The organism is Algoriphagus vanfongensis DSM 17529 (assembly GCF_000429465.1).
In the GTDB taxonomy this organism is placed as follows: domain Bacteria; phylum Bacteroidota; class Bacteroidia; order Cytophagales; family Cyclobacteriaceae; genus Algoriphagus; species Algoriphagus vanfongensis.
Window position 1 is genome coordinate 357,646 of record NZ_KE386906.1, and the last position, 57,671, is coordinate 415,316.

General features: G+C 38.0%; 48 protein-coding genes (1 of these 48 running past the window's edge). 37 read left to right on the plus strand and 11 right to left on the minus strand.

Translation table 11 applies throughout. The annotated features are described in order from the left end of the window. Positions 1 to 440: 440 nt before the first annotated feature. From fbaA to G460_RS0120480, 6 genes are all read left to right on the plus strand, one after another. Positions 441 to 1,502 (plus strand): class II fructose-bisphosphate aldolase, encoded by a 1,062-nt coding sequence (fbaA, locus tag G460_RS0120455; protein ID WP_026957081.1) that lies wholly within the window; start codon positions 441 to 443, stop codon positions 1,500 to 1,502. A gap of 490 nt (positions 1,503 to 1,992) precedes the next feature. Beyond that, entirely contained in the window at positions 1,993 to 2,805 is an 813-nt protein-coding gene (locus G460_RS0120460; protein ID WP_026957082.1) for a polysaccharide biosynthesis/export family protein, read from the plus strand. After that, a complete protein-coding gene (locus G460_RS0120465) occupies positions 2,805 to 5,246 on the plus strand; it encodes a GumC family protein (protein WP_035464832.1) in 2,442 nt (813 codons plus the stop codon). Before G460_RS0120460 ends, G460_RS0120465 begins: the two co-directional genes overlap by 1 nt. A 158-nt stretch (positions 5,247 to 5,404) precedes the next feature. Further along, entirely contained in the window at positions 5,405 to 6,247 is an 843-nt protein-coding gene (locus G460_RS22385; RefSeq protein WP_084421473.1) for a glycosyltransferase family 2 protein, read from the plus strand. Positions 6,248 to 6,258: 11 nt separating this feature from the next. After that, a complete protein-coding gene (locus G460_RS0120475) occupies positions 6,259 to 7,356 on the plus strand; it encodes a glycosyltransferase family 4 protein (RefSeq protein WP_026957084.1) in 1,098 nt (365 codons plus the stop codon). Position 7,357: 1 nt separating this feature from the next. Beyond that, positions 7,358 to 8,302 carry a GDP-mannose 4,6-dehydratase gene (locus G460_RS0120480; protein WP_026957085.1) on the plus strand — a complete coding sequence of 315 codons (945 nt, stop codon included), beginning with the start codon at positions 7,358 to 7,360 and terminating at the stop codon, positions 8,300 to 8,302. A gap of 292 nt (positions 8,303 to 8,594) precedes the next feature. Here the strand turns inward: G460_RS0120480 and G460_RS23260 are convergent, their stop codons facing one another. Next, a complete protein-coding gene (locus G460_RS23260) occupies positions 8,595 to 8,768 on the minus strand; it encodes a hypothetical protein (protein WP_157366990.1) in 174 nt (57 codons plus the stop codon). A 1,807-nt stretch (positions 8,769 to 10,575) separates the two neighbouring features. Here G460_RS23260 and G460_RS0120505 point away from each other — a divergent pair. The 19 genes from G460_RS0120505 (at position 10,576) to G460_RS0120595 (ending at position 30,086) form a co-directional block, all read left to right on the plus strand. Continuing rightward, positions 10,576 to 11,070 carry an adenylyltransferase/cytidyltransferase family protein gene (locus G460_RS0120505; RefSeq protein WP_245578778.1) on the plus strand — a complete coding sequence of 165 codons (495 nt, stop codon included), beginning with the start codon at positions 10,576 to 10,578 and terminating at the stop codon, positions 11,068 to 11,070. Between the two features lie 188 nt (positions 11,071 to 11,258). Beyond that, a complete protein-coding gene (locus G460_RS0120510; protein WP_026957090.1) occupies positions 11,259 to 11,630 on the plus strand; it encodes a four helix bundle protein in 372 nt (123 codons plus the stop codon). Positions 11,631 to 11,722: 92 nt separating this feature from the next. Further along, positions 11,723 to 12,673 carry a GDP-L-fucose synthase family protein gene (locus G460_RS0120515; RefSeq protein WP_026957091.1) on the plus strand — a complete coding sequence of 317 codons (951 nt, stop codon included), beginning with the start codon at positions 11,723 to 11,725 and terminating at the stop codon, positions 12,671 to 12,673. A gap of 330 nt (positions 12,674 to 13,003) precedes the next feature. Beyond that, positions 13,004 to 14,170, plus strand: coding sequence for a GDP-mannose 4,6-dehydratase (gmd, locus tag G460_RS0120520; RefSeq protein ID WP_026957092.1), 1,167 nt, complete (start codon positions 13,004 to 13,006; stop codon positions 14,168 to 14,170). A gap of 35 nt (positions 14,171 to 14,205) precedes the next feature. Next, the gene (locus G460_RS0120525; RefSeq protein ID WP_026957093.1) at positions 14,206 to 15,963 is read left to right on the plus strand and encodes an SLC13 family permease; all 1,758 of its coding nucleotides are present in this window, start codon (positions 14,206 to 14,208) and stop codon (positions 15,961 to 15,963) included. 1 nt (position 15,964) lies between these two features. After that, a complete protein-coding gene (cysC, locus tag G460_RS0120530; RefSeq protein WP_026957094.1) occupies positions 15,965 to 16,558 on the plus strand; it encodes an adenylyl-sulfate kinase in 594 nt (197 codons plus the stop codon). Between the two features lie 22 nt (positions 16,559 to 16,580). Then, positions 16,581 to 17,486, plus strand: a complete 906-nt coding sequence (gene cysD, locus G460_RS0120535; RefSeq protein WP_026957095.1) for a sulfate adenylyltransferase subunit CysD — start codon at positions 16,581 to 16,583, stop codon at positions 17,484 to 17,486. Between the two features lie 255 nt (positions 17,487 to 17,741). Then, positions 17,742 to 19,001, plus strand: a complete 1,260-nt coding sequence (cysN, locus tag G460_RS0120540) for a sulfate adenylyltransferase subunit CysN (RefSeq protein ID WP_026957096.1) — start codon at positions 17,742 to 17,744, stop codon at positions 18,999 to 19,001. A gap of 106 nt (positions 19,002 to 19,107) precedes the next feature. After that, the gene (cysQ, locus tag G460_RS0120545; RefSeq protein ID WP_026957097.1) at positions 19,108 to 19,869 is read left to right on the plus strand and encodes a 3'(2'),5'-bisphosphate nucleotidase CysQ; all 762 of its coding nucleotides are present in this window, start codon (positions 19,108 to 19,110) and stop codon (positions 19,867 to 19,869) included. Between the two features lie 103 nt (positions 19,870 to 19,972). Then, positions 19,973 to 21,205, plus strand: a complete 1,233-nt coding sequence (locus G460_RS0120550; RefSeq protein WP_169817544.1) for an oligosaccharide flippase family protein — start codon at positions 19,973 to 19,975, stop codon at positions 21,203 to 21,205. A gap of 1 nt (position 21,206) precedes the next feature. Continuing rightward, positions 21,207 to 22,007 carry a sulfotransferase domain-containing protein gene (locus G460_RS22390; protein WP_035464835.1) on the plus strand — a complete coding sequence of 267 codons (801 nt, stop codon included), beginning with the start codon at positions 21,207 to 21,209 and terminating at the stop codon, positions 22,005 to 22,007. Next, positions 22,000 to 22,434, plus strand: a complete 435-nt coding sequence (locus tag G460_RS22395; RefSeq protein ID WP_051316165.1) for a serine O-acetyltransferase — start codon at positions 22,000 to 22,002, stop codon at positions 22,432 to 22,434. Before G460_RS22390 ends, G460_RS22395 begins: the two co-directional genes overlap by 8 nt. A 19-nt stretch (positions 22,435 to 22,453) precedes the next feature. Next, on the plus strand, positions 22,454 to 23,608 hold the full coding sequence (locus tag G460_RS0120565) for a glycosyltransferase family protein (RefSeq protein WP_026957099.1): 1,155 nt from the start codon (positions 22,454 to 22,456) through the stop codon (positions 23,606 to 23,608). A gap of 248 nt (positions 23,609 to 23,856) precedes the next feature. Next, positions 23,857 to 24,837 (plus strand): hypothetical protein, encoded by a 981-nt coding sequence (locus tag G460_RS0120570; protein WP_157366991.1) that lies wholly within the window; start codon positions 23,857 to 23,859, stop codon positions 24,835 to 24,837. A 5-nt stretch (positions 24,838 to 24,842) separates the two neighbouring features. Further along, positions 24,843 to 25,742: a glycosyltransferase family protein gene (locus tag G460_RS0120575; protein WP_026957101.1), complete on the plus strand. Its 900-nt coding sequence runs from the start codon at positions 24,843 to 24,845 to the stop codon at positions 25,740 to 25,742. 30 nt (positions 25,743 to 25,772) lie between these two features. After that, positions 25,773 to 26,765 (plus strand): polysaccharide pyruvyl transferase family protein, encoded by a 993-nt coding sequence (locus G460_RS0120580; protein WP_026957102.1) that lies wholly within the window; start codon positions 25,773 to 25,775, stop codon positions 26,763 to 26,765. 13 nt (positions 26,766 to 26,778) lie between these two features. Continuing rightward, positions 26,779 to 27,951, plus strand: coding sequence for a glycosyltransferase (locus tag G460_RS0120585; protein ID WP_026957103.1), 1,173 nt, complete (start codon positions 26,779 to 26,781; stop codon positions 27,949 to 27,951). After that, positions 27,926 to 28,687 carry a WecB/TagA/CpsF family glycosyltransferase gene (locus G460_RS0120590; RefSeq protein WP_026957104.1) on the plus strand — a complete coding sequence of 254 codons (762 nt, stop codon included), beginning with the start codon at positions 27,926 to 27,928 and terminating at the stop codon, positions 28,685 to 28,687. The genes G460_RS0120585 and G460_RS0120590 overlap by 26 nt, the downstream gene beginning before the upstream one ends. 4 nt (positions 28,688 to 28,691) lie before the next feature. Continuing rightward, entirely contained in the window at positions 28,692 to 30,086 is a 1,395-nt protein-coding gene (locus tag G460_RS0120595) for a UDP-glucose 6-dehydrogenase (RefSeq protein WP_026957105.1), read from the plus strand. 59 nt (positions 30,087 to 30,145) lie between these two features. On the opposite strand, the gene G460_RS22400 is transcribed toward G460_RS0120595, so the two are convergent. Then, the gene (locus G460_RS22400; RefSeq protein ID WP_051316166.1) at positions 30,146 to 31,846 is read right to left on the minus strand and encodes a capsule assembly Wzi family protein; all 1,701 of its coding nucleotides are present in this window, start codon (positions 31,844 to 31,846) and stop codon (positions 30,146 to 30,148) included. Between the two features lie 84 nt (positions 31,847 to 31,930). After that, positions 31,931 to 32,632 carry a sugar transferase gene (locus G460_RS22405; protein ID WP_051316167.1) on the minus strand — a complete coding sequence of 234 codons (702 nt, stop codon included), beginning with the start codon at positions 32,630 to 32,632 and terminating at the stop codon, positions 31,931 to 31,933. Positions 32,633 to 32,881: 249 nt separating this feature from the next. On the opposite strand from G460_RS22405, the gene G460_RS0120615 reads away from it, so the two are divergent. The 6 genes from G460_RS0120615 (at position 32,882) to G460_RS22410 (ending at position 41,573) form a co-directional block, all read left to right on the plus strand. After that, on the plus strand, positions 32,882 to 34,039 hold the full coding sequence (locus G460_RS0120615; protein ID WP_026957106.1) for an MraY family glycosyltransferase: 1,158 nt from the start codon (positions 32,882 to 32,884) through the stop codon (positions 34,037 to 34,039). Positions 34,040 to 34,396: 357 nt separating this feature from the next. Next, on the plus strand, positions 34,397 to 35,533 hold the full coding sequence (locus G460_RS0120620) for an aminotransferase class I/II-fold pyridoxal phosphate-dependent enzyme (protein WP_035464915.1): 1,137 nt from the start codon (positions 34,397 to 34,399) through the stop codon (positions 35,531 to 35,533). Between the two features lie 33 nt (positions 35,534 to 35,566). Beyond that, a complete protein-coding gene (locus G460_RS0120625; RefSeq protein ID WP_035464837.1) occupies positions 35,567 to 36,145 on the plus strand; it encodes a sugar transferase in 579 nt (192 codons plus the stop codon). A 258-nt stretch (positions 36,146 to 36,403) separates the two neighbouring features. Then, on the plus strand, positions 36,404 to 38,314 hold the full coding sequence (locus tag G460_RS0120630) for a polysaccharide biosynthesis protein (protein ID WP_026957109.1): 1,911 nt from the start codon (positions 36,404 to 36,406) through the stop codon (positions 38,312 to 38,314). 240 nt (positions 38,315 to 38,554) lie between these two features. Then, positions 38,555 to 40,135, plus strand: a complete 1,581-nt coding sequence (locus G460_RS0120635) for an NAD(P)/FAD-dependent oxidoreductase (RefSeq protein WP_026957110.1) — start codon at positions 38,555 to 38,557, stop codon at positions 40,133 to 40,135. Between the two features lie 58 nt (positions 40,136 to 40,193). Next, positions 40,194 to 41,573 (plus strand): exonuclease domain-containing protein, encoded by a 1,380-nt coding sequence (locus G460_RS22410; RefSeq protein ID WP_084421476.1) that lies wholly within the window; start codon positions 40,194 to 40,196, stop codon positions 41,571 to 41,573. A 674-nt stretch (positions 41,574 to 42,247) separates the two neighbouring features. On the opposite strand, the gene G460_RS0120645 is transcribed toward G460_RS22410, so the two are convergent. Together G460_RS0120645 and G460_RS23265 are read right to left on the minus strand one after the other, a co-directional pair. After that, on the minus strand, positions 42,248 to 43,441 hold the full coding sequence (locus G460_RS0120645; RefSeq protein ID WP_026957111.1) for a PQQ-dependent sugar dehydrogenase: 1,194 nt from the start codon (positions 43,439 to 43,441) through the stop codon (positions 42,248 to 42,250). Between the two features lie 208 nt (positions 43,442 to 43,649). Then, positions 43,650 to 43,799 (minus strand): hypothetical protein, encoded by a 150-nt coding sequence (locus tag G460_RS23265; RefSeq protein ID WP_157366992.1) that lies wholly within the window; start codon positions 43,797 to 43,799, stop codon positions 43,650 to 43,652. A gap of 70 nt (positions 43,800 to 43,869) precedes the next feature. On the opposite strand from G460_RS23265, the gene G460_RS0120650 reads away from it, so the two are divergent. Together G460_RS0120650 and G460_RS0120655 are read left to right on the plus strand one after the other, a co-directional pair. Next, complete coding sequence (locus G460_RS0120650) at positions 43,870 to 45,795, plus strand: ABC-F family ATP-binding cassette domain-containing protein (protein ID WP_026957112.1); 1,926 nt, start codon at positions 43,870 to 43,872, stop codon at positions 45,793 to 45,795. A gap of 104 nt (positions 45,796 to 45,899) precedes the next feature. After that, the gene (locus tag G460_RS0120655; RefSeq protein WP_026957113.1) at positions 45,900 to 47,177 is read left to right on the plus strand and encodes a type IX secretion system plug protein; all 1,278 of its coding nucleotides are present in this window, start codon (positions 45,900 to 45,902) and stop codon (positions 47,175 to 47,177) included. A gap of 41 nt (positions 47,178 to 47,218) precedes the next feature. On the opposite strand, the gene cas6 is transcribed toward G460_RS0120655, so the two are convergent. The 5 genes from cas6 to G460_RS0120680 all read right to left on the minus strand — a co-directional run bounded on the left by cas6 (position 47,219) and on the right by G460_RS0120680 (position 51,320). Further along, entirely contained in the window at positions 47,219 to 48,103 is an 885-nt protein-coding gene (gene cas6, locus G460_RS0120660) for a CRISPR-associated endoribonuclease Cas6 (protein ID WP_026957114.1), read from the minus strand. A gap of 97 nt (positions 48,104 to 48,200) precedes the next feature. Next, positions 48,201 to 49,298, minus strand: coding sequence for a redox-regulated ATPase YchF (gene ychF, locus G460_RS0120665; RefSeq protein ID WP_026957115.1), 1,098 nt, complete (start codon positions 49,296 to 49,298; stop codon positions 48,201 to 48,203). Continuing rightward, a complete protein-coding gene (locus tag G460_RS0120670) occupies positions 49,298 to 50,392 on the minus strand; it encodes an AI-2E family transporter (protein WP_026957116.1) in 1,095 nt (364 codons plus the stop codon). Before G460_RS0120670 ends, ychF begins: the two co-directional genes overlap by 1 nt. Positions 50,393 to 50,468: 76 nt before the next feature. After that, positions 50,469 to 50,801 carry a DUF3276 family protein gene (locus G460_RS0120675; protein ID WP_026957117.1) on the minus strand — a complete coding sequence of 111 codons (333 nt, stop codon included), beginning with the start codon at positions 50,799 to 50,801 and terminating at the stop codon, positions 50,469 to 50,471. A gap of 171 nt (positions 50,802 to 50,972) precedes the next feature. Next, positions 50,973 to 51,320 (minus strand): 4Fe-4S dicluster domain-containing protein, encoded by a 348-nt coding sequence (locus G460_RS0120680; protein ID WP_026957118.1) that lies wholly within the window; start codon positions 51,318 to 51,320, stop codon positions 50,973 to 50,975. 119 nt (positions 51,321 to 51,439) lie between these two features. On the opposite strand from G460_RS0120680, the gene G460_RS0120685 reads away from it, so the two are divergent. Continuing rightward, positions 51,440 to 52,456, plus strand: a complete 1,017-nt coding sequence (locus G460_RS0120685) for an acyl-CoA reductase (protein WP_342667623.1) — start codon at positions 51,440 to 51,442, stop codon at positions 52,454 to 52,456. Here G460_RS0120685 and G460_RS0120690 read toward each other — a convergent pair. Further along, a complete protein-coding gene (locus G460_RS0120690; RefSeq protein ID WP_035464839.1) occupies positions 52,453 to 54,222 on the minus strand; it encodes a sensor histidine kinase in 1,770 nt (589 codons plus the stop codon). The two genes, G460_RS0120685 and G460_RS0120690, sit on opposite strands and share 4 nt — an antisense overlap. Before the next feature lie 389 nt (positions 54,223 to 54,611). Between G460_RS0120690 and G460_RS0120695 the strand changes: the two genes are divergently transcribed. The 3 genes from G460_RS0120695 to G460_RS0120705 all read left to right on the plus strand — a co-directional run. Next, entirely contained in the window at positions 54,612 to 55,196 is a 585-nt protein-coding gene (locus tag G460_RS0120695) for a hypothetical protein (RefSeq protein WP_051316168.1), read from the plus strand. Further along, the gene (locus G460_RS0120700; protein ID WP_035464841.1) at positions 55,196 to 55,879 is read left to right on the plus strand and encodes a DUF2490 domain-containing protein; all 684 of its coding nucleotides are present in this window, start codon (positions 55,196 to 55,198) and stop codon (positions 55,877 to 55,879) included. Before G460_RS0120695 ends, G460_RS0120700 begins: the two co-directional genes overlap by 1 nt. A 134-nt stretch (positions 55,880 to 56,013) precedes the next feature. Further along, positions 56,014 to 57,671, plus strand: partial view of a PAS domain-containing hybrid sensor histidine kinase/response regulator gene (locus G460_RS0120705; RefSeq protein WP_026957123.1) — the 5' portion only. Its footprint extends 1,234 nt past the window's final position; 1,658 of the gene's 2,892 nt are visible here — the first part of the coding sequence; it begins with the start codon at positions 56,014 to 56,016; its stop codon lies off the right edge, out of view.

Genomic DNA, 57,671 nt, shown 5'->3' on the forward strand with positions numbered 1-57,671 from the left:
GCTTCCCGCTTCCATCAACAATCGTATTTCGTATTTCCAACTTCTTACTTATCTAAGCCTTCTCACTTCAGCTTTTATATTTTCCTCATCACTACGACTGCTCACTTCCAACCTCCTGCTTCCAGCTTCCATCAAATACCGTACTTCGTATTTCCAACTTCTAACTTACCTAAGCTTTATCACTTCAGCTTTTATACTTCCAACCTCCTGCTTCCCGTTTCCCACCTCCAGCCCCTTCTTATCTTCAAAGCCAGTTCAATCGATTTCATTTGAAAAGAACCAATAAAAACATGTCTCTGCCTATTTTTAGCCAGTCCAAATGATTAGAATTATACAAGGAATTAAGAAATTTTCCTTTGGGTATTTATATCTTTGGATCGTTTCAAAGCAGAAAGGTGCCGAAAATGGCCCTGAAAATTTTCAACAAACCTAATTCAACAATGAAATTCAAACCTGGAGTAAAATACGGACAGGAGCTAAGAGAGCTTTATGCATATGCAAAAGAAAGTGAATTTGCGATGCCAGCTGTCAATGTGATCGGAACCAATTCTGTGAATGCAGTATTAGAAACTGCCAAAAAACTCAATTCCCCGGTGATCATCCAGTTTTCCAATGGGGGAGCTCAATTTTTTGCAGGTAAAGGACTTGCCAATGATAAGCAGCAAGCTTGTGTAGCCGGTGCTGTGTCTGGAGCTCATCATGTGCATCAAATGGCAGAGGCTTACGGAGTACCTGTGATTTTGCATACAGACCATGCAGCAAAAAAATTGTTGCCTTGGATAGACGGGATGCTTGAGGCTGGTAAGGCTTATTATGCAACTAATAAAAAACCACTTTTCTCCTCTCATATGTTGGATCTTTCAGAAGAGCCTTTGGAAGAAAATGTGGAGATTTCTTGCAACTATTTCAAGGAGTTTGAGAAACTTCAAATGGCCATTGAGATTGAATTGGGAGTGACAGGAGGAGAAGAAGATGGAGTAGACAATACGGATATCGACTCTTCCAAACTATATACTCAGCCGGAAGAAGTAGCATATGCCTATGAGCACCTGAAGCAAATCGGTGATTTATTTACAATCGCAGCGGCCTTTGGAAATGTACATGGCGTGTACAAGCCTGGAAATGTGAGTTTGAAGCCAGTGATTTTGAAAAACTCTCAGGATTATATCAATGAAAAATATGGCACGATTGGAAAGCCTTTGAATTTTGTCTTCCACGGTGGCTCAGGTTCATCAGTAGAAGAAATCAGAGAAGCCAATTCTTATGGTTCCATCAAAATGAATATCGATACAGATATGCAGTGGGCCATGTGGGAAGGAGTCTTAAACTACTATAAGAAAAACGAAGGCTATCTACAGACCCAGTTGGGTAATCCTGAAGGACCAGATAGCCCAAATAAAAAATTCTATGATCCACGTGTTTGGCTGAGAAAGGGAGAGGAGAACTTTGTGAAGCGCCTTGAAATGGCGTTCGATATGCTAAATGCAGTGAACAGAAACTAATCCAATCAAGAAAGTCATCGAAAGATGACTTTCTTTTTTTATTTGATTAAAAAGGTGTGACATTTTGTTAAAATCGAAAATTGTCAATAAGTAATTAATTTTTTTAACTCAAAATTGATGGGCTGGCAATAAATTTGAAGTTCCAGCTTACCTAAAAATAAAGTTCGATTGATAGGTTCTGTTGCTCCATTTACTCTAGCAATTTTAGCTTACTTTCAAATGCTATGAAGTTTCCTGCTAAAAATAAATGAATGAGAAAAATGGAGAGGATTCATTATTTTGTGTGTGAAAGTTGAATTTCTTTATATGAATCCTTAATGCCTTCAAAAATTAAGCTTAACACAGTATTTCTTTGTTTGTTATGTTCAATAGAATATTGAAATAGTTTTATTGATCTAGAAGTGTGTTTATTTAAATAGTGAAATTATTTAAGGATTTTATCTATGTTTGTCCATCTTTTGAAAGACCATTTAGAGTTAATTAGTAGTATATGAGGAAGTTGTGGAAAGGGCTGGGTTTGGTCCTGCTTTCATTGGCAGCATTTAGCTGCGTTTCTAATGAAAAAATCATTTACCTGCAAAATTTGGAGGGAAACTCAAGCATTGAGGATGGAGAACTGATCACTTACGAAATCCCTGAATACAGATTGCAATACAATGATATTATTGATGTCAATGTGCAAACTGTAGAGGATATGTTGCAATTTGGATTTAACAACAAGTCAACAACTACAAATGGTCAGATGGGGAATATTGCTTCCCAATCTGGAGGGGATGTATATTATATGACTGGCTATACTGTTGATACCCACGGAAACATAAGACTGCCAATTTTGGGCGATGTCTTTGTACAAGATATGACCTTGGAAGAAGCCCGTACAGAGATCGAGCAAAAGCTAAGAACTTATGTGACCTCCGAGCTATATGTCAAGGTGAAATTAGGGGGGATACGCTATTCCGCCTTAGGTGAATTTAGAAGGCCTGGTAAGTTTGTTGTATTGCAAGATAGGATGACAATTTTTGAGGCAATTGCCAATGCAGGAGACTTATCCAATATTGCAAAGAGAGATGAGGTTTTATTGATTCGTCAATATCCAGAAGGAACTAAACTTCATCATATTAATTTGAATGATAGGCAGATCATCAAATCGCCATTTTATTTTATTCAGCCAAATGATCAAATTTATGCTGAGCCCATGAAAGTCAGAGAAGTAGGTGCAGGAGAAAATGCTGCGCAATCACTTTCATTAATTATTTCTACTTTAACCTTTGCCATCTTAGTTATCAATACTGTATCCAAATAATGAGTTACCCAAATCAAATCCAAAATTCAGGAAACAGTCAACCTTTTTCGCACCAGCAGGAAGATGAAATTGATTTGAAGGTTTTAGTATTCAATTACCTGCAGTATTGGCCCATGATCTTGGCTTTTATGTTTGCAGGCTTAATTGCGGCTTTTTTGTTTAATAGATATTCTACGCCGATTTATTCGGTTCAATCTAGTGTATTGGTCAATGATGAGCAATCTGGCCTGGGAATGGACTTGTTTGAGTCTGCTGGATTGATGCAAGGCAAGAATAATATTGAAAATGAAATAGGGATTTTGAAATCGTATTCCTTAGCAGAGGAAACAGTCTCAGAGTTGAACCTGAACGTTCAATATTTCTCTGATGGGGTAATCCGAACTGCCCAGATTTATGAAAAATTGCCGGTTTTGGTTGATGTAGACTGGAAGCAACCACAATTAGTAGGAGGTTTGTTTCGATTGGAAATCTTAAATGAGAGTTCGTTTGAGTTGACAGTGGAAGATTCTGATTTTTCAATTTACAATCCTGCAGATCCTTTTTACAAATCTAAGCCTGAATCAGAAGTCTCCCTTAAAAAGTCAGTATACAGCTTTGGTGAGAGAATCAATGGTGAAAATTACTCTTTCGTTATCAACCAGATTTCCGGCTTGGCTGAAGATATTGTCTTGTTCAAAATGGTGGATACTCCTTCCTTGGCTATGAAGTACAAAGAAGAACTTGCTGTATCACCTATTAACAAACAGGCTTCAATTTTGACTTTAAGTCTGGAAACTCCTGTAAGAAGACTAGGTGAGGATTATGTCAATAAGTTGATGGAAATGTACTTACAGCGGGAATTGAATGAGAAAAATCGTGCCTCTGAAAGTACCGTAAAGTTTATTGATGATCAGTTAAGTGGCATTACCCAGTCTCTAGAAAGCTCAGAAACCAAGCTGCAGGAATTTAGAACTCAGAATAATGTATTTAACCTTTCTGAAGAAGGAGCTGTAATCTTTGAAAGATTGCAGGAGTTAGAAAAAGAAAAGAGTCAAGCTGATCTTAATTTGAAATATTACCAGACTCTAAGTGATTACTTAGCCAATAATCAAACAGGTGAATTAGTCGCACCATCTATCATTGGAGTGACAGACCCCTTGCTCAACTCTCTGGTAGAAAGTCTCAGCGAACTGCAGGCTGACAGAATTCGCCTCAAATCAAATTACTCAGATGAATTGCCTTTAGTCCGCGATAATGCCACAAGAATAGAAAATACCAAAAAGGCATTGCAGGAAAATGTCAATTCTGCTATCAACAATACCAGAAATGTAATAGCAGATCTCAATAGTAGGATCTCAACAATTGAAAGAGATGTAAATGCACTTCCTGCCACTGAAAGAAACCTAATCGGGATTGAGCGACAGTTTTCCATTAACGAGAACATCTATATCTATCTACTTCAAAAGAAAGCGGAAGCTGAGATCACCATGGCGTCCAATATGCCGAAAAATTCCATTTTGGACTTTGCCAAATCAGGTCAATTGCCTGTGGCACCGAAGACAAAATTGAATTTATTAATTGGTCTGATTTTGGGCTTAATTTTGCCAATTGGCTTTATTACGGTGAAGGACTTCTTGAATACCAAAATAGAAGATCCTAAAGAGTTGGAAAATCAGATCAAGGTACCTTTGATCGGGATGATTGGTAGATCAGATGAGGTGGATAATTTGCCAGTTTTAAATAGCCCTAGATCTACGGTCACGGAGTCCTTCAGGTCTTTAAGGGCAGACCTTTCCTATTTGAGTCCCAATAAGGAAAAGCTCAGCATTTTGTTTACGTCTTCTATTTCTGGGGAAGGTAAGACCTTTGTCTCCATTAATATGGCCTCCGTCTTTGCTTTAATGGGCAAGAAGACGGTATTGATTGGTTTGGACTTGAGAAAACCCAAGATTGCTGAGGATTTTAATATGCCAAATGATAAGGGTATGAGTACTGCTTTGAGTACAAATACTCCTTGGCAGGAGGTAGTAAAGCAGTCTGGACATGAAAATTTGGATGTGATTCTTTCCGGTCCTATTCCTCCTAACCCAGCAGAGTTGTTGCTTCAGGATAAATTCAAGCGCATTATAGATGAGATCAAAGAAGCCTATGATGTGGTTATTTTTGACTGTCCTCCAGTTGGCTTGGTTTCAGAGACCAAAGAACTCTTCTCTTTTTCTGATATCAATTTCTTTGTATTCCGTCAGGGATACTCTATGAAAGGAAATACAGCTATTTTGAATAATTTGGTGGAAAAAGGCGGTGTGACAAAAATGTATGCCATCTTCAATGATCTACACATAGACAAAGGCTATGGCTATGGTTATGGCTACGGATATGGCTACGGCTATGGAGGTAATTCTTATGGCTATCACGAGGAAGTTCAATTGCCATGGTGGAAAAGAGCATTGAATAGGAAGTGATTTTTGCAGAAAGTTTGTGAGAAGTACACGAAAGGCGTATGCGACCACTCTAAAGATGTAGTTTGATTTGTTTTAAGATCTTTTTTGCATAGAAAATTGAATAAGTTAGCCAATACTTTAAATCAATTATCGTTTAAAGCGGTTAGGCGCATATAATTATGAAAATTGCTGTTTTATTGACCTGTTTTAATCGATGTGCTAAGACCAGAGAATGTCTCCGTAATTTGTACGGGCAGCAAGTTAAAGCTCCCTACCAATTTGAAGTCTTCTTGTGTGATGATGGTTCTTCAGACGGTACTTCCCAGATGCTAAGTTCGGAGTTTCCTCAAGTAAACGTAGTTATGGGGGATGGACACCTATATTGGGGTGGAGGGATGAGAATGGCATGGGACAGTGCTTTGCAGTCGAGCGATTTTGATGCTTTTTTGTGGTTGAATGATGATACCTATTTATTGGATAATGCTCTAAACAGTCTTTTTGAAGAATTTGAGCATGCCGGGCGAAAGTCGATTCTTACTGCTGCGTGTAAAGGGCCTCTTACTGGAGAGTTTTCTTACGGAGGACATTTGGAAAGTATGATTCCGGTGGTTCCAAACGGAAGCTTGCAAGAGGTCTATTTTATCAATGGGAATTTGACTCTAATCCCAAGGATCGTAGTAGATGCCATTGGCTTAATCTCCACCAAATACACTCATTTTCTTGGTGATTTTGATTATGGTGTGAGGGCCAAAAAGGCTGGCTTCAAATGTTTTACTACTACAAAATACTTGGCTGAATGTGAAGCTAATCCTATGCCTGACTGGGCAGATTCCAAAGTGCCGCTCAAGACCCGATGGAAGATGGCGCATGATGTGAAGGGAAGGGCAATATCGGAATATATTGCTTTTAAGACATATCATCATGGGGCTTTGGTAGGAGTCAAATCATGGATTGATACCTATCTGAAGCTTATTTTCACTGACAAATACGTTTCGTTAAGAAATTTTTTAACGAGTAAATAAATCATCGAAAATTGAAGGTTCTATTTGATCACCAAATTTTTTTTATTCAGCGCTACGGTGGAATATCGAGGTATTTTAGTCGATTGGCAGAGGGACTTACGCATTTAAATCAGGATGTTAAAATCCTTTCTGGTATAAATACAAATGCTTATTTAACAGAAATGCCCTCAGGATTAGTGGTGGGGAAACAGATTCGAAAATTCCCATCTAAGTCTCAGGGCCTTTTAAAACGCATAAATAGCTTTTATGAAGCCACCTATGAGTCGTTTTATACTCCACAACTAATTCATGAGACTTATTTTGGAGCCGATTCCTTTAAAAGGTCAAATGCCATAAGAGTTGTGGGCTTATATGATATGATCCAGGAGAAGTTTCCAGACCTTTTTCCATCTGAAAATCCCACATTATTGGCCAAGAAAGCTGCATTGCAGCGTGCAGACCATATCATTAGTATCTCGCAGCATTCGAAAGATGATTGTTGTGAGATACTTGGGATTGATGAGTCCAAAATTTCAGTAGTTCATTTAGCAGCAGATTCTCCTTTTAAGGATTTGGAAAGTATAGAGTTAGAGCTTAATAGGCCATTTTTTCTATATGTGGGAGATAGGAATGGCTATAAGAATTTTAATATCTTATTGAAGGCATTTGCTCAATCAGAAAAATTGAAGTCTGATTTCTCACTGGTTTCATTCGGTGGTCCGCCTTTCTCAAAAACCGAACTGGCTCAATTTGAGAGTCTTGGTCTTACAAAAGATCATGTGAAATACTTCTCAGGTGAGGATAGGATACTTGGAAAGCTATATTCTCTCGCATGTGCTCTTGTATATCCTTCATTATATGAGGGTTTTGGAATTCCTCCTTTGGAAGCAATGAATTATGATTGCCCTGTACTGGCAAGTAATACAAGTTGTATTCCTGAAATTGTTGGTTCAGGAGGGGTGTTGTTTGATCCGCATAATTGCGAGGAATTAAGTTATTTACTTGAAAAACTGAGTGAAGACAGTTTTTATAGGGGGGAGTTGATAGATGAGGGGGTTCAAAGAAGGGAACAATTCAGCTGGGGAAAAACAGCAGTAGAGACTATTCAGGTTTATAAATCACTGCTATAATATGAAAAGAGCACTAATTTGTGGTGTTAGTGGTCAGGATGGAGCTTATCTTGCAAATTTCTTACTTAGCAAGGGATACGAGGTGTATGGTACGTCCAGAGATGCTCAGGGCTCGTTCTTTACAAACCTTGTCAAGCTTCAAATCAAAGATTTAATACATTTGATTTCTATGGATCCTGAAGATTTTCGATCTGTTTTGCTGGCAGTTAAAAAATCAGTTCCAGATGAAATTTACTTTTTGGCAGGACAATCATCTGTAGGCTTATCTTTTGAACAGCCAGCGGAGACCATACAAAGCTTTACCTTGGGGATCCTTAATATTTTGGAGGCTGTGAAATTGGAAAATTCAGGCATTCGTGTATATCATGCAGGTAGTTCCGAGGCTTTTGGTGACACAAATGGAGAAGCAGCAAATGAATTGACTCCTTTTCAACCCCGAAGTCCCTATGCATTGGCAAAAGCTTCTTCCACTTGGTTGGTAAATAATTATCGTGAAGCATATGATTTGTTTGCTTGCACAGGTATATTGTTTAATCACGAGTCTCCTTTACGGCCTGAGCGCTTTGTTACTCAAAAAATTATCCAGACTGCAAAAAGAATCTCAGCTGGTTCCGATGAAAAATTGATTTTGGGTAGAACAGATATCAGCAGAGATTGGGGCTGGGCTCCTGAATATGTAGAGGCTATGTGGATGATGTTACAGGGAGATTTGCCAGAAGATTATATTATAGCCACAGGTCAAAGTCATAGTCTTCAAGAGTTTGTCGAGTTGACTTTCCAATGTTTGGATTTAGATTGGAAAAAGTATTTGATTCAGAGCGAGGGTTTAATTAGGCCTACAGATCTCAAAATAAGTCGTGCAGATCCATCAAAAGCGCTTATAAATTTGGGATGGAGAGCAAAGACTGATTTTAAATTGCTAATAACAAGCATGTTAGGTGTTTAAGAAAGGCGGTAAAAATATTCCTAGAATTAGAATTTCCTTTTGTTTTTCATTCAAGCTACTTCTTTTAGCTCCTATTGAGCCCTTCGACTAGTACCTCGTCTCCAGCTTTTATAGATTTTCTCATGTAGCCCTTTTCTGGAGGAATTTTGATATATATCATTTAATTGTCAAGTATGTAAATTCATTGGGAAGCATGACCTACCCAATTTTTATGCATATGTTGCTGACAATAATAAATTGTAATGGCACTTTAGCCCATTTCAATGAATCAGGTCTCAATCTTTTCTGGGCTTTAGCCTAATCTTCGGGATTTGGGCTCGTTCAAACCCGTGTCATCACGGGCGTTTTTCAAATAGATTCTACGTTGTGCTGCTTCTCCAGAAGCTGCATTTTGAACTCCCTCACCAGAATGATCCGTGAAGACACGGATCAAGGCGAAAAGCTGTTTGGCATTCTCGATACTCATCGCGAGTAATGTCGAACCACTTATGATAGGATTTTCAATCCGTAATATATGAGATTTCCCGCCGACAAACCGAGACAGGTCCTTCGGACGAAATGAACCTTAGGCAAGAGAATCCATTTTTGGGTCATTTTGTATGAATTGGAATGGCGCTTTAGCCCAATCTTTGGGATTTGGGCTCGTTCAAGCCCGTGTCATCACGGGCGTTTTTCAAATAGATTTTGTGTTGTGCTGCTTTTCCAGACTACTCCAACTTCATCATTCTACATTTGGCATTCATCATTCGAACTTACGGACTTATGTTGTGCTGCTTCTTCAGAAGCTGCACTCTGAGCACCCACACTTCATACCTGCAATGATCCGTGAAGACACGGATCAAGGCGAGGTATAGGAATTATCCTTTGTTATCCTTGGTTTCCATTTCGTTTCACCCAGGTCTCTTACTATTTTACTCCTCTGGAGTCAGTACACCAAGCGCTACTTGGATTAAAAGCCCTTGGAAGCAGGTGTTTTATTGGTGAAAAAGGGAGGCGTCAAAAACAAGCTAGCTCCGAGCTTGTCTCGGAGATCCGATTGTTTTTAGCCGGACTTTGAACCAATAAATGAATTGTCCGAAGGCAATTCAAAGCTGATTTCGGGCAAAGGCTTTTGGGTACTTTTGGCCTTCAAAAGTACCAAGAAGAAGATTTGTCCGCTGCTGCCTTTTGTCTTTATGTTATGCTGCTTCTCTAGAAGCTGCACTTTGATCCAATAAGACATCCGACACCCAACCTCCAACTTCCAACTTCCCAACATCGGACACCTAACCTCCAACATCCCTGCCTCCTAACCTCCAACTTCCCGTTTCCATCTTGCTGGCAAATCGCCTCCGTCTCCGAATCAAGATACAGGGACAGAGCTGAGAAAGATTTTAAATCTCGTTTTGCGCCGGGTTCAAACCCGCCGCTACCCATCTTGCATACCTACAGCATGCTCTCCAAATTCCAGAGTGCTCAACATTTTATATTCTCAATTCATCCAGCCCCCATCATCAGACACCGGGCATCCGGCATCCAATCATTTTCAGCTTTTTCACTTCAAATTTTAGATTTTCAAAAAGCTTCCAACTTCCCGACTTCCAACATCCTGAACTGCTTCTCCAGAAGCTGTACCCTAAGCCAAAACTCCACATCTAACATCCGACATCTGACACCACTTCAGCTTTCTGATTTGAGCTTTAAAATTTTAAATTCCGTTTCCACTCTTTAATCTAATTTTCCAATTAAAAAGCAGACTACTTGCAACTTAAGTCACCTGACCGTATTTCGTATTTCCAACTTCGTATTGCCCTCGGCTCTCTCGCTTCACACTTTTCAGATCACATCTCATACATTGGACATCGGACATCGGGCATCCGACATCGGACACCACTTCATCTTTCTCACTTTAGATTTCAGCTTTTTCCCTGAACACTGCGACTGACCACTGATGACTTCCAACTCCCTATGTTCTGATAGGTAGTGCAAGAAAATGGGATGAAAAGCATTTATGTGAATATGAAAAAAAAGACAAATTATAGGATAAAAAATGAGTACCAAAAGGACTCAGTTGCTATCTTTACCGCCGAATCGAGAATAAAAAATGGCTTCTGATTAAAGATTTAGGCCTTTTTTTAAGACAGTAAGCCCATTTTTGATCCGTTTGTAGGATCTCTCTACTGATACTGAACTCTTTAGCTAAGACTATAGAAGATAAGATTTTTCTTTCAAGCACTAGGGAATCAAAGGGCTACTTTTGTTCCTGCAGCGATAGTGAAAAATCAAATTGAATTATGGGACTGAAAGGGCGAAGCTGTGCCTCCGCTGAATGTTTTGAATTCTTTCCAAATATTTTAAATGAATCTAAAATGAAAAAGGCAATTATCGTTTCAGGTTACTTTAATCCCTTGCATAAGGGGCATATTGAATACTTTAATCATGCAAAAGCTGCTGGGGATGAATTGATCGTGATAGTCAATAATGATTTGCAACGTGCATTGAAAGGATCAAAAGAGTTTCAAAAAGAGCAGGAGCGCGTGTTTATTGTCTCGAATATTAAGAGTGTAGACAAGGTCTATCTCTCTATAGATCAAGATAGGACGGTTTGTGAGACCATACGGCATATCCATCAGGAACTTTCTTCAACCTATAAGTTAGCCTTTGCCAATGGAGGGGATCAGAATAATCAATCTATTCCTGAAGTACCAGTCTGTGAAGAGCTGAACATTGATTTGATCGATGGTTTGGGAGAAAAAATCCAGTCAAGCAGCTGGTTGTTGAAAAGTTGAAGTCTTGGATAATTTGGATACGGCGAAGCAATTCTTGTCAAAATAGAATGTAGCTCATAGGTACAAGGAGATAGCTCAAAGGTGAAAGTAGAAAAGGGAGTTAATTGTTAATTTGTTAAAGGTTAAGCGGTTCATTAATAAAAATGGAAAGCTGAAAGGATTGAGCTCATAGGTTTAGTGTCCAGATTATGAAGGGTGATTTTGCATTTAAAGAGCTTAAAGTTTGGCAAATGTCAATTGAATTTGCTAATGCCATACTAGACCTAGTAGAAAACTTAAATTCATCCTTCAAACATTACAGACTTGTAGAGCAAATTGAAGCAAGTTCTGTTTCTATTTCTTCAAACATTGCCGAGGGAAAAGGAAGAGAGTCAAAGAAAGAGTATATACGATTTCTGTATATCGCTAGAGGGTCCTTGTACGAATCTATTTCAATTTTAACTCTGTTTGAGAAAAGAAAGTGGATAACAAAGGAAGTTTTAGAAAGACTAGAAAAGATGGGAATTGAAATAGTATCCATGCTCAAAGGTCTGATAAATGCAATCGCAAGAACCTTATAATTCGAACCTAAATCCTTTGACCTTATGTCTTTCACCTTCGACCTTAAGACTTATTCTTGTAATAGAGTTAATAGACCTAACAACATAATAAATTGAATACCACCACTAAAATATATATCGCCGGCCACCGTGGAATGGTTGGTTCTGCTATCTGGAGAGCACTGGAGTCCAAAGGATATAGCAATCTGGTCGGAAAAAGCTCGAAAGAGCTTGATTTAAGAAGTCAAGAGTCCGTATCGGATTTTTTCGCTACTGAGCAACCGGAAGTGGTGATCGATGCTGCTGCTCGGGTAGGGGGTATACTGGCAAATAATGACTATCCCTATCAGTTTTTGATGGAGAATATGCAGATCCAAAACAACCTCATCGACTCTTCCCTCAAAGCGGATGTACAAAAATTTATCTTTTTGGGATCTTCTTGTATTTACCCCAAATTGGCTCCCCAACCACTGAAGGAAGAGTATTTATTGACAGGTCCTTTGGAGCCAACCAATGAGTGGTACGCCGTTGCAAAAATCACAGGTGTTAAGGCCTGCGAAGCTATCAGAAGGCAATTTGGGAAAGATTATATTTCTCTGATGCCTACCAATCTCTACGGTCCCTTTGATAATTTTGATCTAAAGACTTCCCATGTTCTTCCCGCCATGGTCAGAAAATTCCATGATGCCAAATTAAATGGCAATACCCCAGTAGAACTCTGGGGATCTGGGACACCCATGAGGGAGTTTTTATATGTGGAGGATTTGGCCGATGCAGTGGTGTTTGCCTTAGAGAATAGATTTCAGGATAATCTATATAATGTCGGAACGGGTGTTGATTTGACGATCAAAGAATTGGCAGAACTAATACAGAAAACTGTTGGGCATTCAGGTAAATTGAAATGGGATTCCTCCAAACCAGATGGAACTCCTCGGAAATTGATGGATGTAACCAAAATGACCGAAGCAGGTTGGACGGCAAAAGTAGACTTGGAAGAGGGGATTAAGAGGACTTATAAGTGGTTCTTGGAGAATCAAGATACATTCAAGCAGGTGAAATTATAGGGAATAGCTCAAAGGTGGAAGTATGAAGCTCAAAGTCCTTTCACCTCGACCCTTTGACCTTTTAGCTTAACCTAGCAGTAAATTTAAAGAGCAAAGAAGTCATTTAGCTCAAAGGTGGAAGCTGAAATCTCGAAGACCTTTCACCTCGAGCCTTTGACCTTTCAGATTAACCTATCAGTAAATTTAAAGAGCAAAGAAGTTATTTAGCTCAAAGGCGGAAGGTAAAAGCTTAAAGCCCTTTCACCTCGAGCCTTTGACCTTTCAGCTTATTATCAACATTAAAACTAAAATAGCATTCCTTTACAAGAGTCTATTTTTAAAACAGAAAACATGAATAAAACGGCACTTATTACAGGCATTACTGGTCAAGATGGATCTTACTTGGCAGAACTTTTATTGGAAAAGGGCTATATGGTCCATGGAGTTAAAAGAAGAGCTTCTTCTTTTAATACTGCAAGAATTGATCATTTATATATGGATCAGCATGAAAACCATGTGAATTTCAAATTGCATTACGGTGATTTGACTGATTCAACCAATATCATCCGAATTATCCAGGAAGTTCAGCCGGATGAAATCTACAATTTGGGAGCCATGAGCCATGTGAAGGTTTCATTTGACTCTCCGGAATATGTGGCCAATGTAGACGGGATGGGAACCTTGAGGATCTTGGAAGCTGTGCGTATTTTAGGGCTTACTGAGAAGACGAGAATCTATCAGGCATCCACATCAGAACTTTACGGTGGCCTGGAAGAAAACAAGAATGAAAAAGGGTTTTATGATGAAAACTCTCCTTTCTATCCACGTTCCCCCTATGGAGTAGCCAAGATCTATGGCTTTTGGATCACCAAAAACTATAGAGAAGCTTATAATATGTACGCATGTAACGGGATTTTATTCAACCATGAATCCCCTCGAAGAGGAGAGACCTTTGTGACTAGAAAGATCACCATGGCTACTGCAGCCATAGCATTGGGTAAGCAAGAATGCCTTTATCTCGGTAATATGAACGCTCTTCGTGATTGGGGACATGCCAAAGATTATGTAGAGGCGATGTGGAGAATTTTGCAGCAGGATGTAGCTGAAGATTACGTGATTGCCACGGGAGTAACCACCTCAGTTAGAGATTTCGTAGAGTTATCTTTTAAAGAGGTTGGCTTGAATATTCGTTGGGAAGGAGAAGGAGTAGATGAAGTAGGTGTTTTAGTGGAAGTAGATGAAGATAAATATAAGGAGGCAGTAAAGTTTAATGAACCTTCCAACCTTTCAACTTTTCAACCTTCCAACTTAATTGGAAAGCAATTAATCAAAGTAGATCCAGCCTATTACAGACCTACTGAAGTAGATTTATTGCTTGGCGATCCAACCAAGTCTAAGACCAAACTAGGCTGGAAGCCTCAATATGATTTAGCGGGTTTGGTAAGTGAAATGGTAGCTTCAGACGTGGAAATTGTAAAGAAAAACTTCAATGCTCAATGGGAGCATATTGTTGGGTAATCTAGATTTCAATCATAAACACCGATTTATTCAAATTGACCTTCCAGATTTTTTCAACTTTTATTCTAGTAATTATACTGATAATTACTTTATATAAAAATCTGCTCAAGCCTTCTTTTGCTTTTGCTATAGCAGTTTTTATATTTATTATTTTTCGAATAATTACAATAGATGATTTATTGATTGGCTTGGCCAATAAGCAAATTATTCTCATTTTTTTATTGATGATTTTAACATCTGGAATTCAACAAAATCTGGGAAAGGGCTTCTTTTATTCTTTATTCAATAAATCCTTAACTCCCTTTCAATTTCGATTGAGAATGATGCTTACTGTGTCAGGACTATCCAGTATGCTGAATAATACACCTGTGGTAGCATTTATGATTCCATATGTGAAGAACTGGGCAGAAGGAAATGGATATTCAGCTTCTAAGTTTTTAATACCACTTTCATTTGCGACGATTTTAGGGGGAATGATCACAATAGTTGGGACATCCACCAATTTGGTTTTAAATGGCTTGATTGTGCAATCTGGTTTAGATTCACTTCAATATTCTGACTTCCTGTATTTGGGATTAATTGTAACTGTCATTGGAATAGTCTACATGGCTGTATTCTCTGAAAAATTACTACCTAATACAACAGCTAATAAAGAAGCATTCTTGGAGCAGTTGAATGAATATTTGGTGGAAACAAGGGTAAAGAATAATTCCCCTTTAATTGGAAAAACTATCGAAGAGGCAGGGTTGAGGCACCTAAAAGATTTGTTTTTGGTTGAGATTAAAAGGGGAGATAGGAATATTACTGCTGTTTCTTCAGATCGTTTGATTCATGCAGATGATCTATTGTTTTTTGCTGGAAATACCCAATCCATTCTTGATTTGATCAATGATGACAATGGGTTGGAGATTCCAGATACTTCCCATTTATTATCCAACGGGTTTTCTGCTATGACCGAAGCTGTAATTCCTTCTGGATCTTCTTTAGTCGGAAATTCTATTAAAGAATTGGGTTTCAGGGATAGATATAAAGCTTCAATTATTTCTATCTATAGAAAAGGGGAAAAGGTAAAAGGAAATTTGGGTGAAACAATATTGAAGGAGGGAGATTTGCTTCTTCTGCTTTGTTCCAACGACTTTTCTAAACTCAATTCAACCAGAGATTTAATAGCACTTTCCAAGTCTGGAGAAGTCAATACTGAGCTTTCTTTCAAAAATAGCCTGCCAAGTATCTTATCTATTTTGATCTTATTAATAGGGATTTTTGGAATTATAGATTTATTTCTTGCAGCCTTTATAGGGATTTTAATCATGGTCATTTTTAAGGTGATTAATTTAAATCAATTAAAATCCTCAATTGATCTTGATTTATTAATCATTTTGGTTTCAGCTTTAGCAGTTGGATTGGCAATTCAAAAATCTGGTTCTGCTTCTTTCTTGGTTGGGGAAATTTCTAATATTTTCAAGAACTATTCAGTCATTTGGGGTATTGGGATATTGTTTCTAATGACTTTAGGACTAACATCCTTGATAACGAATGCAGCAGCGGTTTCTATAATGTTTCCTGTCTCCTATGAAATGGGATTAGGGTATGGAGGGAACTTAACACCTTTTTTCATAGCAATCGCCTTTGCTGCTTCAGCGGATTTTATGACTCCCATAGGTTATCAAACCAATTTGATGGTTTTGGGGCCAGGTAATTATAAATTTTCCGATTATACAAAGATTGGCCTACCTCTGACTATTCTTTATTCTAGTATTGTAATCACATTTATATATCTATTTTATTTCTAAAATGGAAAACCATATTCATCCTACCGTTTTCAAGGTATCTAGTAAACAGCGTAAGGAGCGTTTAAAACAATCTCCAAAGCTAATTTGGTTTACGGGATTATCCGGCTCTGGGAAGTCTACCGTTGCTAATGCAGTTGAGTCGCAATTATTTGAAGACGGATATATGACATATCTATTAGATGGGGATAATATTAGATCTGGCTTGAACAAGGATTTAGGGTTTTCAAAAGAAGATAGAATTGAAAATATTCGAAGAATTGCAGAGGTAGCAAAATTGATGATGGATGCAGGCTTATTGGTAGTTTCAGCCTTTATTTCTCCATTTAGAGATGAAAGAAAAATGGTTGCCGAATTAGTCGGAGAAGAAAACTTCTTGGAAGTTTTTGTGGATTGTCCAATTGAAGTTTGTGAGCAAAGGGATGTGAAAGGGCTATATGCAAAAGCCAGAAAAGGGATCATCAAAAACTTTACAGGGATAGATTCTCCATATGAAGCTCCGATAAATCCGGCTGTTCATATTCATTCTGACAAAGAGGAGTTAACTTCTTCGGTTCAAAAAGTAATTCAAACTATTTCGGCAAATATTTGCCATTAAGTAACAAGTAAGAAAAATAGAAATGGGACAATATTATTTATCACATTTAAAAGAACTGGAAGCTGAAGCTATTTTCATTATCCGTGAGGTAGTTTCTCAATTCGAAAAACCAGCACTTCTATTTTCAGGAGGAAAGGATAGTATTGTTCTTGCTCATTTGGCAAAAAAAGCATTTTACCCAGCTAAGATTCCTTTTCCATTAATCCATATTGATACAGGACATAATTTTCCCGAAACATTGGAATTTAGAGATGAATTGGTTGAGGAATTAGGTGTTCAATTGGTTGTTGGATCAGTTCAGGAAAGTATTGATAAAGGTCGTGTAAGAGAGGAAACTGGAGTCAATGCCAGTAGAAATGCCCTTCAAACTGTCACTTTGTTAGATACCCTAGAAGATTTAAAAATTGATGCTGCTATGGGTGGAGCGAGAAGAGATGAGGAGAAGGCAAGAGCGAAAGAACGTTTCTTTTCCCATAGGGATGAATTTGGACAATGGGATCCTAAAAATCAGAGGCCTGAATTATGGAATTTGTTCAATGGGAGGAAACATCACGGAGAGCATTTCAGAATATTCCCTATTTCTAATTGGACAGAGATGGATGTTTGGCAATATATCAAAGAAGAAAATATCGCATTGCCATCCTTGTATTTTTCTCATGAAAGAGAATGCATAGTTAGAGATGAAGTTATTTTGGCCAAATCCGAATACCTGCCTTTGAAAGAAGGAGAGGAGATTCAAAAACTGATTGTTCGTTACAGAACCTGTGGAGATATGCCAATTACTGGTGCCGTCCTTTCTAATGCTGATACTTTGGAATTGATTATTGAGGAAGTAGCCACTACTAGAACTACTGAACGAGGTACCAGAGCTGATGATAAGAGGGGAGAAACGGCAATGGAGGATAGAAAGAAGGCCGGGTATTTCTAAGAAAGTATCAAGTGCTTAGTATCCAGTATCAAGATTTCCAAAATAAATTAATATGATTATCCGCAATCTTGTCAGTTTCATAAATAAACGGCGAAAAAGAAGCTTTGGAGATCCAGTCTTGCAAGCTTCCGTCTTCTGTCTCCCGTCTTCTAGCCCTTTAAACAGAGGAAATTAGGATTGTGGTGCAAAAGCGGATATTCATTATAAAATAATTCAACCTTTAACTTTTTAACCTTTAACTTTCAACAAATTAAAATGTCCATACAAGAAAAGAATCAATTACTACGCTTTACAACTGCTGGATCAGTTGATGATGGGAAAAGTACTCTAATTGGAAGGTTATTATATGATTCCAAATCCATTTTTGAAGATCAAATCGAGGCTGTAAAATCATCCTCCGAAAAGAAAGGTTTTGACTATGTTGATTTGTCCTTATTGACTGATGGTTTAAAATCTGAAAGGGAGCAAGGAATTACGATTGATGTAGCATATCGGTATTTTGCAACGCCAAAAAGAAAATTTATCATTGCCGATACTCCTGGCCATACACAGTACACAAGAAATATGGTAACAGGGGCATCGACAGCCAACTTAGCTATTATTCTGGTAGATGCCAGGAAAGGTTTGTTAGAACAAACTTATAGGCATTCCTTTATTGCCTCACTTTTGAAAATTCCTCATGTAGTGGTTTGTGTGAATAAAATGGATTTGGTAGACTACTCAGAGGATGTCTACAATAAAATCGTAGCTGATTATGAGGCCTTTGCAAGCAAACTCGATATCAAAGATGTGCAGTTTGTTCCTATTTCAGCCTTAAACGGAGATAACGTGGTAGATCGATCTGAAAATATGCCTTGGTATGAAGGTTCTACCTTATTGTACCATTTGGAACATGTACATATCGCTTCTGATTTTAATCATATTGATTGTAGATTCCCGGTTCAAATGGTGATCCGTCCCCATACGCTTGAGTTCCAAGATTTCCGAGGCTATGCCGGTAGAATCGATGGAGGTATTTTTAAGCCAGGAGATGAAGTGAAGGTTTTACCTTCTGGGTTTACTTCCAAAATTAAAAGTATAGAACTAAATGGGGAAACCATTGCTGAGGCTTATGCCCCGATGTCTGTTACAATGACTTTGGAAGATGAAATTGATATTAGTAGGGGAGATATGATTGTCAGACCTAATAATCAACCTAAATCTGAGCAAGATTTGGAAGTAATGGTTTGCTGGATGAATCAAAAATCTCTTCAAAACAGAACCAAACTTATTGTCAAACATACTACCAAAGAATGTCAGGCAATGGTGAAGGATATTCAATACAAAGTTGATGTGAATACACTGCATAGAATTGAAGATATCCAAGAAATTGGGATGAATGATATTGCTAGAGTATCTATTAGAACAGCTTCTCCTATCTTTTTTGATTCCTATGGTAAAAACAGACAAACCGGTTCCATTATCCTAATCGACCCTAATTCAAATGAAACCGTTGGAGCTGGAATGATTATTTAAGAACCTAGACTCAAGATTTTAGAATCAAGACATAATTTACCTCACCACAATTCCCCCTTTTCAAAGGGGGCTAGGGGGATTAAAAAAAGACAAGAATTTGAACAATATTAATATAAAAGAATTAACAAATCTCGCCAAGGAAGCTTCCCTAGCCGCTGGCAAGGCCATTCTAGAAATCTATAACTCTGCTGATTTTGGAGTTGAAATAAAGGGTGATAACTCTCCGCTTACCAAAGCAGATAAAGTAGCACATCAGGTGATCGTAAACTATCTGGAAACTACTGGATTTCCAATCATTTCAGAAGAGGGGAAGGATATTCCATATGAGATTAGAAAAAATTGGGAATATTTCTGGATGGTAGATCCTTTGGATGGAACCAAAGAGTTTATTAAAAAGAATGGAGAGTTTACTGTTAATATAGCTTTGATTCATAATGTAAAGCCTATTATTGGTGTTGTGAATGCTCCTGTATTGGAATGGTTATATTGGGGAAATCAAGAAGAAGGGGCTTGGAAAAAAGAAGGAGATGAAGATCCGTTTAAATTGAAAAAACAAGAAAAAACTATAGTGAAAACTATTGTTGCAAGTCGATCCCATTTAAACCCAGAAACACAAGAATTTATAGATCGATACCCCGGTGTTGAAATTATTTCAATGGGTTCATCTTTAAAATTTATGTTGGTAGCTGAAGGGAAAGCCCAAATATATCCTCGCTTTGCTCCAACAATGGAGTGGGATACCGCTGCAGCACATGGAATTTTGAATTCTTTTGGTGGATTAATAAAGGTAATGTCTATTAATTCTAATTTAGAATATAATAAATATAATCTTTTGAACTCTTCTTTTATTTGTAGGTTTGAGAGTTGATTTAATGAGTAAAAGTTTCAATATTAATTTGTTTAAAAACAAAATCAATAACTTAGATATTCATTCTAAAGAAGTTTTCATTAAGTCCTCGGCTTCATTTTTCGTGAAAATTATTGCAATACTTGCAACATTTCTAGTAAGTATGATTTTAGGTAGAGAATTGGGAAGTGAGGGTCTTGGTGCTATAAATTTGAGTAATAAATTAATTTCGGTGTTTTTAATTTTCTCATTACTAGGAATAAATACATCATTGTTAAGAGAAATTAGTGTTTCTTTCGAATTGAAAGATTGGAAGCGGGTATCAAATTTTTATTTTTCATCATTAATGATCGTTATCCCAATTGGGATATTTGTTGTGTTAATATTGTTCTCTATTTCGCCTTTTCTTTCCTTAAATGTTTTTAAGGAATCTAAAATTCTAAGACCTTTCTATATTTTATTATTAGCATTTATTCCTCAATTGATTTCAAGAATAAATGCATCTTGTATAAATGGTTTTAGGAAGGTGTGGCAATCTAATTTGGTTAATGAAACACTGAGTATTATTATTGTTTTACTTTTGCTAAGTTTATCAATGGTCTTTAATATTAAGATAGATCTAATTAAAGTAGCAATTTTTTATGCTTTTGGAAGGTTTTTTGTGTTTATTTCGACCTCTTTGTATTGGGGAAAATTATTTAAATTTTATAAAAAACCAAAAGTTGTAGTTGGCTCTATTCTTAAAATGTCTTTTCCTTTATTAATTGTTTCTTCTACTTCCTTAATATCCAATAATGCTGATTCGATAATGTTAGGATTTTTAAGTGAGGTTAAGGAAGTCGGTTTATATAGTGTTGCATCAAGTTTAGCAATGTCAACTAGTCTATTTTTAATCCTTACTGCTTCTGTTCTATCACCTAAGATTGCTAGTTTGAACTCGATTAATAAGAAAGACGAAATTCAGACTATGGTTCAAAGTGTTTCAAGATTTTTATTCTTAATTGGAGGTGGTAGTTTGTTGCTTTTTGTTATTTTTGGAAGGTTTATATTGTCTTTTTGGGGTGAAGATTTTATTGTTGCATTTTGGCCTTTGATTATTTTATCATTCGGTCAATTTATCAACATATGCTCTGGATGTACTGGTGTCTTGTTGATTATGACTGGGCATGAAAAAATAGTGGGTTTATTAACTTCATCATTTCTTCTTCTAAATTTGATTTTAAATTTATTATTAATTCCTTATTTTGGAGCAATAGGAGCGGCCTTTGCTACTAGTATTTCTCTTATTTTGGAAAATTTATTAAAATACATTTACACAATAAAAAAAACAAATATTAATACCATACCAAGTTTTTAATATGAAAATTAAGCGTTTATTTTCCAGATTTATATTAGATTTATATAAAAAAAAGGCACGAGGTAGAAGTATAAATGTTTTTCATGATGATGTTTTTATTGTTTCATATCCAAAAAGTGGTAATACCTGGGTGAGATTTCTTTTAGGAAATGTTCTTAATTTGAATTATGATTTTTCTAATATGGAGAGTTTAATTCCTGATATTTATGTAGTTAATAATAATGAATTATTAAAACAGAGAAGACCAAGGATTTTGAAAAGTCATGAATATTTCCATCCAAACTACAAAAAAGTAATTTATATTGTTCGGGATCCTAGAAGTGTTGCCGTTTCTTATTATTATTATTTAAAAAAAGTCAATAAAATTCCCTCTGAGATGCAATTTAAGCCCTTTTTGAAAAGTTATTTATCGGGAAGTTTAGATTCTTATGGTTCTTGGTCTGAAAATGTTGAAAGTTGGTTGTCCACCAAAGGGAATAATGAGAATGAATTTATTTTAATTAAGTATGAAGATTTACTTTTAAATACGAATTTGGAGTTTACTAAAATTCTTAAATTTATTGATATTGATGTTAGTGATGAAGTTATTGCAAATTCAGTTAATAATAGTTCATTTATAAACATGAAGAAAAATGAAAAATTGAATTCAGGAAATATAAAAATTCTAAATAATTCAAATGAAAATATTGCATTTGTTCGTAAAGGGGAAATTGATGAATGGAAAGATTATTTTGATTCTGAAGATTTGGATTTATTGTATTATCATTTTGGAAAAACTATGAAAAAACTTGATTATGTTTAATCCAATTTACTTGTATTTAATGGGTCGATGGTTTTACTCTTTTGGTATTCCTAAAATTCATATTATTTTTCAAAAGTTAAATTATTTTTTTAATTCCTGTGATATACCTTGTAAAGCAATTATTGATAAATCAGTAGATTTTAAACATTATGGATTAGGAGTAGTGATTAATCATAAAACTGTTATTGAAAAAGATGTTGTAATAATGCCTCATGTAGTTATAGGACAACATTTAAGTAGTACTAGCAAAAAAGAGTTTTCTAAAATTATTATATCTGAAGGTGCAATGCTTGGTGTAGGGTCAAAGATTATAGCTAGTGATATACTTACTATTGGTAAGTTTTGTTCAATTGGAGCTAATTCAGTTGTAATTAAGTCTGTGCCAGATTTTGCAACTGTAATAGGTGTTCCTGGAAAACTTTTGTAGTCTCTAAATTTTAAATTTCATGGTAAGATTGATTTTTGATACTATAAGTTCCGGTCATCATCCAGAATATGTATTGCATTTATTTAATTATATAAAGCTTAATGGTAATATATCTTATCGTACAATTTTTATTGTTCCCTATTCTATGAAGGAAATATTGAATAATTCTGTTGGTGATTATTTAAAAGATGAAGTTGTTGATTGGTATTTTTTGGAGGATGAGGTTTGTTTTAATCTTCATAAAATGAATTTATTTAAAAGATCTTTTAAATACTTGTCTTTAGTTAAATATTACGTAGAGTTATTTAATGCAACAGATGTTTTGTTAATGTGGTTTAATTATTTTGAAGTTTCTTTAGTATTTAATAAACCCTCTTTTAATATCAGGGGAATTTTGTTCTCTCCATATTATAGGATTGAAAAAAACAGTTTGAAAAAATGTTTGAAATTTTATTTTCAATCAATTATCACATATTTATATATTAAGAATCGCAGTTTGGATAAGGTTTTTATTTTAAATGATTTTAGTACTGTAAATTCCTTGAATTCTAAATTTAATAAAAATATTTTTAATGTTCTTCCTGATCCAATTCCAATTTATAAGATGGATCCTGAATTTGATTTGTATAAACATTATAATATTCCTCGTTATAAAAAGGTTCTTTTACATGCGGGTTCAATAGACGTTAGGAAAGGTACTTTGGAGATTATTGATGCAATTGATTATCTTGAAACTAATATTTCTTCTGAGTATGCAATTTTAATTGTTGGTAAAGCAAAATCAAATGTTGAAAAATTGATTTATAATCGGTTGTCAAAAATTAAAAATAAAGGTTTCTCAATTATATTTGATAATTCATTCGTTTCCAATGAAAGATTAAAATCACTTTTTGTACAATCGTTTTGTGTTCTAATGCCTTATAAAAATCCTGAAGCTTCTAGTGGTATTTTAGGGCATTCTGTACTTTCTAAGATTCCTGTAATTGGGCCCAATAAGGGATTATTAGGTGAATTAATAAATTCTTATCATTTGGGATTAACTTTAGAAAGTATTAATGGAAAAGAAATTGCTGATTGTATTTTTAGATTAAATAATGAAAAATTTGAGTTTGATTCTACTTTTTTTATCGAATATTGTACTACTGAAAATTTCTCAAATTCTTTACTGAAATAATAGTTTAGTGTTTTTTACTGGTCTTTTATTCTATAGATAATCCAATATCAATGCTGGTTAAAAATAATTCTTACTATAAGTATCTGTGTTTTTTTCTTATTTTTATCTTTATTCCTCAATTTCTGATTGTATTAAACATTAATGTTGATTACTTTAAGTATTTGCGTTTTTTGACCCCTTTATTTATTCTTTATTTTTTAGTTTTTGATAAAAAATTTTTTAACAATATAGATTCAAATTTGTCCTATTTGTTTTCAATTAAATTAATTAAATTTTATTTATTGATCTCAATTTTGACCATTTTAACTTCTTTGTTTTTATTTAATGCTGTATTTTCATTTAGAAATATTGTAAATATAATTTTATTAGTTACACCAGTATTTTATTTTATTTTTATTTCTGTTAAACTTAATTCTATTCAAATAAATAAACTATTAAAATTTCTTTTTTGGTTGAATTTTTTTATTTACTTATTTTCTTTAATATCGTCTGGAGTTTCTTTTAGTTCATTAATTGATTCAATTTTTAGTTTTGATTTTGTTAATTCAGATGTAGATACGGAGAGTACTTCTTCATTATATTTTTGTTTTTTTGTTTTGTTTTTTTTATCTAAGAAAAATTATAAATTATTCTTTTTTGCGCTTTTTTTAACAGTTATTGGAGGAAAGAGAATAGCTATATTGGCTTCGCTATTTTCCTCTTTCGTTTATCTCTTATTGATTAATTATAAGATTCTTTTAAATTATTTGAATTCCAATTTGTTCAAATATATTTTTAGTTTTCTTCTTTTGATATGTGGTAATTTATGGTTTCTTCTTTATTCAGGTTATTTTGATAATGTTATTCAAGATTATACGGGCTTAAGTTCAAATGCTTTTTTTATGGGACGATTATCAATTGCCGGTGAATTTTTTAATTATAAACCTGATGAGTTTGATTTTTTTTTAGGGTATGGAGTAGGTTATGTTGATAATGTGTTGTATAATTTTGCTAATGTTGAAAGGTTGTTTCATAATGATTTTCTTAGATTTATCCTTGAGTTTGGTTCTTTTTTCTTTTTTATTTGGGTTTTTATTCATTTGAAGTTTATTACAATTTCACCACTCGCTTTTTCTAATTTTATTCTTATTTTGGTTTTGATGCAAACTGATAATGTCTTTCTATATGAAATAGCTATGTATATATTTTATTCTATTCTTTCATATTCACTTATTTTATATAAAAAATAACTTTAATGGTTGCTCCAATTTGTTTATTTGTCTATAATAGATTTAATAATGTTGTTTCTTTATTAGATTCTTTGAAAGGAAATTATTTAAGTAATGAATCAGATCTTTTTGTTTTTTCAGATGGTCCCAAATCTTCTTCCGATATAGAATCAATTGATTTGATTCGTAAATATTTGTCAAATATTAACGGGTTTAAGAGTGTTTTTGTTATTGAAAGAAAAAATAATTTAGGTTTAGCAAAATCTATTATTTCTGGTGTCTCTGAAGTAATCTCTAAATATGGTTCTGCTATAGTTTTGGAAGACGATTTAATTCTATCTAATAATTTTCTTGTTTTCATGAATCAAGCTTTAGTGAATTATAATTCCAATAAATTAGTTTGTTCTATTTCTGGTTATCGACCCAATTTCCAAATTAATGAATCTTTTCCATTTGATGCGTTTTTTTCTCATCGTGTAACATCTTGGGGATGGGCTACATGGAAGGATCGATGGAATAAAGTAGATTGGGATTTTAAAAATGTTTATATAAAAGATGAGGTTAATGTTAAATTATATGGTGATGATCTAAAATCGCTGATTTCTAAGCAACTAAATGAAGATATCGATTCTTGGGCGATTCGTTGGTTTTATTTTCATTTGTTGAATAACTTATATGCTATAGTGCCAAAAATTTCTAAAGTTAGAAATGTTGGTTTTGGGGATTGTGCAACTCATACTAAATTGCAAAGTAGTTTTTTCGACTCAATATTGGATCTTTCCGAAAATACATTTTTTTTATTTCCGTCTGCATTCGATATTGATAATAAAGTTTTGTCTAGAAAGCATATTAATCATTATAGTTACATGAATAAGATTTATCATAGATGTATATCGATGATAAGCCGAGTTATAAAATATAAATAATTACGTTTTTAATTTTATAAATTTAATATTATGAAAATTGGTCTTTGGGGGTCTTATGATAAAGGCAACTTTGGTGATGATTTAATGGCCTTTATGATTTCTACTTATCTTAAGAATCTGGGTAACGATGTTATCTTATATTCTTCTACAAAGGAATTGGAAATTGAATGTTCTTGTTATTCTGTAAATGATATTGATTCATTTGTAAATCAATCAGATATTGTTGTGATTGGTGGTGGTGGTATGTTAATTAATAATTCTGTTCTCAGATTTATTGCAAAAAAAGTTGCATTTGATTTTGAAGTTTCTTTTTTTAACCTTCTTAGAGCAATAGTTAAGTACAATAAAAAGCTAGTATGTATTTCTATTGGTGGTGATGGTTCTACTTATTTAAATAATCCTTTTAAAAGACGTTTATTTAATAACCCTATTTGTTTAGGGGGGACTGTAAGGTTGGAATCTGATTTAAATACTGTTGATTCTAATTTGTTTTCATTCATTCCGGACATTGTTCTACAAACTCCAAATTTTTTTGATTTTAATGATAATTTAAAATCTGCTCCAAAAAAGAGAATTGTTCTAAATTTGAAACAAGGAAGTGAAAAATTTCTTGATAATTTTCTTTCCGATTATAGTCAGACTTTTGAAATTATAACTTTTGGAAGCCATTTGCCAAATTCGGGTAATGACTATGAGCTTGTTTCTAATACTAATCACTATGTTTTTAATAATTTAAAAGAAACTGTATGTTTTCTCTCTCAGGCTGATTTTATTATATCTTCGAAACTTCATGTTGGTGTTACTGGTTTGTCCTTTGGTGTTCCTTTTATTAGTTATAGAGGTCCTGGAAAGGCTGTTGAATTTTTAAAAAGTTCCAATTTAGATACTTATGTTTGTAATGACTTTGCACAAGTAGACAATTGTTTAAATTCGCATGATCCAGATTTTTATTCTTCTTTTTCTAATTATATATATGAAAGTTCAAAGCATTTTGATGTATTAAAGAATTTGATTAGTAATTAAAAATCTTATAGTTTTGAGAATTTTATTTATTCATGTTTTCTATACAGTTCGTGGTGGTGAGGACAGTGTATTTGAACAAGAACTAAAACTTGTAAAGTCTTCGAATTTTGAAGTAGAATCTGTAAGTCTTTTTAATTCTCACGGATTTCGGGGGATTTTTGATTTTATTATGTCTATATCGAATCCTTTTGCTTGGAGAAAAATTTATAGGAGGATTAAGATTTTTAAACCTGATATTGTTCATTTTCACAATATTCATTTTGCGATAGGTCCATTAGTTTTGCGGAAGCTTTCAAAATTGGGTTTTCCTATAGTTATGACCCTTCATAATTATCGTTTGATTTGTCCTTCTGCTACACTGTTTAATAAGGGAACAATTTTTTTAGATAGTATGTATTCACGTTTTCATTGGAGTGCTATTTTGAATAGAGTATATAAAAATTCCGTACTATTGACTTTTTGGCTTACATTTGTTAATTATTATCACAGACAAATTGGATCTTGGGATAAGGTCGATCGTTATATAGTTTTAACTCCTTTTGCAAAAAGTTTGTTCGCAAATTCATCTTTTAGTCTCAAAAAGGAAAAAATGGTTATTAAACCTAATTTTGTTGAAAGACCTATTGCTTATTTGAAGAGAAGGTCTTCTTCCTTTTTATTTATTGGACGTCTTAGTGAAGAGAAGGGTATAGATTTACTTTTAGATGCATTTATATTAAGTGGATATCCTATTCGCATAGGTGGAGATGGGCCTCTTAGAGAAAAAGTCTTAAATATATCTCGTAGCTATCCAAATATTTTATTTCTAGGGCGCTTGAGCTTGGAAGAAGTTAAGACTGAGATGGAATCTTGTACTGCTTTAATATTTCCATCTATTTGGTTTGAAGGAATGCCCATGACAATAATTGAAGCATTTTCATTGAGTACACCAGTAATAGCTAATAAACTTGGTGCAATGGAATCAATGATTGAAGATGGAGTAAATGGATTACATTTTTCCCAAACAGTCGATGATTTAATTTCTAAGACCTCTTATTGGAATAGTCTTACTGAAAATGATAGGATTAACTTCGGCAAAGAGGCTCTTACTAGTTATGAGAAAATTTATACTCCTGAAAAAAATTTGCAGATGTTATTGTCCATTTATGAATCAATACTAGATGAACGCAAAAAAAAGAGTAATTAGTTTAGAAGTTACTTCTCAGCCTTACTTCAAGTTTTTAGAAGATTCTATTAATCTGGCACTTGGTTTTGTTTCTTCTTATGTATGTGTAGCAAATGTTCATATGTTGGTTGAAGCTAGTCAAGATGCGGGTTTTTCGAAAATAGTGAATGGAGCTGATCTAGTAACTCCAGATGGAGTTCCTCTTGCTAAAAGTATTAAATTTTTTTACGGAGTATCTCAAGATAGAGTAGCTGGGATGGATTTACTACCAGATTTGCTTAAATCATCAGAGGAAAGGGGAATTAAGGTTTTTTTCTTTGGGGGAACAGATTCTATGCTTGACTTAACACGTAAGTTTTGCGCCAAAGTTTATCCAAGTTTGGATGTTGTTGGCATGATTAGCCCTCCTTTTAGAGCTATCTCTTATAAAGAAGAGGAATCTTACATTAGAAAAATAAATTCAAGCGGAGCCGGTTTTGTTTTTGTAGCATTGGGATGCCCAAAACAAGAGAAATGGATGGCAGCTATGAAAGGACGTATCAATGCTTGTATGATTGGGATCGGTGGCGCATTACCTGTAATGATAGGGATGCAGAAGCGTGCCCCGAAATGGATGCAGGAAGCAGGTTTAGAATGGTTATTTAGGTTGTCTCAAGAACCGAAACGATTGTTTAGTCGATATTTCATAACCAACAGTGTTTTCCTTTTTCTCTTTCTACGGGAATGGTTTAAAATCAAAGTATTAAGATATAATTAATAATATGAAAATATCCAAAATCTGTTGCATTGGCGCAGGATACGTTGGTGGGCCGACCATGGCGGTAATAGCGCAAAAATGTCCTGATATCAAAGTAACTGTCGTCGATATCAATGAAGCTCGAATTGCCGCTTGGAATGATGAAAATTTCGATGATTTACCAGTCTATGAACCTGGATTAGATCGGGTAGTGGCAGAGACTAGAGGAAGAAATTTATTTTTTTCTACCAAGGTGGATGAGGCCATACAAGAAGCTGAAATGATATTTATTTCTGTCAATACTCCCACCAAGACCTATGGAGAAGGAAAAGGACAGGCTGCGGATCTAAAATGGATAGAGCTATGTGCCAGACAAATTGCTGCTGCATCTAACACAGATAAGATTGTTGTAGAAAAATCTACTCTCCCTGTACGTACTGCTGAGGCTGTCAAAGATATATTGTCTAATACTGGAGGAGGAGTGAAGTTCCAGATTCTTTCAAATCCTGAATTCTTGGCTGAAGGCACAGCTGTAGAAGATCTGCAGCAGGCAGATAGAGTGCTTATTGGAGGTGAAAATTCTCCAGAAGGCAAGGAAGCTATTCAGGCTTTGGTGGATATTTACGCACATTGGATCCCAAAAGAAAAAATCTTAACTACCAATGTATGGTCCTCTGAGCTTTCTAAGCTCACAGCCAATGCAGTATTAGCTCAACGGGTTTCTTCTATCAATGCATTATCTGAGCTATGCGAAGTGACGGAAGCAGATATTGATGAGGTATCACGTGCAATAGGAGCAGACAGCCGTATTGGTGGTAAATTCTTAAAAGCATCGGTTGGATTTGGAGGTTCTTGCTTTCAAAAGGATATCCTAAACCTAGTTTATATCAGTAGATCCTATGGTTTGACTGAGGTAGCTGATTATTGGGAGCAGGTGATCAAAATGAATGATCATCAAAAAGGTAGATTTGCCAAGAAAATAATCAAGTCCTTGTATAATACGGTGAGTGGAAAGAAAATCGCATTCTTAGGATGGGCTTTTAAAAAGGATACCAATGATACCAGGGAATCAGCATCCATCTATGTTGCAGACCATTTGCTTAATGAAAATGCGAATATCCATGTATTTGACCCGAAAGTAAAGGCCAATCAGATGTACGCAGATCTGGATTACTTGAACACCCGGAGTCCTGAAGCCAATAAAGAGTTGCTATATGTAGAATCAGATCCTTATGAGGCCTGTAAGGAAGCGCATGCTGTGGCTGTTCTGACTGAGTGGGATGAGTTCAAGGGATATGACTGGCAAAAAATCTATGATTCCATGCTGAAACCCGCTCAGGTCTTTGATGGAAGAAATATCTTAGACCATGAAGCTTTGAGGAAAATTGGCTTTAGGGTTTATGCTATTGGTAAATCCTAAAGAATTTAATTGAATATGTTCTAAAAAGCCTCCTATTAAGGAGGCTTTTTCAGTTTAATTTAGAGCAAATATATAAGAGATAAATTCATTGAAAAATTTGGCTGTTTATTGTCAATTGAAGAAAATGAATCTATTGATGGATTTGAAACTAAGAAATTATAATTCAGTGATTGTGTTAGACCCACTGAGCTTTTTAAAAGTAGGTTCTTGAAGCTGTTTGAATAATTTAGAAATACAGAATTATCTACCCAAGGTTTTACATCTAATCCAGCTGTATTTGCATACTCGTAGAAGTTGGGATGATTTTCAAAACTTTCTACTTTGATTGACATCTCTTTCAAGCCTTTATATAAGCCTACTTTTAATAAATAGGAATTCCCACTTATTCCTGTATTGCTACCCAGCAATTGTCCCTCATTCGTCCATCCATGTTTTACCTGAAAATTGTCAAAGGATCCCAATCCACTATTGCTAGATCCTTGTGCATTGGGCCACCTTATAATATTATTGATGCTAAATTGGGACTGGGTGATTTCAGCTTGGATACCCAATTGATAGTTATTAGGAAGTAAAAGGTATTTGCTAAAGCCTAGTTGAAATGCACGACTATGCTCGGGGTTTAGAATTAAATCTCTCCACTTGAGGGGGTGGTCATTTCTTGAAAATTCAAAGTAGATCTCAGTTTTGGCTGCGGGGTTTACCCATCGGGAAAATATACTTACATTTTGATCTTGTCTCAAATCCCTGCTTTCTATGAGTCCTTCTTCTTCTTTTTGGAATGGAGCAAATAGGGGGAAGAAAGCTGTAAAATTATCTTCCATATCTTCTCGATAAATCTGAAAACCTCTAGTACCTCCTAATGAAAAACCTGGAATCCATTTTGGGCTATAAGAGATTGTCAAACCTGTAAAATATCTCCAGCTATCCTCTTCCTTCTCTCCAAAGATTGCTTGATGCGCCCCATCAGAATAGAGGCTTAGGTTGGAAGACTTTAACTGACCTGCCCAATAGATTCCCTCAAAATTCCCTAAAAAGGTTTTGAGCGGTTTGGTGCTTTGCACTCTGAAATGATTAAAACCTGGGGCATTATCACTTAAAATCAAAGAAGTAAACTGTCCTGGACCGGACCAGAGATTCTCTGAAGATACTCCCACAAAGATACCTCCTAAATAAGCTCCGAGATGGGAGTTGCCCAGATTAATGCTAGAGATAGAATTGTTGCCAAACCTTGTTGGCTTATCTATTCCAAAAACGCTTCTTCTTAAATGTCTGAAATATTCAATAGAGGCATCTTCGGGGTATTCCTCAAAATTCTTGTTTTGTGCAAAATGAAAATTGGGATTAAATTGAATTGATAATTTCCCGAATTTTAAATGAAAGCCTGCAGATACTAAGGTCTGTAATCCTACATTGGACAGCATTTCAGAATTCTCCCATCCATCAGGCATGCTAGAATTATAAGTTGAAGTAAATTGTAAAGGGATTGGAGAAAGGATTAAATTTCCCTTTTGATTTTTTAAAGGAGAAATTTTAGGATTGTATCGAGATACGGAATCTTGAAGATAGGCGGATTCAAAATTTGTAAGAGATTTAAATGGGGCTAAGGGTCTGATATTAAAGGTTATATCTCTGCTGATGTTTCCAATTACCTGTTCTCTTCTTAAGTACTCGTATTGCTGACTAAATGATAACGGAAGGTTTTGAGAAAAGGCCGAAATGCTACAAAAAGTAAAAAGAACAAGTAGGGTGAAGTTTCTCATACGTATATTGCCGGTGACACAATTAATTGCATAAAAAAAGCATTTCAAAGAAATGCTTCATAGTCTAAAATTAATCAATTTATCTTAGTGGGCATTCTCATTATCTGTCAGAACAGAAACTATGGTCATGCCTATAATTTTTAAATCAAATACAGGAGACCAATTTTTGATATAATACATATCCAGTTTGTAGCGGAAATACATCCCATTATTAATTTCAGTCTCTCCTCTATAACCTTTAGCCTGTGCCAAGCCTGTAATGCCAGGCTTCATTAAATGACGATTTTTATAGCCTTCGATTTGCTTGGCGCATTGATCATTTTGTACATGGATATGAGGCCTTGGCCCTACGCAGGACATATTTCCATAAATTACATTGAGTAATTGAGGAAGTTCATCAAGACTCGTCTTTCTAAGTATTCGTCCTACTTTGGTTATTCTAGGATCGTTTCTGGTAGCCTGCTTCAGGTTTGCATCCTTGTTCACAACCATTGTTCTGAATTTATAACAATGAAATGTGGTATTGTTGATCCCTTCTCTTGGTTGTCTAAAGAATACTGGTCCTTTAGAATCCAGTTTAATAGCAATTGCAATCAGTGGAAATAGCCACCAACCAAATACCAGCATAAAGAAAAAAGACAAAAACAAATCTGTCATTCTTTTAATGGTAAGGTTTTTCCAATTGTATTTATCGGAAAATAAACTTTCATTTAAATCCTGATCTCGTAGATTTTTCTCTAAATGAAAACCTACTTCCCCAATATTATTTCGAAAATCGTCTATCATGGTGGTTTTTTGTTAAAAAAAATCCTTGGTTGGTTAATTTTGGGTTCTGTAAAGGTCTCTACTTTTGCAAAAAAATCAAAGAAAGGCTATGTTTTTTTACAAATACATAAAATTGTATTTTATGAAAGATTATTTTTCATTTTCTAATTTTTTGATTTAAAGACTAAGTTTTTTTAGTCAAAATCCTACATTTGCTGTAATGATTGGACAACTTTTTGCGTTGCGTGCTATATGAACTTTGATGTTACCATGACCACAATTTTTGCATTTCTTACTGCTTTGTCTGTTGGAATTTCGATTTTCCCTGTTTTGATTAAAGTTTTTTCAAAATTCAACTACGCCGATATCCCAGGGGGAAGGAAGATTCATCAAGATCTTATCCCTTCCATGGGAGGAATTGGTTTTGTAGTTGCTGCCTTGCTTTCCTTTATTATTTGGAACTGGCCACTTTCCCCGCTTTCGCTTAGGTATTTGGTAGGTGGGATTGTCTTGGTGTTTTTTGTAGGCCTTCGAGATGATATGGTAGAATTAAGAGCCAGCCATAAATTGTTGGGCCAGCTTGTTGCAGTCCTGTTAGTAGTAATAGCTTCCGACATCCGCATCAAAAACCTGCATGGCTTTCTCGGTTTAGAAGAACTTCCTTTATATATTTCTTATGCCTTTTCAGCTTTTGTAATGCTTGCTTTGACAAATGCCTTTAATTTGATTGACGGCTTAGATGGTTTGGCAGGGACTATGGCAGTGATTGTCTTTTCATTTTTGGGCTGTTGGTTTATGATGCAGGGTCTGGATAGCTTTGCGATCCTTTCTTTTACTTTTTTGGCTGGAGTATTGGCATTTCTGGTGTTCAACTGGCACCCTGCAAAAATATTTATGGGCGATACAGGTTCCTTGACATTGGGCTTTACCATGGGAGCCTTGATAATAGCCTTTATGGAGTACAACGTCGCTTTACCAACAGGTACTGCTTGGAAATTTGAAGCTGTGTTTTCTACTGGAGTAGCCTTGATGATGTTTCCTCTTTATGATATGGCTAGAGTATTCTATCGCCGAATTAGAAGAGGACAAGGACCTATGACTCCAGATAAAAGCCATGTCCATCATTTTCTGATGAGAATGGGACTGAAACATAATCAGGTAGCGCTAATTTTGGGAGGGGTTCAACTGTCCTTTATTGTATTGGTCCTGATTTTGAAAAACTATTCTGATAACATAGTACTGCCAGTAATTTCGGTGTTGGCTATTTCTCTAGGTTTGTGGCTGGATTTGGTGGCTGTCAAAAAAGTCAAAAAGAAAGTAGCAAAATTGCCGAAGGTACTAGACGTCCATGCCAATGGATCTACAAAAAGGGCCAAAATCAAAATGGATCTCAAAAAAATCACCGACTCTAAGGTGAATATGAATTGAGAGGAATAGAATAAAGAAGTTAGAGTCAAGAACCTAGATTATAGGATGAAAGATTTTAATCTACTATACTTGACAGTATTTTTTGAATTACGGTTGCAATAACGTCTTCTGAACACTATCACTTCCAAACTCCTGTCTTCCGTCCTCGGTCGCCCGTCTCCGAGAAAAAAAATCTTTTGATAGGAAGTGGCATAATTTACTTTCAGACTTCTGACTTTAAATTTCAGACTTATATCCACATCCAACAGTCATTTTTTTAGGTATTTACCAGCTAATTCTAGCTTCTGGAAAGAACTTAATTTTGCTTTTTTCTAAATAGGTGCTAAGTTGAGGGCTGTAAGTGTTTATCCACCCACTATGGCTTACCAATATCCACTCTCTGCACCGATATTTGAGGGGAATGAAATGATCTATTCCCAGCAAGCCATTCAATCTGGCCAGTTGGCCACAGCAGGAGAATTTATCCCACAATTTGAAAGCCTCCTAGGAAAGAAACTAAAAACCCATCAAGTGGTAGCGCTCAATTCCGGCACTAGTTCCATCCATTTGGCAATGGTACTGATGGGGATTACAGCTGGTGATGAGGTGATCTGTCAGTCTTTTACCTTTTGTGCCTCTGCCAATCCCATTATCTATTTGGGGGCAAAACCCGTTTTTGTAGACAGTGAAAGCGATACCTATAATATGTCGCCGGAACTTCTAGAAGATGCAATTTTGGATAGAATTGCCCATGGGAAAAAGCCCAAGGCTATCGTAGTCGTTCATCTTTTTGGAATGCCTGCCAAAATGCGTGAAATCATGGAGATTTCTCGGAAATATCAAATCCCTGTGTTGGAGGATGCTGCAGAAGCTGTGGGAAGTCATATTGATGGCAAAGCTTGCGGTACTTTTGGGGATTTGGGAGTTTTCTCTTTTAATGGAAATAAAATCGTTTCTGCCGGTGGGGGTGGGGCTCTGATTGCCAATGACACGGCAATTGTAGAGAAAGCTCGATATCTATCTACCCAAGCCCGGGAGGATTTACCGTATTATCAGCACTTGGAGATCGGCTACAATTATAAGATGAATAACCTCTCCGCTGCTATAGGTTTAGCGCAAATGGAGCAATTGGAAAAGTGGGTCGAAAAGCGAAGACTGATCAATGAAACGTATAGAAAACTAATTGGAGCTATTCCAGGTATTACATTTCAAAATGAACCTGAAGGGGCATTTTCCAATTATTGGCTCAGCACCATCTTGATCGATGAGACTGTTACAGGATTTTCAAATGATCGCCTACGCATAGCATTGATGAAAAACGGGGCCGAAACTCGCTTTCTTTGGAAACCGCTTCATCTCCAGCCTGTATATCGGGAGATCAAGTTTTTTGGAGGAGATACTTCGCGTAAGCTTTTTAAAAAGGGGATATGCCTACCAAGTTCTGCAAGTTTAACTTTGGAAGATCAGGAGAAAATCGTGGGAGTAATCATTCAAGAGCTTGCCAAAACATTCTAAGAAGTGCTTTATCGAATTTTTGGTAAGAGGCTAATGGATTTGCTCTTAGCTTCCTTGTTGTTTTTACTTCTTTTCCCTCTTTTTATTCTGCTTTATTGCTGTCTTGGCATTCATTTTCGGGGCAATCCTATTTTTAGACAAGAAAGGCCTGGGAAAAATTCCAAAGTATTTGAAATTCTGAAATTTCAGACGATGCAAGATCGTCTTGATAGCATGGGACAGCTTCTTCCTGATTCTGAAAGAATAACCAAGGTGGGACATTGGGTAAGGAAGTTTTCTCTGGATGAAATTCCTCAGCTACTCAATGTCATCAAAGGGGATATGAGTCTGGTAGGACCCAGACCTCTTTTGCCGGAATATTTGGAGCTTTATTCTGCTGAGCAATTGAGAAGACAGGAAGTTAGACCGGGTGTGACAGGCCTGGCTCAGGTAAATGGCAGAAATACCATTTCTTGGGAGGAGAAATTTATGTTTGATGTGCGCTATGTAGACAGCTACTCTTTTTTGCTAGACTGGAAAATATTGCTAGTCACTTTCTTCAATGTGATTCGGGGAAAAGGCGTGTCCCAGCAAGGCCATGTGAGTATGGGGAAGTTTACCGGAAATCATTGAATAACAAGAATTTTTCATTCTCTTAACTGTTTAATTATAAATTTGTTATACTTTTGGTTCTAGGAAATCAACAAGATTGAGACTTGTCAATGGAATGAATTGACAATTTCTCATGTCTAAGAAATGACAGAATATAATTGGATTGAGGGGAAAATAACCTTAGGATGTTTGGTTTAACTTCACGAAAAAGCTTATTTTGCATCATAGATGATTGTTTGGCATATCTTTTAAATACTTCTATTTGAAACAATTTCTACTATGAATTTTTTGTCACGGTTAAAGATCCTTCCTAGATGGATCATTGCCTCACTTGATGCGCTGATACTTTTCCAGTGTGCCTTATTCGGCTATCTGGTGCGTTTCAATTTTGAGCTGGCCTTGATCGAGCAGTATGATGCAGTTGCGGGGTCTTTCACATTTATGGTAGGGGGACTTTTGGTGATGCAAAATACCCGGAGCTATGAAGGTATAGTTCGGCATACAGGCTTTAAAGACGGTTCTAATATTTTCAAAACCGTTCTCATCAATTTTATCCTTTTCCTTTTCCTCAACTTCTTTCATGGCAACTTCCTGAATGATCGTTTCTTATTGCCGACTTCGGTGTTGATCATTGCCAGCTTATCTGCCATGTTTATGCTGATATTTTATCGCTTGCTGGTCAAGGAACTGTTTGTCTATCTTAGAAATGGCTTTATCGCCCGAGAGCTGAAAAATGTAGTCATTTTTGGTGCAGGCGAATCTGGAATTATTGCTCAGGAAGCGATTAAGGGAGACTCTAAGAGTTATTTCAATACGGTTGCCTTTTTGGATGACGATCCGAAAAAAGAAGGAAAGATCATTTCAGGTATTCGCATTTACGAGGGAATTGGAGATCTGGAGAGATTGTCCAAGCAATTTGAGATCAAAGAATTAATTATCTCCGTTCGGGATATTTCAGTGCAGAGAAAAAGGGAAATCATTGATGAATGTCTTCGTCTCAAAATCTCTGTTTCCATCGTTCCTCCTGTGGATCAATGGATCAATGGTGGTTTGACAGCAGGCGCTATCCGAGAAATTAAAATTGAGGATTTGCTTTCCAGAGAGCAGATTCAGCTGGATAATCCTAGGATTCAGGAAGACCTGATGAACAAGGTGGTGTTAGTCACAGGTGCAGCAGGTTCGATTGGGTCGGAACTGTGCCGACAGATATCTCATTATCAGCCCAAGCTGCTGGTCATGCTGGATATCGCTGAATCGGCATTGTATGATATAGAAAATGAATTCAGGGAAAGTTTTTCTGCTTGTCCCATTAAGATTATTCTGGGTGATGTCCGCAATAAAAAGAAGATGAAAGAAGTCTTCAGGGCATTCAAACCACAAGTGGTATTCCATGCGGCAGCTTACAAACATGTGCCGATGATGGAGAACTATCCAGAAGAGGCTATTCAATCCAATGTTTTGGGCACCAAAATTCTTGCAGACCTTTCAGTACTCTCTCAGGTGGATAAATTTGTCTTTGTTTCTACCGACAAGGCCGTCAACCCTACCAATGTGATGGGAGCAAGTAAAAGAGCTGCAGAAATGTATGTGCAGGCTTTGAATGAATATTTGGAAGTAAACCATAAAAAATATCACACCAAATTCATCACGACCCGCTTTGGAAATGTTTTGGGATCCAATGGTTCCGTTATACCTCTTTTCAAAAAGCAGATTTTGCATGGAGGTCCTATTACAGTAACTCATCCGGAGATTACCCGATTTTTTATGACTATTCCCGAGGCTTGTCAGCTGGTACTGGAAGCTGCAGTAATGGGACATGGAGGAGAGATATATGTCTTTGATATGGGAGAACCGGTCAAAATCTTAGATCTGGCAAATAAAATGATCCAGCTTTCCGGAAAGAAAGTAGATGAGGATATCAAGGTCATTTTTACAGGACTGAGAGAAGGAGAAAAATTGTATGAGGAACTGCTGAATGATTTTGAAACGGTGAAAATCACGCATCACCCTAAAATAAAAATTGCTCAAGTAGTGCCGGCAGCCTACCATAAAATCGACGGGCAAGTAGAGCTTTTCCAGGAGCTGATTCAAAAGCAATCCGAAAATGAAATAGTCGCACACTTAAAGACCATTGTTCCTGAATTTATTTCCAATTCCTCCCGCTTCGAGGTGCTTGATAGACTGAACTAAGTTTGTATCAAATAGCAAGTAACAGAAATCAAGATTTTTTTTAGTGAGAACCTGGCTGTAGGTGGAGTAACTGAACTATCTCTCATGGATTTCTAATCAATGACAATTGACCTTGGCACTACTTACCGCTTACTGTTTACACATAAAAGGCTTCATGAAAATTTTTACCTTCTAAAGAGAGAATAGGAGGCATTGAGAATACTCGTATCTTTATGAGGATTTAAGGATAAATACCTTACTATGAAAAAAACACTCACACTGCAGCTCAGCCCAGAAGAGGCTTATGATGCTGAACTTTTTAAAAAAGTTGCCCTAAAAAAAGCGGGTATTAATCCTGAAACTGAAAAAGTCTATGTTCGTCAGACCCGTAGGTCCATAGATGCAAGATCTAGACAGGTCAAAATCAATGTAGAAGCAGAACTTTTTGTGCAGGAATCTCCCAATCCTTTGATCGAAAAGTCAAAAGAATACAATTCCGTAGCCAATGCTGACCCAATTATTATCGTAGGAGCTGGTCCTGCAGGGCTATTTGCTGCATTGAGAGCTATTGAATTGGGAGTGAAGCCGATAGTCTTGGAGCGCGGCAAAGATGTCAAAACGCGAAGACGGGATCTTGCAGCTATCAACAAGGAGCATGTGGTCAACCCTGATTCGAATTACTGTTTTGGAGAAGGAGGGGCTGGTACGTATTCAGATGGCAAGCTCTACACTCGTTCGAAAAAACGAGGGGATGTCCGAAGAATCATGGAGATCTTGGTAGCCCATGGTGCTACGGAAGAAATTTTGGTGGATGCCCATCCTCATATCGGTACTAATAAACTTCCCGTTTTGGTCACAGAACTCCGGGAAAGTATTCTAGAGGCTGGAGGGGAAGTATTGTTTGACACAAGAGTCCAGGATTTTGTTCTTGAGCAAAATGAGATCAAGGGCGTGGTGACTCAAGATGGTGAGAGAATCCTAGGGATGGGAGTGGTCCTGGCTACTGGTCATTCGGCGCGGGATATTTTTCATCTGCTGCATCGAAAGAAAATAGAGATCGAAGCCAAGCCTTTTGCTTTGGGAGTACGGATAGAGCATTCGCAAAACTTAATCGATCAAATCCAATATCATTGCAGTACGGATCGAGGACCTTATTTGCCTGCTTCTTCTTATGCTTTGGTAAGCCAAACTCAGTTTGCAGGAAAACAGCGCGGGGTTTTTAGTTTTTGTATGTGTCCGGGTGGATTTATTGTGCCTGCAGCTACGTCTCCCGGAGAGCTGGTAGTCAATGGGATGAGTCCCAGTCGTAGGGATGGTAAGTTTGCCAATTCGGGAATGGTCGTTGCCGTGGAGTTGGAAGATTTGCCTCATTATAGTCAATTTGGACCCCTTGCGGCGATGGAGTTTCAGGCAGAAATTGAGCGAAATGCCTGGCTAGTGGGTGGTAAATCCCAAGTAGCTCCTGCTCAGAAAATGATGGATTTTGTGAATAGAAAGACCAGTTCCACAGTTTTGGATACTTCCTATCAACCTGGGCTGGAAGCCTCCTCCATGGATGAGTTTTTGCCGGATTTTATAGCAGAGCGTATGCGGATGGCTTTCCGGGTTTTTGGGCAAAAAATGAAAGGCTACCTGACCAATGATGCCCAGTTGATCGGAGTAGAGAGTAGGTCTTCTTCTCCAGTGCGTATTCCTCGGGATAGGGAGTCTTTTGAGCATTCTCAAATCAAAAGATTATATCCATGTGGAGAAGGTGCTGGCTATGCCGGTGGCATCGTTTCGGCTGCAATGGATGGAGAGCGATGTGCCGAGAAGCTAATCGCTTCCTATGTGCACAAGTAATGTTCTGACCATTGCTGTCAATTTTGACAGGGTATAGCAGCATTTGTTAACTTGCCATATGGAATTTGCAATAGTGGATATAGAAACGACGGGCGGTAATTTTGGCAATGCTGGAATCACCGAAATAGCGATCGTTATTCATGACGGCAATTCCATCGTAGCCGAATACGAGACACTGATTAATCCAGAGCAAGAAATACCAGGCTATATCACTGGCTTGACAGGCATAGATAATCAACTGGTAGCGAATGCCCCTGTATTCGATGAAGTGGCAGAGGAAATTTTTAACTTGCTGGACGGGAGAGTTTTTATTGCCCATTCTGTCAATTTTGATTTTGGATTTGTAAGGCGATTCTTGTCAGAGGCAGGCTACGAACTCAAATCCTCGAAGCTTTGCACTGTCAAGCTTTCCCGCCAAGCTTTTCCCGGACAGAGATCGTATAGCTTGGGCAGAATCTGTGAGCATCTCAAAATTCCGATTTTGGCTCGACATAGAGCGATGGGAGATGCCAAAGCTACTGCTATTTTATTTGATCAAATCATGCAGATGCAGCCGGAGTTGATTCATTCATCTTTGAAAAGGAATTCTGGAGAAGCATTTTTGCCCCCCAATTTCTCATTGAAGCAGTACAGAGAAATTCCTGCCGAATGCGGTGTCTATTATATGCTGGATGAAAAGGGCAAAACCATTTATGTCGGAAAGGCTTTGAATATCCGAGATCGCTTCAAGGGACATTTTTCAGGACAAAGTCATCCTCAACTCAAGCAGCAACTGAAGGCAGAGGTGCATAGCTTGACCTGGAAGTTGACCGGGACAGAATTTATGGCTTTGCTCTTGGAAGCAATAGAAATCAAAAGGATCTGGCCCAAGTACAATGCAGCCATGAAATTGCCTCGAGCATTGTGGGGCTTGTTTACCTATCAGGATGGCAATGGCTACACACGCTTCCAAGTAGGCAAGGTGACCAAATCTTTACAGGCACTAGAGACATTTTTTTCAGCAGCCGAAGCAAAGGAGTTTTTGAAGCACGGAATTTTGCAGTATGAGCTTTGCTCCAAACTTTGTGGTATCAGGAAAGTAAACTGTGATATCGTGCAGGATGCTTCCTGTCATGGAGCTTGTCACCAAACTGAGTCAGCAGAAGTTTATAATCTTCGAGCTCAGGATTTTGTCAAAAAGATCAAAGAAAGTAAAGGGGCGATACGATTAGAATTGGATGGGAGAGAAGCAGGAGAGCGAGCTGTTTGTATTTTTGAAGCCGGGATGCTCCGGGAATATGGCTTTGTGCAGGAGGAAGATGATGCATTGGAGCTAGTCAAACCTTATCCAGAGACTGCCTACATTTTAAGACAATATTTTCATCAATTTACTGCGGACCAGATTCAAGTCCTTTCACCTAGAAGCAAAAATTCAGAGGTATTGAGCTTTGGGTTCTAATTATTTCGCCCCGTTGGGGCTCTTTTCTGATCTAGTGATTGTAATTCTCATTTTTAAAACATTCGTGAATACAAGGATCATGACGGTACAACGCGGCAAATCCCCCTTGGAAGGGGGCATGGAGGATGTGTAAATCCATCTAGGACAAAACAATCCGTGAAGACACGGATCTGGACGGAGAGTTTAAACCTTTTCCTTCTGACTACTGCGACTGATCCCGATAGCTATTGGGACTGACTACTATCTCATCTTTCATACTTTAGCTTTCAGATTTCACTTCCAATCACTCTTTAGCTTGCTATACTCCGGCAACTGAGTAGAACCTTCGCATTGATTACTTGGTCCAAATCAATGGAATCTAATTTTTTTACCATGGGTTCCGTCTTTGATTTTATCGGGAAGACACCCACGGCTAATACATTTTCGTCACGTTGGAGCTCTTTTCTGATCTAGTGATTGTAATTCTCATTTTTAAAATATTCGTGAATACAAGGATCATGACGCTACAACGCAACAAATCCCCCTTCGAAGGGGGCATGGGGGATGTGTAAATCCATCTAGTACAAAAACAATCCGTGAAGACACGGGTCTGGGCGGAGAGTTTAAACTTTTCCCTGCTGACTACTGCTACTGATCATGATAGCTATCGGGACTGACCACTGATCACTGAAAAACTACTTCTGATACGTCACACGGTATATACAGCCTGCCATATCATCTGAAATTAGCAGACTACCATCTGGGAGTTCCTGCACATCTACCGGTCTTCCCCAAACTTCCTGGCTTGCATCATCCAGCCAACCGCTTACTAAGCTGTCTTCGCCTGTAGCTTCTCCATTGGCATTGATGGAGACAGTGACTACTTCATAGCCTGATTTTTTACTTCGGTTCCAAGAGCCATGTTTGGCGATCACAGCCTGGTTTTGAAAAGTTTCTGGAAACATTTCCCCTTCATAAAAGCGCATTCCCAATGGAGCCACATGAGCTCCCAGCTTCGCTACCGGCTTGATATATTCGTCGGCTGATTTTCCTTTGTCTCCAAATTCTGGATCTTTGACAGTGCCAGCATGCCAATACGGATACCCAAAATGTTGTCCTGCCTCGGTTACTCTATTGAGTTCACAGTCTGGAATATCGTCTCCCATCATATCCCGGCCATTGTCCGTAAACCATAATTCCCCAGTCTCGGGATTCCAGTCAAATCCAACGGAATTTCTCACTCCATGCGCATAGATCTCAGGTTGCGGGTTGGCCTGATTCACATCCAAGCGTGTAATGGAGGCGAATATCTCATTTTCTTCCTTACAGATATTACATGGCGCTCCTACTGGCACATACAGCATGCCGTCTGGTCCAAAGGAAATGAATTTCCACCCATGATGAGACTCAGTGGGATACCCATCATAGACCACTTCATAGGTTGGGTTTCCGAGACTATTTTCTATGTCTTTGAATCGGATGATACGACTCAACTCTGCCACATACAGGTCGCCGTCTTTATAAGCGACGCCATTGGGCATGTCGAGATCTTCAGCCAATGTGAATTTGAAATCAGCTTTTCCATCTGCATTTTCATCCACGAGGGCATAGACATTATTTTCCTGCCGATTTCCTACAAAGACAATTCCCTTGTCAGAAATAGCCAAAGATCGAGCATTGGGTACATCTGCCGCCCAGACATCAATTTGAAAACCTGCGGGAAGAGTTAATTTGTCAAGCTGAACCTCAGCGCTTGCAGTGGAAATGTCCTGTTTATTGGGAGCATCTGGGCTTTTAAATTCGCTCAAACTTCCTTTTTGCTGGCAGCCAGCACTGATACTACCGAGAGTCAATGCGGCCAATAAACTAATTTTAGAGAGTGATTTCATGGTGTATTTTTGAAAAGATTGACATAATCGGATAAGCTTAAACCCATCCTGTTTGATGCGTTTTTATATTCTGGTGTATTTCTCAAAATCAATGATCATATATCCGGTATCCAGACCATCCAACAAAGGATGCTAAGCAAGTGGTTCATTAAATCCGCATGATGCATTAGAAAATCTGCTTCGGACCTTTCCGCCGCGTTGGACAAAATCAGATACTACGCTTTACTTTTCGCTCTCCCCATAGCGATGCTATGCAGCTATAAAGTGACTGATTTTCTTGCAGCTTGACTCCTTCCCGATATACGTCGGGACAGACAGCTACGAATCCAATGCAAAATCCGGGTTGAAGCTTAGACATAAAAGATAATTCTTTTCAGATTGTTTTTAAACCTGTCCTCAATAAACGGTCGTTTCCTTATTTTTGCGCCATGCTATCCATTTCCAACCTTTCTTACTTTATCGGCGGTCGAGCCCTTTATGAAAATGCCAATCTCCACATCAAACCCAAAGACAAAATCGGTTTGGTGGGGCAAAATGGAACGGGAAAGTCTACGCTTCTAAAGATCATCAGTGGGGATTATCAGCCCAGCAGTGGTGAAGTGCAAAAAGCGAAAGACTGTACGATTGGCTTTCTTAATCAGGATTTGCTTTCCTATCAGTCAGATGACAGTATTTTGAATGTCGCACTGGAGGCTTTCAAAGAAACACTGGCCTTGCAGGATCAGATCGATGAGGTTTTGAAGCAGATGGAAACGGACCATTCGGAAGAGATCATCAATAAACTGGCTCATCTCCAAGATCGCTTTGAAGCTCATGAAGGCTATACCATCAAAGCCAAAGCTGAGGAGGTATTGGAAGGAATTGGATTCAAAACGGAGGATTTACAAAAGCCCTTGCGTCAATTTTCAGGTGGCTGGAGAATGCGGGTCATGCTGGCAAAACTGCTTTTGGAAAAACCTTCTCTTTTGATGCTGGATGAGCCTACCAACCACCTGGATCTACCCTCTATCCAATGGGTAGAAAACTACCTCAAAACCTATGAAGGGGCAGTGATCGTAGTATCTCACGATCAGACTTTTCTGGATAATTGCATCTCCAGCACCGTGGAGGTCGCCAATCACAGCCTGACGCTCTATGCTGGTAATTATTCTTTCTACAAAGAAGAGAAAAAGGAGAGAATGGAAATCCAGCAAAATGCTTATGAAAATCAGCAGCAGATGATCAAGCAAACGGAGCGCTTTATCGAGCGCTTTCGTGCCAAAGCTTCCAAGTCCAACCAGGTGCAGTCCCGTATCAAAGCTCTGGATAGGATGGACCGGGTACACGAGGTAGTGGATGATGAGGTGACAGTGAACTTCAAGTTTAAGTTTTCTCAGAAATCCGGAAGGGATGTAGTCACACTGGAGCAGGTAGGCAAGTCTTATGGCGATTTGAAAATTCTCCAAAATACCACAGCCCGTATCGAGCGTGGGGATAAAATTGCCCTGATCGGAGCCAATGGAAAAGGGAAGTCCACTCTTCTGCGTATCATAGACGGATCAGAGAAAATCACAGGAAGTAGAACAGAGGGATATAATGTCATCAAAGCTTTTTTTGCCCAACATCAGTTGGAGGCATTGACTTTGGATAATGAGATCATCCAGGAAATGACACAGGCTGGGAGTGCCAAGACCGAAACTGAGTTGAGGAATGTCCTGGGTTGCTTTTTGTTTACCAATGATGATGTGTTCAAAAAGATCAAAGTTCTCTCTGGAGGAGAAAAATCAAGAGTTGCATTGGCGAAAACCTTGATTTCAGAGGCTAATTTTTTGCTTTTGGATGAGCCTACCAACCACCTTGACTTTCAGTCTGTCAATATTTTGATTCAGGCTTTGCAGCAGTATGAGGGTACATTCATCACGGTGTCGCACGACAGGCATTTTATCCGAGGCGTCGCCAATAAAATCTGGTACATAGAAGATCATCAGATCAAAGAGTACCCAGGATCGTATGAAGAATATGAATTTTGGAGAAGCCAGCAAGCAGATGAGCCAAGCAAGCCAAAAGAAAAAGAGGTCAAAAAGGAGGAAAAGAAGCCGAGATCTGTGAATGACCCCGAGGTGCAGCAAGCTAAGAAGGAATTGAAGAAGCTCGAGTTTCAGCTTTCCAAATTGGAAGAAGAAGTAGAAAAGCTGGAAGGGAAACAAGCTAAGTTGGAAACAGAACTGGCTGATCCGGCTCTTTACTCTGATGAATCCAAAGCACAATCAGTTCAAGACAATTACCAAACTGTCAAATCCCAACTGGATCAGAAAAATGGAGAGTGGGAAGAGCTGGTGGACAAGATTTCAGAATTGCAGGAAGTGATCGCCTGATCTCTGTGGCTCATGTAACAAATCCTCTCTTCTAAAGCAGGAGAGAATGGAGGGATATGCTTTCGGTTTTGCAAATTTCTGTGCCTTTTTGCCTATTTTCAGCCATGAAGTATTTGATTCTTTTTGTGTGCCTGAATACAGTTTTTGGCTTTGGTAATTTGATTAGGTCTCAGACTTTGGAAGATAAAGTCTATATGGATCACATCCAGTCTGTACGTTTGTATCCGGTAGGAGAGCAGTATGATGATCAATTGAATGCACCGACTGTTTCTATTCGGGACCAAAGCTCACTGATGCTTTTGTTTGACGATTTGGCGTACGAACCCCAATTGTACACTGCAAAGTTGATTCATTGTGATGCGGATTGGCAAAAGTCTCAACTTAAGGACAATGATTTCCTGCTTTCTTTCAATGAATTCAATGTGCAGGACTTTGATTATTCTTCCAATACGAGGATTCCATTTATTCATTACTTTTTTGAAATACCCAAAGTGACCAAATCCGGTAACTATGTGATCAAAGTATATGCAGATCGGGATGAAGAAAAAGTGATTTTGACGAGGAAGTTTATGGTGTATGAGGAATTGTTTGCTGTGGGCGCATCTCTCGTGCCTCCTACCCAAAGTGCCGAAAGACAGACAAGTCAGCAGCTCAATGTGGTAGTCAATTATTCTCAGGGAGAAGTCACCAATCCTCAAGCGCAGATCCGTGTAGTCATGCGTCAAAATCAGCGTTGGGATAATGCTAAGTTTCTAGAGAAGCCTACATTCTTGAATGAGGCTACGAAAACCATGCGTTTTGAGAATTTTGATGGAGAAAATACATTTCAGGCAGGAAATGAATTTCGTTTTGTAGATCTGAGGTTTATGCGTGCCACAGGAGTCAATGTCGCTTCTGTGGAGGTATTGCCGGATGTGATCTATGCCAAAGCTCAAGTAGATACGCCACGCCCTAGCTCGCCCTATTCTCAATATTTAGATCTTAATGGGCAATATTTGGTCTATACAAATGATAGATTAGGTGGAGCCCCTGAGATAGAAAGTGAGTACATGTTGACTACGTTCTACTTTGCGATCCCTCAGCAGAGCGAGCCGGTTTATATTTTGGGTTCCATGACCGCTTGGGGGAAAAGCCCTGAGGCAAGATTGGTCTGGAATACTGATCTCAAAGTGTATGAGACGACCCTGCTACTCAAACAAGGCTGGTATGATTATCAGTATGGAGTCAAGAAAGGGGAGGTGTTTGAGACCTTGAGTTTTGAAGGAAGTCACTTCGAAACTGAAAATGAATACGAGGTTTTGGTTTATTACAGGGCCTTGGGGTCTCGCTATGATCAATTGGTTGGATACGTGTATTTGCATCCCAATCGACGAAGGCTCTAAAAAAAAAAACTCCCCGATCTGTACCGGGGAGTTATTGTTGCTTAATCTTCTGAGCTTTGCTCTTCTTCTCCTTCTGTAGGAGCTACATTCTGTCTGACTCGCTCTGTAGGTCTGTAAGGAACAAAACCTTCTCTTTTGAATTTGTAAGTAGTGGTTCTGTTTCCTGATGGGTGATTAGCCAGATCCAACATACCAAATCCTTTGTGGGTGAAGGCTCCCAAGCCACACTTGAAGACAAAATCTTGTACTTCAGGAGCTGCATAGAGGGTGAATGGAAGGGTGTAACCTCTCACTTCATATTTCACATCCATGTCATAGACGGCATAGATTCTCGCAAATTTCTTCTGCTGTTCTTTCAGTTTGTTGACATAGACCATGTCAGGCACTACCTGAAACTTGTAGAAGCTTTCCATTTGCTCTTGAGAATACCATCCGGATCTCTCCATACGGGTCAGAGTGGATTCATACAATAGATCGGAGAATTCATCACTGTCTGGGCTGATGAATCTTTTTCCTGCTTCCTCGTTGAATGCAGGAGTGATCAATACCAAGGGGGAGATACAAACGAATTTGTTTGAAGTCTCCAACTCAGGTTCTACTTCCAATTCCGTATACTCAGGAGAGAGAATCAAGTTCCCCAATTCAATTTTCGGAGTTGCAAAAACCTGCTCTAGCAAGTAGTCCAAAAACTCTTCGCTCTGGGAAGAGAGGACTAAGGTGACCAAGCTAGAATAGTAATGCAAACCGCTTCTGCTCACTTTCGTCTGGCCTTTGAGACCAGAGAAATTGAAGTAATTGTAATTGAAGAATTCTTCTCTACCTCCTTTGACAATCAGTCCTTTGAGAAACTGCGCCAAGATGTATTGGTGATGGAAAGGCAAATAAGAACCTTTGTTCTTTAACGAAAATATTAGTCTTACTCTCACGGTGTTTTAAAAATAATGAGACAATAATTAAGGAAAATAGGTAACGTTTTTTGGGTGAATAAACAGAGGCAAAATTACATTTATTTTTGAAAAAACGTTAAACGTTGAACCTAAAATGCATAATATCCCCGTCTTTTACAATATATTCTTTCCCTTCTATGGCGATTTTCCCATTTTCTCTACATCCAGCCTCGGTCTTAAACTGTTGGTAATCGGCTAGTTTGATGACCTCAGCTTTGATAAATCCACGCTCGAAATCAGTGTGAATTACCCCCGCTGCCTGCGGTGCTTTCCAGCCCTTTTTGATCGTCCAGGCTCTGACTTCCTGTACGCCTGCTGTGAAATAGGTGATAAGATCCAGCAATGAATAGGCGGCAGAAATCAATTTGTTGAGCCCACTTTCTTCTAGGCCATATTCCCCAAGAAATAGTTCGATTTCCTCAGGATCGTCAAATTCGGCTATTTGAGATTCGATTGCTGCACATAGGATGATTACTTCAGCATTCTCCTCTTTAACCTTTTCTTTCAATGCTTCAACGTATTTGTTGCCCTCAAGGATACTGTTTTCATCCACATTGGCTACGTAGAGCACCGGTTTGATCGTTAAAAGATGCAAATCTCTGACAGCCTCCAAGTCTTCTTTCTCTACATCCACAGCACGTGCGTTGAGCCCAGACTTAATCCCCTCTTTGAATTTCAATAAGGTCTCCAGATCTTTTTTGGCTTTTGCATCACCTGATTTGGCAACCTTCTCGATTCTCAGGATTTTCTTATCGATAGATTCCAAATCTTTCAATTGGAGCTCCGTATCGATCACTTCCTTGTCAAAAATAGGGTCTACACTGCCAGCGACGTGAACGATATTATCATCTTCAAAACATCTGACTACGTGTATGATCGCGTCTACTTCCCGGATGTTTGCGAGAAATTTATTTCCCAGTCCCTCTCCCTTGGAAGCACCTTTGACCAATCCGGCGATATCGACAAATTCGATCACGGTAGGAAGTACTTTGTGAGGATTGACGAGTTGCTCCAAGATTTGCAATCTCTTGTCCGGAACAGTCACCACGCCTACATTAGGCTCGATGGTACAAAAAGGAAAATTCGCTGCTTCAGCTTTTGCACTGGAAATTGCATTGAACAAAGTGGACTTGCCGACGTTTGGAAGTCCTACGATGCCACATTGTAAGGCCATTAATTCGAAGTTTTTATTTTAAATATTCTGTAGGATTTATACCCTTGGTAGAACTCCATCACTGAAACCCTAAAAATGGTGTAAACCGGAATGGCAAAAATCATCCCTAAGACACCGGCGATTTTTGCACCGGCAAAGATAACAACAAATATTTCAAGGGGATGTGCTTTTACAGATTTAGAAAAGATCAAAGGCTGCAAAACAATGTTGTCAGTCACCTGCACAACCGCAAAAACAGATAAAATCTTGATCAAAAGGTAAGTGAACTCATTGCTATCGGCAAAATTGCCTGTAGAGATTCCAACGATGATTCCAAAGGTGGCTCCCAGGATAGGTCCCGCATAGGGAATCAAATTGGCAAAAGCAGCAAACAGGGCGATAGTCAAGGCGTAGTCCACTCCCAATATTCCTAAGCCTATACTCGCAATAGAGAATATTGCCAAAATTTGAAGAAAAAGTCCGGTTAGGTAGTTGGAGAGAAGTCGCTCCACCTTGGAGAAAGTGGCCACAGACAGCTCAAAATAGGGGTTGGGAATCAGATGAAGAAAGTTTCTTCTCAACAATCCATTTTCCAACAAAAGGAAGAATGTAATAAATGCTACCGCCATCAGTCCTATAAAAAAGGTGCTGGCTGTGTTGATGACCTGACTTAGGAAGTTTCCAAAATCAAACCCCGCAATCATGGAGATAAAATTGTTTTTCAGCTCATCAAACAGGTAGCCTGGCTCCGAATCCATCAGTCGATGCTTCAGTAGCCAGTCTTCCAGCCGCACTACCGGGATCTTGATCTGCTCGTAGATGCTTTCCAGATCTAGATTGCTGAGGATGATCACCTGATTATTGATCAGTGGGAAGAATAAAAGTCCCAGTGATACCAAAAGCAAAATAATAGCGGTGTAGGAGATAAGGATAGCGGACCATCTTGGGATATGCTGTCCCAAGACATGGAAATCATTGAGTCGATTGGTCAAGGGTCTCAGCAGTGCTGCCAAGATCATGGAGAGGATCAGGTATGCAGATATATTGGAAAAGTACCAGCCAAACAGTACAAAGGCCCCGATTATCAGAAATAGATATAGAAAAAACCGCTGCATAGAACAAATGGAAAAGGAGGCCTCAAGCCTCCTCTAATATACTGTTTTCAGAATGTAATCCGATTTGAAACCGGGCTTATTCCCATCTCAATTCGTTTCTGTTGTATTCGTCTTCTGACTCTTCCTGCTCATATTGCTCAAAATCATGCTCAGGCATCAAGTCTGTTTTGATATAGTCCACCGACTCATTGAGTGCTTCTACAAATTTGAAAAAGTCCTCTTTGTACAAGAAGATTTTATGCTTTTCGTAGGTGAAGTTATCTCCATTTACTTTTCTCTTACTTTCTGTAATAGTCAGGTAGTAATCGTTGGAGCGGGTAGATTTGATATCGAAAAAATAAGTTCTCTTTCCTGCTTTTACTTTTTTGGAGAATATTTCATCTCGGTCATAGCCTCTTCGATCTTCCACAATTCGTTTTGGTTTAATGTGCTGGGGTTACTATTTGAAAACTAAGATAGCATAATTCAATTTTAGATTTCAAATAGAAATTCGAATATTTTTTGAAAAAACAGTAGAGAATTTGTGTTTCGCTTAAAAAGTCAAAAATGGATATAAAAAAAAGCGGATAAACCGCCTTCTTTATTCTCCGTGCAAAAATGCTTTTTTTGCCATCAGTTCTTCTTCAGTTTCAGGATGATCCGGGTCATCCACACAGCAGTCTACCGGACATACGGCAGCACACTGCGGCTCTTCATGAAAGCCATTGCACTCGGTGCATTTCGCCGTCACGATGTAGTAAAACTCATCAGAGACAGGCTCTTGACTTTCGTTGCCATCTACTACAGTACCATCCTCAAGCGTTACCTCTTGCAAGGATGTTCCTCCAGCCCAGGTCCACTCGATTCCGCCTTCATAGATTGCAGTGTTTGGACATTCTGGTTCGCATGCACCACAATTGATGCATTCGTCTGTGATCATTATCGCCATAAACAAAGTATTTGTTTCAAAATTACTAAGCGAAACCTAGACCCACAATAAAAAGTTGTCATACTAACTAATTTATAATAATTCTTATTTCAGTCTCCAGAAACTGATAAATTTGCAGCATGATTGACCTCAAAACGCGTATCGCAGTCTTTGTCTCTTTGGGAGAAAGAATCGAAAATCTCGATGAATTCCAAAAAGAATATCTTTTTCGCAGAGCCGGAAACAAAAATAACTGGTTCACACCGGCAAGCTGTGAGCGTGCATTGCAGGGATTGGTAGCCATGCTCCAGGCAGAGAAGCTCCAAAAATGGCTTTCTTCCTATGACTTGGATCGAAAAGTACCTGTGCAAGATGTGGGTGTTTTGATGGCTGGTAATATTCCTGCCGTTGGCTTTCATGACCTTATGACGGTCCTGCTGGCTGGTCATAAGGCCAGTGTCAAGCTGAGTTCTGCCGATGAAGTCCTGATGCGCTGGCTGATAGGGCAGCTCCTGGAACTTGAGCCGGCCTTTGCAGAACGAATTGAATTGGCTGAAATGCTCAAAAACAAGGATGCCTATATTGCTACAGGCTCAGATAATTCTGCAAGATATTTCAATTACTATTTTGGAAAATATCCCTCCATTATCCGTCAAAATAGAACGTCTATTGCCATACTAGATGGAAGTGAATCAGAGGAAGACCTAGCCAGACTAGGGGAGGATGTGTTTACTTACTTTGGACTGGGGTGTAGAAATGTATCCAAAATCTACTTGCAAGAGGAAGCGCAACTGACACGAATTCTGGATGTATTCAATTCTTTCTCTGAAAAAGTCTCTCTTCATAAATTTCTCAATAATTACGAGTACAATAAGTCCATCTACCTAGTCAATGGGGAAAAGCACCTGGACAATGGATTCTTGATTTTCAAAGAAAGTCAAGAGCTAGTTTCTCCTATTGCAGTGGTGTATTATGAATTGTATGCATCGAAGGAGGAGCTGACTGAAAAATTAAAACAACAAGAGTCAAAAATTCAATGTGTAGTCTCTCACACTGACCTGTGGCCAGGAGCTATTTCTTTTGGGGAAGCACAAAGTCCTGAGCCATGGGATTATGCGGATGGGGTAGACACGCTCCGGTTTTTACAAAGTCTCTAATTCTTAGTCGGGCTGCCTTTGGGCAATTGGATGCAAAACTTGGATCCATGCCCCACTTCTGACTCTATCCAGAGCTTTCCTTTGTTTTTGTGAATGTACTCTTTCACGAGAATCAAGCCCAAACCAGTGCCACTTTCATTATTTTGTCCCCGGGTAGTGAATGAGACGCCTTCTTGGATTTTCTGAAGGTTCTCTTGGTTGATGCCGATTCCATTGTCTTTGACACAGACTTGAATGCTTTGGCCTAAGTCTTTGACACTGATCTGAACAGTCCCACCTGCCTTCGAAAATTTGATAGCATTATTGATGAGGTTTCTCAAAACCATATCCATCATATTTCTATCCGCCAAAACCCAGGTCGGAGGGTAGTCTGCTATTTGAATTTCGACCTCTTTTTCCACAGCGATTCGCTGGAGGAGTTTCCGCTGCTGGTGCATCAGGATAGCAATATCAAAGTTGTCCAGATGAATCTGCTCTCCACGGATTTGGCTACTGGACCAGGCAAGGAGGTTTTCTAGCAAAATGGCCACTTGCTCCATGTTTTTGGAAACTTCCGGAAGCATCTCCATAAATTCCTCCTGAGTAATCAAGCCTGTCTGAGTCATGTGGATCAACTCTTTCACGCCAAAGACAGGACCTTTCAGGTCATGCGAAATGATGGAGAAAAATTTGTCTTTCAGATCATTTAGCTGCTGCAATTCTTTGGTTTGCTCTCTTAGCCGCTCATTGGTTTTGATCTGCTCTGTCTGGTCATCAAACAGTAGGATTTCACCGTAATATGTCGTTTTATTTTCAAACAGCGGTATGGATTCTACTTGATAGGTTTTCTGGTTTTGCCGGTTGACCAGCGAGATAGTTTGATTGCTTTCTTTTTCCTGCTCTAATAAGTCAAGAACTTCAGGAGTATTCACGAGTAGATCCTTAGAAGATAGACCTACAGAGATTGACTTCTCTTTTCCATAGAATTTTCTAAAAGCAGGATTGAAATCAACAATTTGATGACGAGCATCTACTACAAGTACTCCCTTGCTCAGGGATTCCATGATCTTAGTCTGCGCTATGGGCTTCAGGCTGAAGAGGCTATACCGTACTATGGCAAAACCTAATAAGGCATACGTCAGCAAAAATGCAAATGGCGTGAGGTCTATTCCATCAAAAGGTTTGATCAATCCGACTTGGTATAATACATTGAAAATCAAAGGAAGAAATCCGCTGATAATCATGAGTTTGGTTTGGATGCGATAGATGGGGTCAGCGCTTTTGAAGCGCTTCCACAGGATCAATGTCCCAGCCAAATAAGCCAAGTAAGAATAAGCTGTGTGAATGTAATACCAAGGCCCTACCTGGATTTGAAGAATAGCCAAAGAACCACTTTGCTTCACTTCTGTGTGGGCATAGTGGAGATGATGCAGGTCATTGGTCAGTACGGCTAAAAAAGTAAGAGTGGGTATCAGAAAAATCCCAATCAGGATATGTGGTGCCTGCCACCTATTAAAACCAGAGTAGTTTAAAGTAAAAACCAACCATGCCGCTGGCACATAGCTGATGCCAATGTATTCGTAATCAATCCAGAAGAGTATGTTTTCCAAGCGAGTTTCACTCAGCTCCAGGCCATAAAAAAAGCCCCAAATACAGACCAAAAGCATGGTCAATGCGATCCATCGCGTAGAATCCCCCAGCTTGATGGCTATATAGATCGACAAGATTCCGACCAATAGGCTAGAAACTATGAGAATAGAAGAAAATGGATTGCTTAGGATTTCCATTTTGGGCTGGGAATGCCAGTGGCATTCTTTTGTTTATTCTTGACTTGGGGATTGATTCCTAATATTACATCAAATAATCAAAAGAAATAAATGGAATCAGCTTGAAAATCAGTAATCCTATAAAAATAGTTCGTGCGATTTTCCTTATGGTATTGGGTATGACTGATTTCTGCCAGTTTTTAAATTTCTTAAGATTTTCTAAAAAATATCTTTTGTCGATGATTGATTAGCATCTAAGAAATACTGAGAAAATTGGATTTATTTATCAAAGCTTTACTTTTATCCTTTCAGGAGGGCATTTGAAGGAGATTTACTCCATAGCATAATTCATAACATATTGGTCTCATCATGCAGCAGTTATAAAGCTGCAGATTTTTTATTTTTGGGCCATGCGCATCTACCGATTTTCACTTTTATTCGCCGCTTGCTTCCTGCAGGCCGCTCTAGTATTTTCTCAGGGGAAAATTGAAAAAGAGAAAAGCATCAAAAAGAGCGAGGTGCCTGAGGCAGCCTTAGAATGGTTGGATGATGCTTTTGAAGAAATCAAAAAGCCAAAATGGTATCAGGAGTTTTTTGAAAATGGGTATTCCTACGAAGCAAAATTTCGCTTTCAAGAGCATTTTTACAGTGTGGAATTTGACTCCCTTGGTCGGATAGAAGATGTAGAAGTAGAGATCCAGCTTTCCGAACTGGCAAGTGAAATTCGGGAGACAATAGAAGCATACTGGGATACCAACTATGAGAAGTACAAGGTCTTAAAAGTTCAGATTCAATATTCTGGAGAGGAAGATGACCTGGAAGATTTTTTTGATGAGGATTCAATGGAAGGAGTCAGAATCGCCTATGAAATTGAATATCATGGAAAGGAGATCAGTGGGGCAGATGAAATCTGGGAAGCTACATTTGATAGTGCGGGAGTGTTCATCAGCAAACGGAAAATAATCATTCGCATCTCGGATAACCTTACTTTTTGATGAAAAAGCTGTCGCTTCTTGCTTTTCTGTTGGTATTTATCCAGAGCGTCTATGCTCAGGATAGGGTCTTCATGACCGGGTTTTTCCCGGAAGCCGCCTTGACCAAAAAGTTATCCAATGGGAATAAGATCAATTTCAAGGTGGAAAATCAGGAGTACTTTTATCGCAATGTAGAGGATCCGTCTGAACGATGGAAGGTGTCGCACTATAGAACCGACTTGATGGCTTTTTATGATTGGAAAGCCAGTCCCTTATACAGTCTTGCATTTGGGGTATTTCATAGAATTCATGAGGGAGCCAATGCCAATCGACTGATCCAGCAATTGGCTTTTATCCAGCGAACAAGGATTGGCCGCTTGGGACACCGAATCCGGACAGATCAGACATTTCAGACGGCTGAACAGGTCGTCTATAGACTTCGTTATCGTCTGGCTTGGGACATTCCATTGGAAGGTACGACGCTGGATCCGGGGGAGAAGTATTTGGTGATATCTGACGAACCTATCTTTGGTCTACAGGGAGAGGAGTTTGATATTGAGAATAGGCTGGTTTTATCTCTGGGTAAACTGATAGATGAACAGAATAAAATTGAATATAGCATTGATTATAGAACTGATGGATTTTTTCAAGATGGGTTCCGAAACCGCTTATGGTTCAAAATAGGATATTTCTATAATTTTTAGACCAAATTTAGGGTTTGAAAGGCTTTAAATTTGTTGTGAAATACAAATTGATGTATGTTTGCGTTGTGAGTGATCGGGTTTGATTTTTCTATTCCATGTCCTTGAAAAATACCGATTCAGCAATTTAAAATTCAATGCAAGAACGAGGTATCAATAGTACTTTTAAAAAGATCATTTACGAGTCATCGGAGATGGTTTTTCTTGCAGATGATACCTATCCTTATAGTATTTTTTATGGCAATGAATCCTTTGAAAATCAGATAGGAGAGTCATTGGAAGAGAGAAATCTCGTGGGGCTCGGTTTGGATATCAATGCTTACATTTTCAAAGAGGAGCTTGTGCTTTCCCATCAGGAAAGAGACTTCGCTTTTCATTTGGAATTGCCCCAAGACAATGGCTCCAATTATTTTCTGTTTTATAAGGGAAAAGAAATCCGAACGCAAGGCCTTCCGGCTAGAAAGGAAATTCATCATTTTTTCAAATCCCAATTAGATCTCATCGCCCTGGGGCAGCATGATTATCTTACCTATGTCAATGCTGCAGTGACTCCGATTTTGGGATATGAGCCTGCCGAAATACTCAATTCGGGTCTATGCCTTTTCTTGCATCCAGAGGATGTGGAGGCAATTACGGCAATTTGGAAGCGAAGAGGGGGAGATGCGCAGATGGATTTCTTTGCAGCCCGCATTAAGGGGAAGGATGGAGGCTATCGCTATCTGGAATGCTCTGTACAGTTTACAGAAGAGCATTTTTACCTGATTGCAAGAGATAAGACTGATCAGCAAAAATTGGCGCTTCAGGAAACTATCCAACATAATCTTTTGCAAAAGTATCATGGAGGTGAAGAGAGCATCCTATGGAGCTGGTCTCAGGGAAATCGGAGTCTGGAGTGGGGAGTTGGAGAAACCAATATGCCACAATCCACCCCTCAAGCACTTGAGCATAAGATAGCTTTGCAACTCAGTAAACTTGATTCACAGGAAACTCACTGGGCACTGGAGGTCCAACTAGAGGAAACTTATTGGAAGCTTGCGGCTGAGAAATATGAAACTACTTGGCTGGGGATAGTGTCAGAGCAGACGAAGCAGAAGCAGCTGGAAAACTCCAATGATCTGATTCATCAGCTCTTTCAGAATACTCCGGAAGCGATCATGGTCACCCAAGTTGATGGTTCAGTGTTCCTTTGCAATGAGGAGTGTAAGAAACTGCTTGGCTTGGACTCTAGTGATGATTTTGCACATTTGGATGAACTGAGTGGTCTATTTACAGATGGGACACAGTGGAAAGAGTGGTTGGAGCAAGCCCGCCATGATGAAAATGCAAAGCGATTTCCTGTTTCTTTAAGTCGCAGGGATGAGACAAAACTTGAATTGGAATTGTCATTCAAGCTCATGGCAGCTCCGTATCAGGAATACATCTTGATTTCTTTCCAGAATGTAGTGGAAAAAATAAGCCTCGAAAAATCCCTAGCCGAGAGCAGTGATTTCTTGATGAATCTGACCGAGCAGGTTCCGGGAGGATTGTATCAGTTGGTTTTGGATGAAAGCGGAACCATGTCATTTTCATTTTTATCCAAAGGTATCGCTTCGGTTTTGGGATTGTCAGAAGAGGAAGTGGAGAATTTCTCCGATATCTCTCTGGCAATAGCGAGGGTTCATCCCTTGGATTTGCCTCAGGTGATCATGTCATCTGTTGCTTCCGCCAAAAAGCAGGAACCTTGGCAATGTCAGTTTCGGGTCAAAAGTGATTTGGATCCTAGCGGATACACCTGGGTTTTGGGAGCTGCCAGACC

Coding starts and splice junctions, on each gene's coding strand:
- G460_RS0120625 (WP_035464837.1), top strand. CDS start 35,567: ATGGATTTGCTCTTAGCTTCCTTGTTGTTTTTACTTCTTTTCCCTCTT.
- G460_RS22390 (WP_035464835.1), top strand. CDS start 21,207: ATGAAAATTAAGCGTTTATTTTCCAGATTTATATTAGATTTATATAAA.
- G460_RS22405 (WP_051316167.1), bottom strand. CDS start 32,632: ATGATAGACGATTTTCGAAATAATATTGGGGAAGTAGGTTTTCATTTA.
- G460_RS0120615 (WP_026957106.1), top strand. CDS start 32,882: ATGACCACAATTTTTGCATTTCTTACTGCTTTGTCTGTTGGAATTTCG.
- G460_RS0120590 (WP_026957104.1), top strand. CDS start 27,926: ATGAACGCAAAAAAAAGAGTAATTAGTTTAGAAGTTACTTCTCAGCCT.
- G460_RS22410 (WP_084421476.1), top strand. CDS start 40,194: ATGGAATTTGCAATAGTGGATATAGAAACGACGGGCGGTAATTTTGGC.
- G460_RS0120620 (WP_035464915.1), top strand. CDS start 34,397: ATGGCTTACCAATATCCACTCTCTGCACCGATATTTGAGGGGAATGAA.
- G460_RS0120465 (WP_035464832.1), top strand. CDS start 2,805: ATGAGTTACCCAAATCAAATCCAAAATTCAGGAAACAGTCAACCTTTT.
- gmd (WP_026957092.1), top strand. CDS start 13,004: ATGAATAAAACGGCACTTATTACAGGCATTACTGGTCAAGATGGATCT.
- G460_RS0120510 (WP_026957090.1), top strand. CDS start 11,259: ATGAAGGGTGATTTTGCATTTAAAGAGCTTAAAGTTTGGCAAATGTCA.
- fbaA (WP_026957081.1), top strand. CDS start 441: ATGAAATTCAAACCTGGAGTAAAATACGGACAGGAGCTAAGAGAGCTT.
- G460_RS0120690 (WP_035464839.1), bottom strand. CDS start 54,222: ATGGAAATCCTAAGCAATCCATTTTCTTCTATTCTCATAGTTTCTAGC.
- G460_RS0120575 (WP_026957101.1), top strand. CDS start 24,843: ATGGTTGCTCCAATTTGTTTATTTGTCTATAATAGATTTAATAATGTT.
- G460_RS0120480 (WP_026957085.1), top strand. CDS start 7,358: ATGAAAAGAGCACTAATTTGTGGTGTTAGTGGTCAGGATGGAGCTTAT.
- G460_RS22400 (WP_051316166.1), bottom strand. CDS start 31,846: ATGAGAAACTTCACCCTACTTGTTCTTTTTACTTTTTGTAGCATTTCG.
- ychF (WP_026957115.1), bottom strand. CDS start 49,298: ATGGCCTTACAATGTGGCATCGTAGGACTTCCAAACGTCGGCAAGTCC.
- G460_RS0120670 (WP_026957116.1), bottom strand. CDS start 50,392: ATGCAGCGGTTTTTTCTATATCTATTTCTGATAATCGGGGCCTTTGTA.
- G460_RS0120460 (WP_026957082.1), top strand. CDS start 1,993: ATGAGGAAGTTGTGGAAAGGGCTGGGTTTGGTCCTGCTTTCATTGGCA.
- G460_RS22395 (WP_051316165.1), top strand. CDS start 22,000: ATGTTTAATCCAATTTACTTGTATTTAATGGGTCGATGGTTTTACTCT.
- G460_RS0120645 (WP_026957111.1), bottom strand. CDS start 43,441: ATGAAATCACTCTCTAAAATTAGTTTATTGGCCGCATTGACTCTCGGT.
- G460_RS0120580 (WP_026957102.1), top strand. CDS start 25,773: ATGAAAATTGGTCTTTGGGGGTCTTATGATAAAGGCAACTTTGGTGAT.
- cysN (WP_026957096.1), top strand. CDS start 17,742: ATGTCCATACAAGAAAAGAATCAATTACTACGCTTTACAACTGCTGGA.
- G460_RS0120635 (WP_026957110.1), top strand. CDS start 38,555: ATGAAAAAAACACTCACACTGCAGCTCAGCCCAGAAGAGGCTTATGAT.
- G460_RS0120505 (WP_245578778.1), top strand. CDS start 10,576: ATGGGACTGAAAGGGCGAAGCTGTGCCTCCGCTGAATGTTTTGAATTC.
- G460_RS0120565 (WP_026957099.1), top strand. CDS start 22,454: ATGGTAAGATTGATTTTTGATACTATAAGTTCCGGTCATCATCCAGAA.
- G460_RS0120655 (WP_026957113.1), top strand. CDS start 45,900: ATGAAGTATTTGATTCTTTTTGTGTGCCTGAATACAGTTTTTGGCTTT.
- G460_RS0120680 (WP_026957118.1), bottom strand. CDS start 51,320: ATGGCGATAATGATCACAGACGAATGCATCAATTGTGGTGCATGCGAA.
- cysD (WP_026957095.1), top strand. CDS start 16,581: ATGGGACAATATTATTTATCACATTTAAAAGAACTGGAAGCTGAAGCT.
- G460_RS0120630 (WP_026957109.1), top strand. CDS start 36,404: ATGAATTTTTTGTCACGGTTAAAGATCCTTCCTAGATGGATCATTGCC.
- G460_RS22385 (WP_084421473.1), top strand. CDS start 5,405: ATGAAAATTGCTGTTTTATTGACCTGTTTTAATCGATGTGCTAAGACC.
- G460_RS0120650 (WP_026957112.1), top strand. CDS start 43,870: ATGCTATCCATTTCCAACCTTTCTTACTTTATCGGCGGTCGAGCCCTT.
- G460_RS0120700 (WP_035464841.1), top strand. CDS start 55,196: ATGAAAAAGCTGTCGCTTCTTGCTTTTCTGTTGGTATTTATCCAGAGC.
- G460_RS23265 (WP_157366992.1), bottom strand. CDS start 43,799: ATGTCTAAGCTTCAACCCGGATTTTGCATTGGATTCGTAGCTGTCTGT.
- G460_RS0120685 (WP_342667623.1), top strand. CDS start 51,440: ATGATTGACCTCAAAACGCGTATCGCAGTCTTTGTCTCTTTGGGAGAA.
- G460_RS23260 (WP_157366990.1), bottom strand. CDS start 8,768: ATGAGTATCGAGAATGCCAAACAGCTTTTCGCCTTGATCCGTGTCTTC.
- cysC (WP_026957094.1), top strand. CDS start 15,965: ATGGAAAACCATATTCATCCTACCGTTTTCAAGGTATCTAGTAAACAG.
- G460_RS0120695 (WP_051316168.1), top strand. CDS start 54,612: ATGCGCATCTACCGATTTTCACTTTTATTCGCCGCTTGCTTCCTGCAG.
- G460_RS0120595 (WP_026957105.1), top strand. CDS start 28,692: ATGAAAATATCCAAAATCTGTTGCATTGGCGCAGGATACGTTGGTGGG.